50 protein-coding genes are annotated in these 56,965 nt (G+C 67.7%); 29 read left to right on the top strand and 21 right to left on the bottom strand.

Annotated features, from left to right (window positions below; genetic code table 11):
• Positions 1-92: 92 nt before the first annotated feature.
• The gene (locus FFI87_RS25065) at positions 93-1,412 is read right to left on the bottom strand and encodes an MFS transporter (protein WP_012365775.1); all 1,320 of its coding nucleotides are present in this window, start codon (positions 1,410-1,412) and stop codon (positions 93-95) included.
• A 144-nt stretch (positions 1,413-1,556) separates the two neighbouring features.
• Between FFI87_RS25065 and FFI87_RS25060 the strand changes: the two genes are divergently transcribed.
• Both FFI87_RS25060 and FFI87_RS25055 read left to right on the top strand, forming a co-directional pair.
• Positions 1,557-2,528 (top strand): LysR family transcriptional regulator, encoded by a 972-nt coding sequence (locus tag FFI87_RS25060; RefSeq protein WP_138848637.1) that lies wholly within the window; start codon positions 1,557-1,559, stop codon positions 2,526-2,528.
• A 144-nt stretch (positions 2,529-2,672) separates the two neighbouring features.
• A complete protein-coding gene (locus FFI87_RS25055) occupies positions 2,673-2,948 on the top strand; it encodes a hypothetical protein (protein ID WP_138848638.1) in 276 nt (91 codons plus the stop codon).
• Between the two features lie 24 nt (positions 2,949-2,972).
• Here FFI87_RS25055 and FFI87_RS25050 read toward each other — a convergent pair whose 3' ends face one another.
• On the bottom strand, positions 2,973-3,695 hold the full coding sequence (locus tag FFI87_RS25050) for a haloacid dehalogenase type II (RefSeq protein WP_138848639.1): 723 nt from the start codon (positions 3,693-3,695) through the stop codon (positions 2,973-2,975).
• Between the two features lie 355 nt (positions 3,696-4,050).
• On the opposite strand from FFI87_RS25050, the gene FFI87_RS25045 reads away from it, so the two are divergent.
• The gene (locus FFI87_RS25045) at positions 4,051-6,300 is read left to right on the top strand and encodes a putative bifunctional diguanylate cyclase/phosphodiesterase (RefSeq protein ID WP_138848640.1); all 2,250 of its coding nucleotides are present in this window, start codon (positions 4,051-4,053) and stop codon (positions 6,298-6,300) included.
• 4 nt (positions 6,301-6,304) lie between these two features.
• Here the strand turns inward: FFI87_RS25045 and FFI87_RS25040 are convergent, their stop codons facing one another.
• The 3 genes from FFI87_RS25040 to FFI87_RS25030 all read right to left on the bottom strand — a co-directional run bounded on the left by FFI87_RS25040 (position 6,305) and on the right by FFI87_RS25030 (position 9,056).
• Positions 6,305-7,378: a diguanylate cyclase domain-containing protein gene (locus FFI87_RS25040; protein WP_138848641.1), complete on the bottom strand. Its 1,074-nt coding sequence runs from the start codon at positions 7,376-7,378 to the stop codon at positions 6,305-6,307.
• 55 nt (positions 7,379-7,433) lie between these two features.
• Complete coding sequence (locus tag FFI87_RS25035; protein ID WP_138848642.1) at positions 7,434-8,438, bottom strand: chemotaxis response regulator protein-glutamate methylesterase; 1,005 nt, start codon at positions 8,436-8,438, stop codon at positions 7,434-7,436.
• Positions 8,439-8,831: 393 nt separating this feature from the next.
• Positions 8,832-9,056: a hypothetical protein gene (locus FFI87_RS25030; protein WP_011658476.1), complete on the bottom strand. Its 225-nt coding sequence runs from the start codon at positions 9,054-9,056 to the stop codon at positions 8,832-8,834.
• A gap of 294 nt (positions 9,057-9,350) precedes the next feature.
• Here FFI87_RS25030 and FFI87_RS25025 point away from each other — a divergent pair, with 294 nt between their 5' ends.
• From FFI87_RS25025 to FFI87_RS25010, 4 genes are all read left to right on the top strand, one after another.
• Positions 9,351-10,040, top strand: coding sequence for a DUF969 domain-containing protein (locus FFI87_RS25025; protein WP_138848643.1), 690 nt, complete (start codon positions 9,351-9,353; stop codon positions 10,038-10,040).
• Positions 10,037-10,987, top strand: coding sequence for a DUF979 domain-containing protein (locus FFI87_RS25020; RefSeq protein WP_138848644.1), 951 nt, complete (start codon positions 10,037-10,039; stop codon positions 10,985-10,987). Before FFI87_RS25025 ends, FFI87_RS25020 begins: the two co-directional genes overlap by 4 nt.
• Before the next feature lie 10 nt (positions 10,988-10,997).
• A complete protein-coding gene (locus tag FFI87_RS25015) occupies positions 10,998-12,020 on the top strand; it encodes a DUF2891 domain-containing protein (protein ID WP_138848645.1) in 1,023 nt (340 codons plus the stop codon).
• Between the two features lie 151 nt (positions 12,021-12,171).
• Entirely contained in the window at positions 12,172-13,236 is a 1,065-nt protein-coding gene (locus tag FFI87_RS25010) for an asparaginase (RefSeq protein WP_138848646.1), read from the top strand.
• A gap of 83 nt (positions 13,237-13,319) precedes the next feature.
• Here the strand turns inward: FFI87_RS25010 and FFI87_RS25005 are convergent, their stop codons facing one another.
• Positions 13,320-14,294: a LysR family transcriptional regulator gene (locus FFI87_RS25005; protein ID WP_138848647.1), complete on the bottom strand. Its 975-nt coding sequence runs from the start codon at positions 14,292-14,294 to the stop codon at positions 13,320-13,322.
• Between the two features lie 155 nt (positions 14,295-14,449).
• Here FFI87_RS25005 and aspA point away from each other — a divergent pair, with 155 nt between their 5' ends.
• Positions 14,450-15,856, top strand: a complete 1,407-nt coding sequence (gene aspA, locus FFI87_RS25000) for an aspartate ammonia-lyase (protein WP_012365787.1) — start codon at positions 14,450-14,452, stop codon at positions 15,854-15,856.
• A 103-nt stretch (positions 15,857-15,959) separates the two neighbouring features.
• Positions 15,960-17,453, top strand: coding sequence for an amino acid permease (locus tag FFI87_RS24995; protein WP_138848648.1), 1,494 nt, complete (start codon positions 15,960-15,962; stop codon positions 17,451-17,453).
• A 43-nt stretch (positions 17,454-17,496) separates the two neighbouring features.
• On the opposite strand, the gene FFI87_RS24990 is transcribed toward FFI87_RS24995, so the two are convergent.
• The gene (locus tag FFI87_RS24990; protein WP_138848649.1) at positions 17,497-18,186 is read right to left on the bottom strand and encodes an alpha/beta hydrolase; all 690 of its coding nucleotides are present in this window, start codon (positions 18,184-18,186) and stop codon (positions 17,497-17,499) included.
• Between the two features lie 262 nt (positions 18,187-18,448).
• Between FFI87_RS24990 and FFI87_RS24985 the strand changes: the two genes are divergently transcribed.
• The 8 genes from FFI87_RS24985 to FFI87_RS24945 all read left to right on the top strand — a co-directional run bounded on the left by FFI87_RS24985 (position 18,449) and on the right by FFI87_RS24945 (position 25,581).
• Positions 18,449-18,691 (top strand): antitoxin, encoded by a 243-nt coding sequence (locus FFI87_RS24985; protein ID WP_011658485.1) that lies wholly within the window; start codon positions 18,449-18,451, stop codon positions 18,689-18,691.
• Complete coding sequence (locus FFI87_RS24980) at positions 18,688-19,095, top strand: type II toxin-antitoxin system VapC family toxin (RefSeq protein ID WP_138848650.1); 408 nt, start codon at positions 18,688-18,690, stop codon at positions 19,093-19,095. Before FFI87_RS24985 ends, FFI87_RS24980 begins: the two co-directional genes overlap by 4 nt.
• Positions 19,096-19,591: 496 nt before the next feature.
• On the top strand, positions 19,592-21,982 hold the full coding sequence (locus tag FFI87_RS24970) for an ATP-binding protein (protein ID WP_138848652.1): 2,391 nt from the start codon (positions 19,592-19,594) through the stop codon (positions 21,980-21,982).
• Between the two features lie 2 nt (positions 21,983-21,984).
• Positions 21,985-22,725, top strand: coding sequence for a methyl-accepting chemotaxis protein (locus tag FFI87_RS24965; RefSeq protein ID WP_138848653.1), 741 nt, complete (start codon positions 21,985-21,987; stop codon positions 22,723-22,725).
• Positions 22,722-23,306 carry a hypothetical protein gene (locus FFI87_RS24960; protein ID WP_138848654.1) on the top strand — a complete coding sequence of 195 codons (585 nt, stop codon included), beginning with the start codon at positions 22,722-22,724 and terminating at the stop codon, positions 23,304-23,306. Before FFI87_RS24965 ends, FFI87_RS24960 begins: the two co-directional genes overlap by 4 nt.
• A 22-nt stretch (positions 23,307-23,328) precedes the next feature.
• Complete coding sequence (locus tag FFI87_RS24955; RefSeq protein ID WP_138848655.1) at positions 23,329-24,288, top strand: chemotaxis protein CheX; 960 nt, start codon at positions 23,329-23,331, stop codon at positions 24,286-24,288.
• Positions 24,289-24,323: 35 nt separating this feature from the next.
• Complete coding sequence (locus tag FFI87_RS24950; RefSeq protein WP_006759394.1) at positions 24,324-24,689, top strand: response regulator; 366 nt, start codon at positions 24,324-24,326, stop codon at positions 24,687-24,689.
• Positions 24,690-24,786: 97 nt separating this feature from the next.
• Positions 24,787-25,581: an enoyl-CoA hydratase gene (locus FFI87_RS24945; protein ID WP_138848656.1), complete on the top strand. Its 795-nt coding sequence runs from the start codon at positions 24,787-24,789 to the stop codon at positions 25,579-25,581.
• 125 nt (positions 25,582-25,706) lie between these two features.
• Here FFI87_RS24945 and alr read toward each other — a convergent pair whose 3' ends face one another.
• On the bottom strand, positions 25,707-26,828 hold the full coding sequence (gene alr, locus FFI87_RS24940; protein WP_138848657.1) for an alanine racemase: 1,122 nt from the start codon (positions 26,826-26,828) through the stop codon (positions 25,707-25,709).
• Positions 26,829-27,133: 305 nt separating this feature from the next.
• Between alr and FFI87_RS24930 the strand changes: the two genes are divergently transcribed.
• The 6 genes from FFI87_RS24930 (at position 27,134) to FFI87_RS24905 (ending at position 32,901) form a co-directional block, all read left to right on the top strand.
• Positions 27,134-27,505: an MAPEG family protein gene (locus FFI87_RS24930; protein WP_012365798.1), complete on the top strand. Its 372-nt coding sequence runs from the start codon at positions 27,134-27,136 to the stop codon at positions 27,503-27,505.
• 273 nt (positions 27,506-27,778) lie between these two features.
• On the top strand, positions 27,779-28,828 hold the full coding sequence (locus FFI87_RS24925; protein WP_138848659.1) for a C45 family autoproteolytic acyltransferase/hydolase: 1,050 nt from the start codon (positions 27,779-27,781) through the stop codon (positions 28,826-28,828).
• A 15-nt stretch (positions 28,829-28,843) separates the two neighbouring features.
• The gene (locus tag FFI87_RS24920) at positions 28,844-30,178 is read left to right on the top strand and encodes an aspartate aminotransferase family protein (RefSeq protein WP_138848660.1); all 1,335 of its coding nucleotides are present in this window, start codon (positions 28,844-28,846) and stop codon (positions 30,176-30,178) included.
• A gap of 25 nt (positions 30,179-30,203) precedes the next feature.
• Positions 30,204-30,758: a carboxymuconolactone decarboxylase family protein gene (locus FFI87_RS24915; protein ID WP_138848661.1), complete on the top strand. Its 555-nt coding sequence runs from the start codon at positions 30,204-30,206 to the stop codon at positions 30,756-30,758.
• Between the two features lie 208 nt (positions 30,759-30,966).
• Positions 30,967-31,866, top strand: a complete 900-nt coding sequence (gene lpxO, locus FFI87_RS24910; protein ID WP_138848662.1) for a lipid A hydroxylase LpxO — start codon at positions 30,967-30,969, stop codon at positions 31,864-31,866.
• 180 nt (positions 31,867-32,046) lie between these two features.
• The gene (locus tag FFI87_RS24905; protein ID WP_138848663.1) at positions 32,047-32,901 is read left to right on the top strand and encodes an extensin; all 855 of its coding nucleotides are present in this window, start codon (positions 32,047-32,049) and stop codon (positions 32,899-32,901) included.
• Positions 32,902-33,015: 114 nt separating this feature from the next.
• Here FFI87_RS24905 and ahpF read toward each other — a convergent pair whose 3' ends face one another.
• Positions 33,016-34,614 (bottom strand): alkyl hydroperoxide reductase subunit F, encoded by a 1,599-nt coding sequence (ahpF, locus tag FFI87_RS24900; RefSeq protein WP_138848664.1) that lies wholly within the window; start codon positions 34,612-34,614, stop codon positions 33,016-33,018.
• 124 nt (positions 34,615-34,738) lie between these two features.
• Positions 34,739-35,302 carry an alkyl hydroperoxide reductase subunit C gene (ahpC, locus tag FFI87_RS24895; RefSeq protein WP_006750178.1) on the bottom strand — a complete coding sequence of 188 codons (564 nt, stop codon included), beginning with the start codon at positions 35,300-35,302 and terminating at the stop codon, positions 34,739-34,741.
• 320 nt (positions 35,303-35,622) lie between these two features.
• Here ahpC and FFI87_RS24890 point away from each other — a divergent pair, with 320 nt between their 5' ends.
• A complete protein-coding gene (locus tag FFI87_RS24890; protein ID WP_138848665.1) occupies positions 35,623-36,615 on the top strand; it encodes an ABC transporter substrate-binding protein in 993 nt (330 codons plus the stop codon).
• An 18-nt stretch (positions 36,616-36,633) separates the two neighbouring features.
• Here FFI87_RS24890 and FFI87_RS24885 read toward each other — a convergent pair whose 3' ends face one another.
• Positions 36,634-37,686, bottom strand: a complete 1,053-nt coding sequence (locus tag FFI87_RS24885; protein ID WP_138848666.1) for an RNA-guided endonuclease InsQ/TnpB family protein — start codon at positions 37,684-37,686, stop codon at positions 36,634-36,636.
• Positions 37,687-37,805: 119 nt separating this feature from the next.
• Here FFI87_RS24885 and FFI87_RS24880 point away from each other — a divergent pair, with 119 nt between their 5' ends.
• Together FFI87_RS24880 and FFI87_RS24875 are read left to right on the top strand one after the other, a co-directional pair.
• On the top strand, positions 37,806-39,104 hold the full coding sequence (locus tag FFI87_RS24880) for a dicarboxylate/amino acid:cation symporter (RefSeq protein WP_138848667.1): 1,299 nt from the start codon (positions 37,806-37,808) through the stop codon (positions 39,102-39,104).
• 10 nt (positions 39,105-39,114) lie between these two features.
• Positions 39,115-39,816, top strand: a complete 702-nt coding sequence (locus FFI87_RS24875; RefSeq protein ID WP_012365807.1) for an aspartate/glutamate racemase family protein — start codon at positions 39,115-39,117, stop codon at positions 39,814-39,816.
• Between the two features lie 93 nt (positions 39,817-39,909).
• On the opposite strand, the gene FFI87_RS24870 is transcribed toward FFI87_RS24875, so the two are convergent.
• Complete coding sequence (locus FFI87_RS24870) at positions 39,910-40,803, bottom strand: LysR substrate-binding domain-containing protein (protein ID WP_138848668.1); 894 nt, start codon at positions 40,801-40,803, stop codon at positions 39,910-39,912.
• Between the two features lie 177 nt (positions 40,804-40,980).
• Between FFI87_RS24870 and FFI87_RS24865 the strand changes: the two genes are divergently transcribed.
• From FFI87_RS24865 to FFI87_RS24855, 3 genes are read left to right on the top strand one after another with little or no spacing between them, the layout of a single operon-like run.
• A complete protein-coding gene (locus FFI87_RS24865; protein WP_138848669.1) occupies positions 40,981-42,147 on the top strand; it encodes a branched-chain amino acid ABC transporter substrate-binding protein in 1,167 nt (388 codons plus the stop codon).
• Positions 42,148-42,163: 16 nt separating this feature from the next.
• Positions 42,164-42,703 carry an L-2-amino-thiazoline-4-carboxylic acid hydrolase gene (locus FFI87_RS24860; protein ID WP_138848670.1) on the top strand — a complete coding sequence of 180 codons (540 nt, stop codon included), beginning with the start codon at positions 42,164-42,166 and terminating at the stop codon, positions 42,701-42,703.
• Positions 42,696-43,952, top strand: coding sequence for a Zn-dependent hydrolase (locus tag FFI87_RS24855; protein WP_138848671.1), 1,257 nt, complete (start codon positions 42,696-42,698; stop codon positions 43,950-43,952). Before FFI87_RS24860 ends, FFI87_RS24855 begins: the two co-directional genes overlap by 8 nt.
• A 10-nt stretch (positions 43,953-43,962) precedes the next feature.
• Here the strand turns inward: FFI87_RS24855 and FFI87_RS24850 are convergent, their stop codons facing one another.
• From FFI87_RS24850 to FFI87_RS24810, 9 genes are all read right to left on the bottom strand, one after another.
• Positions 43,963-44,799 carry a c-type cytochrome gene (locus tag FFI87_RS24850; RefSeq protein WP_138848672.1) on the bottom strand — a complete coding sequence of 279 codons (837 nt, stop codon included), beginning with the start codon at positions 44,797-44,799 and terminating at the stop codon, positions 43,963-43,965.
• Between the two features lie 269 nt (positions 44,800-45,068).
• Positions 45,069-46,370, bottom strand: coding sequence for a hypothetical protein (locus FFI87_RS24845; RefSeq protein WP_012365812.1), 1,302 nt, complete (start codon positions 46,368-46,370; stop codon positions 45,069-45,071).
• Entirely contained in the window at positions 46,367-48,190 is a 1,824-nt protein-coding gene (glmS, locus tag FFI87_RS24840) for a glutamine--fructose-6-phosphate transaminase (isomerizing) (protein ID WP_138848673.1), read from the bottom strand. Before glmS ends, FFI87_RS24845 begins: the two co-directional genes overlap by 4 nt.
• Before the next feature lie 120 nt (positions 48,191-48,310).
• On the bottom strand, positions 48,311-48,799 hold the full coding sequence (locus tag FFI87_RS24835; RefSeq protein ID WP_011658536.1) for a hypothetical protein: 489 nt from the start codon (positions 48,797-48,799) through the stop codon (positions 48,311-48,313).
• On the bottom strand, positions 48,777-50,048 hold the full coding sequence (pgaC, locus tag FFI87_RS24830) for a poly-beta-1,6-N-acetyl-D-glucosamine synthase (RefSeq protein WP_012365815.1): 1,272 nt from the start codon (positions 50,046-50,048) through the stop codon (positions 48,777-48,779). The genes FFI87_RS24835 and pgaC overlap by 23 nt, the downstream gene beginning before the upstream one ends.
• The gene (pgaB, locus tag FFI87_RS24825) at positions 50,045-52,138 is read right to left on the bottom strand and encodes a poly-beta-1,6-N-acetyl-D-glucosamine N-deacetylase PgaB (RefSeq protein WP_138848674.1); all 2,094 of its coding nucleotides are present in this window, start codon (positions 52,136-52,138) and stop codon (positions 50,045-50,047) included. The genes pgaC and pgaB overlap by 4 nt, the downstream gene beginning before the upstream one ends.
• Positions 52,139-52,153: 15 nt before the next feature.
• Positions 52,154-55,210: a poly-beta-1,6 N-acetyl-D-glucosamine export porin PgaA gene (pgaA, locus tag FFI87_RS24820; protein WP_138848675.1), complete on the bottom strand. Its 3,057-nt coding sequence runs from the start codon at positions 55,208-55,210 to the stop codon at positions 52,154-52,156.
• Between the two features lie 104 nt (positions 55,211-55,314).
• Positions 55,315-56,085, bottom strand: a complete 771-nt coding sequence (locus FFI87_RS24815) for a hypothetical protein (RefSeq protein WP_138848676.1) — start codon at positions 56,083-56,085, stop codon at positions 55,315-55,317.
• 85 nt (positions 56,086-56,170) lie between these two features.
• The gene (locus FFI87_RS24810) at positions 56,171-56,611 is read right to left on the bottom strand and encodes a hypothetical protein (protein ID WP_012365819.1); all 441 of its coding nucleotides are present in this window, start codon (positions 56,609-56,611) and stop codon (positions 56,171-56,173) included.
• Positions 56,612-56,965 lie beyond the last annotated feature (354 nt).

Below are 56,965 nucleotides of genomic sequence, written 5' to 3'. Positions count from 1 at the left end.
AAAAACGGGGGCCTGCGTCCGTCGCGCGTGCAGCCGCGGCGGACGACAGGTCGAACAGGAAGCGGGTCAATGCGGGCGGTGCTTCGATGCGCTCATGCGCGCGCCGGGCGCATCAGCGCGGTACAGGCGAGCGCGAACACGCCGAAGCCCATGAGGTAGGCGATCACGTAGTGCGGCTGGCCGCCGCCGGCCTTGAGCAGCGACGTCGCGATCATCGGCGCGAAGCCGCCGCCGATCACGCCGGCGAGCTGCACCGACAGCGAGATGCCGCTGTAGCGGATTTCCGCCGGGAACTGCTGCGCGAACAGCAGCGCCTCCGGCGCATAAAGAATCGGGAACACGACGCCGAGGCCGAGCACGATCGCCCACCATGCGGTCGACGTCTGCTGTGTGCCGAGCATCATGAAGAACGGCGCGGCGAACGCGCACATCAGCACGAGGCCGATCGCGAACATCCTGCGCTGGCCGATGCGGTCGCTGAGATGCCCGCACAGCGGCATCGTGACGAGCGACAGCGCCGCGCCGGCCGTGATCGCATGCAGCATCTCGGCCTTCGGCAGATGCAGCTGCTGCGTCGCATACGCGAGGGCGAACGTGACGACCATGTAGAACCAGGTGTTCTCGGCGGCGCGCGCGCCGACGATCGTCAGCACTTCGCGCGGATGGCGGCGCAGCGCGGCCGTCACCGGCGACTTCTCGGCCTTGCCCTGGCGCTGGATCTTCTCGAAGTCCGGCGACTCCGGCACCTTCGCGCGGATGAACCAGCCGAGGCCGACCAGCGCGATGCTCGCGAGGAACGGCACGCGCCAGCCCCACGACAGCATGTCGGCGTCCGGGAGCGCGGCCACCGCGGCCATCGCGACCGACGACAGGATCAGCCCGAGCCCGACGCCCGTCTGCGGCAGGCTGCCGAACAGCCCCTTGCGGCCCTTCGGCGCATGCTCGACGGCCATCAGCACCGCGCCGCCCCATTCGCCGCCGACCGCCATCCCCTGCAGGAAGCGCATCGCGATCAGCAGGGCGGCGGCCCAGTAGCCGATGCTGTCGTACGACGGGATCAGCCCGATGATCATGCTCGGCACGCCCATCAGCAGCAGCGTGATCATCAGCATCGACTTGCGCCCGATGCGGTCGCCGAAGTGACCGAACACGATGCCGCCCATCGGTCGGCCGATGAAGCCGACCGCGAACGTGCCGAACGCGGCGAGCGTGCCGACGACGGGGTCCAGCGACGGAAAGAAGATGCGGTTGAATACGAGCGCGGCGGCGGTGCCGTAGAGGAAGAAGTCGTACCACTCGATCGTCGTGCCGGCCATGCTGGCCCAGCCGGCCAGCAGGTAATGCCGCGCGGTGCGCTCGGGCGCCGGCGTCGCGACGCTTGCATGCTCATCGAGGGTGGATCGGGTCTGCATGGTGTCTCCGTATTGGATGCCCGCGGCTCATGGTCCGCAGGTCACGGTCGAGTATAGTTATGCGCTGATCCACGATGTACGTACAAGAAAACCGGTTGGATATGCATTTCTGCATATCGACAGCCGGTCTGGAGACGCCTGCCGATGCGACACACCCCCGAGCCGGTTTCCGGCAATCTGAACTGGGACGACCTGCGCTTCTTCCTCGAAGTCGCGCGCACGCAGCGCGCGAGCGGCGCGGCGAAGCGGCTCGGCGTCGACTACACGACCGTCGCGCGGCGCATTCGCGCGCTCGAGGCCGCGATGGGCACGCTGCTGTTCGACAAGTCGCGCTCCGGCGGCTTCACGCTGACGGCCGAGGGGCAGCGGCTCGTCGCGTATGCGGACGCGATGGAGACGACCGTGCAATCCGCGTGCGACCAGGTCGCGAACACCGGCGGCGCGCTGTCGGGCCACGTGCGGATCGGGTCGACCGAAGGGTTCGGCTGCTTCTTTCTTGCGCCGCAGCTCGCGCGGTTTCGCGTCGCGCATCCGCATGTGACGGTCGACCTGCTGCCCGTCCCGCATTTCGTCAACCTGCCGAAGCGCGAGGCCGACCTGGCGATCACGCTCGAGCGGCCTGAGCGCGGGCCTTACGTGGTCACGAAGCTGTGCGACTACCAGTTGCGGCTCTACGCGACGCGCGACTACCTGGCGAACCATGCGCCGATCACCTGCACCGACGATCTCGCGCGGCATGCGTTCGTCAGCTACGTCGACGATCTCGCGTTCAGCAGCGAGCTGCTGTACCTGGAGCGTGCGGTGCCCGGCGCGACGGCCGGGTTGCGCACGACGAGCGTGATCGCGCAGGTGTTCGCCGCGCTGCAGGGCGGCGCGCTCGCGATCCTGCCGTGCTTCATGGCGGCCACGCAGCCGGCGCTGGTGCCGGTGCTGCCGGACGACGTGGTGGTCACGCGGTGCTTCTGGCTGACCTGTCGCGAGGATCTGCGCAAGCTGCGGCGGGTGACGGCGCTATGGGATTACCTGCGCGCGGCGGCTGATGCGAATCGGGCGTTGTTGATGGGGGAGTCGGGGGCGTTGAGATTCGTCGGGGAGAACTCGGACGGCACGCCGTGAGCGAAGCGGTGCGTCACGGGCGTTTCGTCCCGTGTCGATCGACGGATTTCGCGCCGCGTACCGGTTTGACATAGTGGCTTCGCGGGGCGGGCCGCGCATCTGGCGTCCCGGCGTCCCGCATGTCCTGTCATCCGGAGGTGTGCAATGAAGAAGAAAACAGCAATCCTGATCGTCGCGGCGAATGCCGATCCGACTGGGCTCGCGGTCGGGCAGATCATCACCGGCAGCGGCAGCATGGGCCGCGTCAGCATGAAGATCACGAGCGTCAAGCAACAGACCGCCTTTGCCGACCAGCCCTTCGTGCTCGAAGTCGCGACACGCGAGCCGACGTGGTTCGACGACGCCAATCCGATCACGACGATCAGCTACAACAACGAACGCAACCGGGCCGACGTGACGACCTGCACGTTTACGTCGTGACCGTCCGTTCGGGCGCGCGTGGGCTCAACCCGGACAACCGAGCTGGTCCGCGAGTTCGTGCAGGTCCCTGACGTCGAAGTCCCACGCGTCGTCCGCTTGCAGGTCCGTCGTCTGGTTAGGCCCGTGTTCGGTCGGCCGCAGCACGAACGCGGTCGCCAGCCCGAGTTGCCGCGCGGCGGCGAGGTCGCCGTTGTGCGCGGCGACCAGGCACACGTCGGCCGGCGCGACGCCGAGAATCTCGACCGCATCGGTATAGACCTTCGGCGACGGCTTGTACGCGTGCGCGACTTCCGCGCCGAGAATCGCGTCCCACGGCAGGCCGCCGTGCTTCGCGACGTCGATCATCAGCCGGATGTTGCCGTTCGACAGCGGCGCGATCACGTAGCGCTGCTTCAGCCGCTGCAGCGCCGCGACCGAATCGGGCCACGGATCGAGCCGGTGCCACGCGAGGTTGAGCGCGTCGATCTCGTCATCGGGCGCGCCGTCGATGCCGTAGCGGTCGAGGGTGCGCACGAGGTTCTCGCGATGCAGCACGTCGAGCCGCACGTAGCGGCGGCGGCCGCTGCGGATTTCTTCCATCGACGGCGAATATTCGCGGCGCCACGCGTCGGCGAATTCGAGCGGATCGAGATCCGCCCCATGGCGCGCCAGGAACGCGGCGGCTTCGCGCGCGACGCCGTTTCTCCAGTCGACGATCGTTCCGAACACGTCGAAAACGAGCGCCTTGATGTCGGCAGGGTTCGTCATGGGGCTCCGTGAAGATCGGTGAAGGACGGCGCGATGCGCTGCATGGCGGCGCGCGACGCCGGGTTCAACGACATTGGATCACGTATCCGCAAACGCGGCTGGCCGGTTCATCGTGGTGCAATCATCTGATGAATGGCGTTTCGACAATGCATGCCGGCCGCGACCGCGCGTAAGCCCTGATGCGCAATGGATACGCGGGGCGTCGTGGATTGGTGTTAAATGTACTTTGGTGCGCGTTGCGGCGCGCGCCCATGGGGACGCATCGGGTTCACGTAAACCCGGAGCGATAAACGGCACGCAGGACCGCTAACGAATCGGGCGCATCAGACCCGATCGAACTGACGGCAGGATTCACTTGAATACCGAACCGCAAAGTTCTCGATACAGCCTCGGCCTGGCGGCGGAAGTCCTCGCGTCCGAGCAAAGCGTGCTGAGGCTGATCACGCGCAACACACCGCTGCCGGAACTGCTCGTCGAGGTCTGCCGGCGCGCCGAGGCGCTGCTCGGCGAAGGCGCGTCGTGCACGATCCTCCTGCTCGACGCGGACGGCGTGCATGTGCACGTCGGCGCCGCGCCGTCGCTGCCCGCGCAGTACAGCGCCGCGATCGAAGGCGCGTCGATCGGGCCCGCCGCGGGCTCGTGCGGCACCGCGATGTACGAGCGCCGGATGATCGCCGTCGAAGACATCGAAACCGATCCATTGTGGGCCGACTATCGGGCGTTCGCGCTGCCGCTCGGCCTGCGCGCCTGCTGGTCGGTGCCGTTCCTGGACGAGACGGGCACCGTGCTCGGCGCGTTCGCCGTCTATCACCGCGCGCCGCGGCGGCCCAGCGACACGGAAACCGACCTGCTGCGCGATATCGGCAACAGCGTCGGCCTCGCGGTGCACCAGGACTCGATCGCTCGCCAGCTCGTGCACAGCGAGGAGCATCACCGCCTGGTCGTCAACAGCCTGAACGAAGGGATTCTCATGTTGTCGCCCGACGGCGTGGTAATCGCGAGCAATCCGAGCGCGAACCGGATGATGCGCGTGAAGGGCGAGCTCGTCGGGCGCCGGCTGTCGAGCGTGATCCTGTACAAGCTGCGCGAGGACGGCACGCCGATCGCGCCCGACGAATGGCCGAGCCGGCTCGCGTTCACCACGGCCACGCCGCTGCTCGACTATTCGGTCGGCTTCGGGCTCGCGGACGGTGACATCATCTGGGTGCGCGGCAACGCGGTGCCGATCGTGAAGCCGGGCGAGACGCGGCCCGAGTCGGTGCTCGTGTCGTTTCACGACATCGGCCCCGTGCGCGAAGCGCAGCAGCAACTGCGCTACCTGGCGACGCGCGACGCGCTCACGGGCCTCTACAACCGGCGCTGGCTCTCCGAGCGGATGCGCGAGCTGTTCGGCACGCACGATGCGGCGGCCGGGCCCGCGCGCGTCGCGATCCTGTTCATCGATCTCGTCGGGTTCAAGAAGGTCAACGACACGGCCGGCCACGACGCCGGCGACGCGCTGCTGCGCAGCGTCGCGGCGCGCCTCGCGGCCTGCGCGGGCGGGCGCCACGCGCTCACGCGCGTCGGCGGCGACGAGTTCGTGATCCTCGTCGACCAATGCGACGATCCCGACGAACTGTCCGCGCTCGCGCGCGAGGTGATCGACACGATCGCGAAGCCGTTCGCGATCGCGAACAACGAGTACTGGCTCGGCGTGTCGATCGGGATCAGCGTCGCGCCGCGCGACGGCGACGATGCGGTCACGCTGATGCGCAACGCCGATTCCGCGATGTACGACGCGAAGCAGCGCGGCCGCAATCATTTCACGTTCTTCACCGCGCAACTGAATCTGCGCCTGCAGCGCCGCTTCGCGATCGAGCAGTCGCTGCGCCGCGCGATTTCGTCGGACGCGCTGCGGCTCGCCTACCAGCCGGTCGTCGACGCGCGCAGCGGCCGCACCGTCGGCGCCGAAGCGCTGCTGCGCTGGACCAGCCCCGAGCTCGGGCCGATGTCGCCGACGGAATTCATCCCGGTCGCGGAAGATACGGGGCTGATCGTGGCGATCGGCCAGTGGGTGCTCGAAACGGCCTGCCGGCAGGCCGCCGAATGGCGCCGCACGATCGCGCCCGACCTGATGCTGGCGGTCAACCTGTCGCCGCGGCAGTTCCACGAGGGCCTCGTCGAGTCGGTCGGCCGCTGCCTCGCGCAGACGCAGCTCGACCCGGGCGCGCTCGAGCTGGAGATTACCGAAGGACTGCTGATGAACGACACGGACACCGTGCTGCCGATGCTCGAGGCGCTCACGGACATGAACGTGCGGATCTCGGTCGACGATTTCGGCACCGGCTATTCGTCGCTTGCGTACCTGAAGCGGTTTCCGCTGCATAACCTGAAGGTCGACCGTTCGTTCGTGTCGGGCGTGCCCGATCATCGCGACTCGGTCGCGATCACGCAGGCCGTCGTCGCGATGGCGCATTCGCTCGGGATGAAGGTCACCGCGGAAGGGGTCGAGACCGAGGCGCAGTCGTGGTTCCTGCAGCAGATCGGCTGCGACATGCAGCAGGGCTACCTGTTCGGCCGGCCGCTCGATCCGGCCGACTACGCGCGCCGGCTCGTCACCGTATAGGCGCTCAAGCGAAACCGCCGCCGGGCGGACGCGCAGGCGGCGCATCGATCTCCACGCGATTCTTGCCGTCGTGCTTCGCGCGATACAGCGCGCGATCGGCCGCCTCGATCAGCGACGTCGTCGGCACGCCGGCAGCCGGCACGATGCTCGCGCCGCCGATGCTGATCGTCACGTAGCGGCCCGTCGACGAGTGCGCGTGCTCGAGCCGCAGCGACTCGATCGCGAGGCGGATCTTCTCGCCGAGCAGCCGCGCGGCGCCCGGCGACGTGGCCGGCATCACGACCGCGAACTCCTCGCCGCCGAAGCGCGCGGCGAGATCGCCGGACTGCCCGAGACAGCGCTCGATGGTCGACGCGACCTGCTTGAGCACGCTGTCGCCCGACACGTGGCCGTACGTGTCGTTGTACAGCTTGAAGTTGTCGACGTCGATCATCAGCAGCGACAGCTCGCTGCGCTCGCGCGCGCCGCGCCGCCATTCGGCCGCCAGATATTCGTCGAGATAGCGCCGGTTCGATAGCCCGGTCAGGCCGTCCGAATGCGTGAGGCGCCGCAGTTCGAGATTGGCCTCGAGCAATTGCTGCTGCGATTGCCGCAGCGCGCGATAGGCCTCGTCGCGTTGCAGCAGGCTCATGTACGAGCGCGAGTGATAGCGGATTCGCGCGACCAGCTCGATGCGGTCGGGCAGTTTCACGAGGTAGTCGTTCGCGCCGGCCGCGAACGCGGCGCTCTTCACCACCGGCTCTTCCTGCGTCGACAACACGATGATCGGCACGTCGCGCATCGCCGGATTCGCGCGGTACGCCTTCACGAGGGTCAGCCCGTCGGTGCCGGGCATCACGAGATCCTGCAGGATCACCGTCGGCCGCGTCTCGATCGCGGTCGCGAGCGCGTCGTCCGAGCGCGGGCAGTAGTGGAAGTCGATGCCGTCCTCGTCGACGAGCGCGCGCCGGATGGCTTCCGCGACGATCGTCTGGTCGTCGACCAGCAGGACCATCGCGGGAGCGTCTGCGTGCGGCGTGGGGCCGGCGTCGAACGCCGCGTGCAGGCCGCCGGACGGGCGGGAGAGGTCGCTGGTCATGATGGATGCCGGGTTGCGCCCTGGCCGCGAGGGGTGTGACGGGAGTTCATCGGGCTCAGATCCGCGCGAGTGCCGCCAGCTCGCCCGCGATACGTTCGAGCGGCAGGATCGCGCGTGCCGCGCCGAGCGTCGCGGCCGCTTTCGGCATCCCGTAGACGGCGCTGGTCGCCTCGTCCTGCGCGATCGTGTGGTAGCCCTTCATGCGCAGTGCCTTCAGGCCGATCGCGCCGTCGCGTCCCATGCCGGTCAGCAGCACGCCGATCACGCGGCCCGGCCAGTGCTCGGTCAGGCTGTTGAAGAACACGTCGACCGACGGCCGGTACGGCGTGGCGGCCGGTTCGCGCGTGTATTCCAGCGTGCCGGCGCGCGTAATGCGCAGGTGATCGTCGGTCGCCGCGAGCAGCGCGACGCCCGGCTGCGGGCGGTCGCCTTCGCGCGCGACGCGCACGGTCAGCGGCGTCTGGCCGTCGAGCCATTGCGCCATCCCTTCGGCGAACGCGCGATCGACGTGCTGGACGATCACGATCGGCGCGCTGAAGTTGGCCGGCAGGCTGCCGAGGATCGACGCGAGCGCGCCGGGGCCGCCGGCGGACGCGCCGATCGCGATCAGCGGGCCGCCGCTCGCGCGCGTGGTCGTGCCGGCCGTGCGGACGCCACCGGGCGCGTCGAGCAGCCGGCCGATCTGGTCGATTTTCGCGAGCAGGAGCCGGGCGGTGTCGCCGGCCGCGCCTTCGCCGAGGCGGGGCGTGTCGACCGCGTCGAGCGCGCCGGCGCCCATCGCTTCGAACACGCGCCAGGCGTTCGCGCCGATGCAGCTCGTCACGATCAGGATCGCGCACGGGCGGCCGGAGCGCATGATCCGCCGCGTCGCCTCGATCCCGTCGCACTTCGGCATGATCAGGTCCATCAGCACGACGTCGGGCGGTTGCGTGGCGCACAGGTCGACGGCCTGCGCGCCGTCGGTCGCGACCCACAGCACGCGATGCTCGGGCCGGCGCGCGATCGCACGGCGCATCGCCTCGACGGCAAGCGGGAGGTCGTTGACGATGCCGATGTTCACAAGCGGGATACTCCGGTCGGTTCGTAGTGTTGGAGATGGGCCGGGTTCATGGAAGGCAGTGCCGGGTCGGCGCCGCCGAACGGTATCGGCGGGCGAACGGCACGGAATTCTTTTCGATTGGCAACGCCCCGCATGCTGTCATGCGGCGCGAGCGGCGGCAATCGAAAAAATTGCGCATTGCGTCGTTCTGACCCTTTCCTCTAGGGAGAGGCGGCCATTTTTGGCGTCCGCGCGGCCGAACGACGACGGGCGCGAGGGCCGCGAGGTGGGACCGAATCGACGGCTCGAGAGCGGGCACGCGTTGTCTACCGCAAGTTTGCGGTCGATGCCGAGGCCGATGCAGTGCGGGTGCGGCGCGACCCCGCTGCGGGCCGAAGACGCGGGGCCGCGCCATCAATGGCTGCGCGCGTACCCCTGGATCAGCGCGCGCATCATTCCTTCGACGGTCGCGTCGAGCAGGTCGGCTTCCTGCTCGGATTCTTCCACGAGCGCGGCATAGGCGGTCGCGAGCGTCACGCGGTCGACTTCATGGCGTTGTTCCATCAGCGTCACCATCCCGTCCTTCGCCAGATGAGCGGAGAACTCACGGCTGCCGATGGTCTGGAATACGTCAATCATGGCGGCTCTCCCCAACGTTGCCAATGCCTTCCAGTGTAGTCGGCGTACCGGCGCTCCGCCATGCGCGGCGGGAGCAGGGCGTGCGGCGCGGGCCGTTCCGGTCGGCACCTCTGAAAACACCGCCGTAACACCGGTGGCGCACCGTCGTACCGGTTTCAACGTTTACCCGAAGCACCAAATTGTCGACTTTTTATCGATAAAGTCTCGTGCTAGATTTTGCGACCTGAAACCGGTCGAAACCGGGCGGGGGCGGCGCGTCTTGACGGCGTCGCGCAACCATCACAAGGAGGAGCAATGCTGGTGCTGATTGGGGTGCCGATCGTCGTGATCGGTTTCGCGCTGCGCTTCAACGCGCTGCTGGTGGTCACGATCGCGGGCCTCGCGACGGGGCTGGCGGGCGGGATGAATCTTGTCGACATCGTCAGCGCGTTCGGCAAGGCGTTCACCGACAACCGCTACATGGGGCTGATCTGGCTGACGCTGCCGGTGATCGCGCTGCTCGAGCGCAATGGCCTGAAGGAGCAGGCGAAGCGGATGATCTCGCGCGTGCAGGCGGCGACCACCGGCCGCGTGCTGATGCTGTATTTCGTGCTGCGCCAGGCGACGGCCGCGCTCGGCCTCACGTCGCTCGGCGGGCACGCGCAGATGGTGCGGCCGCTGATCGCGCCGATGGCCGAGGCCGCCGCCGTCAGCCAGCACGGCGAGCTGCCGGAGTCGGTGCGCCAGCAGATCCGCGCGCACGCGTCGGCCGCCGACAACGTCGCCGTGTTCTTCGGCGAGGACATCTTCATCGCGATCCAGTCGATCCTGCTGATCAAGGGCTTTCTCGAACAGAACGGCATCGCGATCGAGCCGCTGCACCTGTCGGTCTGGGCGATCCCGACCGCGATCGCCGCGCTGCTGATCCACTGCACGCGGCTCGCGCTGCTCGACCGCCGGCTGTCGCGCGGCTTCGGCGCCTTCGGGCGGGAGGGCGCGCGATGATCGGCCTCGAACCGCTCTATACGCTCGCCGGGCTGATGTTCGCCGCGTTCGCGTGCTTCAACCTGACGGATCGCACGAACCCGCGTCGCGTGTTCAATTTCGCGTTCTGGGCGATCTACGCGCTCACGTTCCTGTTCGGCGCGCTGCTGCCGCACTTCGTGATGGGCTGTCTCGCGATCGCGCTCGCGCTGATCGCGGGCTCGGGCAAGCTCGGACGCGGCAAGTCGGACGAAGCCGGCGACGCGGCGGCCGCGCGGCGCGACGCGAAGGCGCTGCGCTTCGGCAACAGGCTGTTCCTGCCGGCGCTGCTGATTCCCGTCGTCACGCTGATCGGCACGTTCGCGCTGAAGCTCGTGCCGTTCGTCGATCCGAAGAGCGTGACGCTGATCTCGCTCGTGCTCGGCACGCTCGTCGCGTTCGCCGTCGCGCTCGCGATGCTGCGCGATTCACCGGTGCACGCGCTGAAGGAGGCGCGCCACACGATGGACGCGGTCGGCTGGGCCGCGATCCTGCCGCAGATGCTCGCGGCGCTCGGCGCGCTGTTCGCGATCGCGGGCGTCGGCGGCGTGGTGTCCGGGCTCGTGAAGGACTGGGTGCCGATCGACTCGCCGTTCGCCGTCGTCGCCGCCTACACGGTCGGCATGGCGCTGTTCACGATGATCATGGGCAACGGGTTCGCCGCGTTTCCGGTGATGACGGCCGGCATCGGCCTGCCGCTGATCGTCCATCAATTTCACGGCAACCCGGCGATCATGGGCGCGATCGGGATGCTGAGCGGCTTCTGCGGTACGCTGATGACGCCGATGGCCGCGAACTTCAACATCGTGCCCGCGGCGCTGCTCGAACTGAAGGACAAGAACGGCGTGATCAAGGCGCAGTGGCCGACCGCCGTGCTGCTGCTGGCCGTGAACACGCTGCTGATGTACGCGTTCGTATTCCGCTTCTGACGAGGTGCCCATGACCGACCGACTGACTCCCGAACTCGCATCGAAATTCGCGTCGCTCGCGCTTGCGCACCTGACCCGCGAATATCCGAACAAGCTCACGCATTCGCTCGAAGGCCCGCACGACGTGCAGGGGCCGCGCGCGCTGCACCCGATCTTCTACGGCAGCTACGACTGGCATTCGTGCGTGCACGGCTACTGGCTCGTGCTGCGCGTGCTCGAACGCTATCCGGCGCTGCCGGAGGCCGAGCCCATCATCGCCGTCGTCGACGCGCATTTCACCGACGCGAACGTCGCTGGCGAACGCGCGTACCTCGCGCTGCCGCACAACAGCGGCTTCGAGCGGCCTTACGGATGGGCGTGGCTGCTCGCGCTGTCCGCGCAGCTGGAGCGGCTCGCGCTGAAGGGCGTGGTGCCGCAGGCCGCCCGCTGGGCGAAGACGATGGCGCCGCTCACCGACCTGTTCGTCGCGCGCTTCGAGACATTCCTGCCGAAGGCGACCTATCCGCTGCGCGTCGGCACGCACTTCAACACCGCGTTCGCGCTCGCGCTCACGCTCGACTTCGCACGCGCGACGCAGCGCGACGGGCTCGCGGCGCTGATCGTCGATACGGCGAAACGCTGGCACCTGAACGATGTCGCATGCCAGGCGTGGGAGCCGTCGGGCGACGAGTTCCTGTCGCCCGCGCTGATGGAGGCGGAGCTGATGCGGCGCGTGCTGTCGGCCGGAGAATTCGACGGCTGGTTCGCGCGGTTCCTGCCCGGTCTCGCGCGCGGCGAGCCGGCGACGCTGTTCGTGCCGGCGACGGTCAGCGACCGCAGCGACGGCAAGATCGCGCATCTGGACGGGTTGAACCTGAGCCGTGCATGGTGCCAGCGCTCGCTTGCCGGCGCGCTGCCGGAAGGCGATGCGCGGCGCGCGAAGCTGCTCGATGCGGCCGACCGGCATCTCGCGAGCGCGCTCGCGCACGTGGCCGGCGACTACATGGGCGAGCACTGGCTCGCGACGTTCGCGCTGCTGGCGCTCGACGCGTAGTCGCTTCGACGGGGATTGCTGCGCCGGCTTTGCATCCGGCGCAACACCACTTTCCATCGGCCGAGCGGCGCGACCCGGCGGCAAATCGATACACTGCCGTACCGGTTGCACGGGCCCCGGCAATCAGGCCCGACGAAGGAGACAGCACAAGATGGACACCCAACGCGCAGCGGTCGTCACGTACCGCGGCAATGCGATCGAGAACACGCACGTCGCCGATGTGGCGGTGGTGGATGCCGGCGGCAAGCTGCTGTTCAGGCTCGGCGATCCGTTCCGGATGACGCTCGCGCGCTCGGCGGCGAAGCCGGCGCAGGCGCTGTCCGTGATCGAGACGGGCGCGCCGGAGCGGTTCGGTTTCGACGACGCGGACATCGCGCTGATGTGCGCGTCGCACAGCAGCGAGGAGCGGCACATCGCGCGCACGCGGGCGATGCTGGCGAAGGTCGACGCGCACGAGTCGGATCTGCGCTGCGGCGGCCATGCACCGTTGTCGGACGCGGTGTACCGGTCGTGGATCAAGCGCGACTACACGCCGACCGGCGTGTGCAGCAACTGCTCGGGCAAGCACGTCGGGATGCTGGCCGGCGCGCGGGCGATCGGCGCCGCGATCGCCGACTACCATCTGCCGGAGCATCCGATGCAGGTGCGCGTGAAGCAGGTGGTCGCGAACGCGTGCGGCCTGCGCGACGACGAGGTCGACTGGGCGATCGACGGCTGCAACCTGCCGACGCCGGCGTTCCCGCTCGATCGCCTCGCGCGTCTTTACGCGTCGGTGGCCGACGGCGCGGATACGCTGGAAGCCCGCGGCGCGGCGGCGACCGATCGCGTGCGCGCGCTGGCGCGCATTCATCACGCGATGACGGCCCATCCGGAGCTGGTCGCCGGCGAAGGGCGCTACTGCACGGTGCTGATGGACGCGTTCGAAGGGCAGGTCGTCGGCAAGCTCGGCGCGGATGCGTGCTACGGGATCGGCGTACGCGCGTCGGCGCGCACGCGGGAGCTCGGCGCCGACGGCGCGCTCGGCATCTCGGTGAAGATCGAGGACGGCAACATCGACGTGCTGTACATGATGGTCAGCGAACTGCTCGAACGGCTGCGGATCGGCACGGACGCGCAGCGCGCGCGGCTCGCCGCGTTCCACCGGCCGCGGATGCTGAACACGCAGGGCGTCGAGGTCGGGCACGCGACGTTCCCGTTCGAATTGCAGGCTGCCTGACGATAGGTAGCGCATCGACGCGTCGATGCCGCATGCGGGCGTTGCATGCGGCATCGGTACCTGCCTGCTGAACGGCGCGGCCGCTACGCACCCGCGTCGCGAATCTTCATCAGTTCGACTTCCGACAGCTCGCCGATATGCGCGAGATGGTCCGCGAGAAAGTCCTTCAGCACGCGCAGCTTCGCCGAGCTGCGCCGGTTCGCGAGATACGCGATGTAGATGTGCTCGCCCGTCAGCTTGTTGTGCAGCCGATAGCGCGGCAGCACGGCTTCGAGCCGGCCGCTCGCGAGCAGGTCGCGTACCAGCCAGATCTCGAACTCGGCGACGCCGAGCCCCGCGCAGGTCGCCTCCAGCAGCAGCTCCGAATGATCGGTGATGAGGTTGCCGGCCGGCAGCACGCTGTGCCGCGCGTCGCCGCGCACGAGTTCCCAGCGCGGATCGCCTTCGGGATGCACGTAGCGCAGGCAGTTGTGATGCAGCAGGTCGTCGGGCGTCTCGGGCCGCCCGCAGCGGTCGAGATAGCCGGGCGTCGCGCACAGGATGCTGTCGTTGCGCGACAGACGGTGGACGACCAGGTTGTCCAGATAGTTCTCGCCTTCGTGGATGTCGAGATCGTAACCGCCGGCGACGAGGTCGTTGTGGTTGTCGGTGAGCCGCACGTCGAGCTGGATCGTCGGGTAACGCGCGAGAAACGGCGCGATCAGCGGCGCGAGATGGCGGCGGCCGAACGCGACCGGGGCGGTGAGCTTCAGCGGGCCGCTCGGTTGCGCATTGAGCTCCGCGACGACGCGCAGCGTGTCGTCGAGATCGGCGATCAGCGTGACCGCGCGTTCCAGATAGATATGGCCGGCCTCCGTCAGCGTCACGCTGTGCGTCGAGCGGTGCAGCAGCGCGACGCCGAGCGCCTCTTCGATCGCCGTGATCTTGCGCGCGACGGTGGACGTCGACACGTGCATCTCCTTCGCGACCGCGGAAAAGCTCCCCATTTCGACCACACGCACGAACGCGCGCATCGCGCCCAGGTGATCGAGGCCGGTGTCTCTCGCCATGGCTTTCATTCGTCTCTCATTGTTGCGTCCCACGCAAAACCGCTTTCGATAATACAGAAGCGAGCTTCTTTATGCAAAGGCATAGAATGCGATCCCGTCGTCCCGGGAAGCGGCGAGCGCAGCCGGTTTCCGTGGCGGCACGGGACAATTCTGGAGGGGACACCATGACGGCAAACGGCTTTCGCGTCGAAGCGGATCTTTTAGGGAAACGAAGCATTCCGAACGAGGCGTACTACGGCGTCCACACGCTGCGCGCCAAGGAGAACTTCGACATTTCGGGGCGCACGATCGCGTCGCTGCCGTACTTCGTCATGGCGCTCGCGGCCGTGAAGGAAGCCGCCGCCGACGCGAACTGCGAGCTCGGGCTCCTGCCGGCCGCGTATCGCGACGCGATCGCCGCCGCGTGCGTGGAGATCCGCGAAGGCCGGCTGCACGACCAGTTCGTGGTCGACATCATCCAGGGCGGCGCCGGCACGTCGACCAACATGAACGCGAACGAGGTGATCTGCAACCGCGCGCTCGAAATCATGGGACACACGCGCGGCCAGTACGAATACCTGCATCCGAACGAGCACGTCAATCTCGCGCAGAGCACCAACGACGTCTATCCGACCGCGATCCGGATCGCGACCTGCTTCGCGGTCGAGCATCTGCTCGAGGCGATGGCGCGCCTGCGCGATGCGTTCGCGGAGAAGGCCGACGCGTTCTCGGATCTCCTGAAGCTCGGCCGCACGCAGTTGCAGGACGCCGTGCCGATGACGCTCGGCCAGGAATTCTCGACCTACGCGGTGATGGTGACGGAAGACATCGCGCGCCTGCAGGAAGCCGGCTGGCTGATGCGCGAGATCAATCTCGGCGCGACCGCGATCGGCACCGGCATCACCGCGCATCCGCAGTACGCGGAGAAGGCGCTGGCCGCGCTGCGCCGCATCACCGGCCTGGACCTGAGCACCGCGCCGAACCTGATCGAGGCGACGCAGGACTGCGGGGCGTTCGTGCAGATTTCCGGCGTGCTCAAGCGCATCGCGGTCAAGCTGTCGAAAATCTGCAACGACCTGCGGCTGCTGTCGAGCGGCCCGCGCGCCGGGTTCGGCGAGATCAACCTGCCGCCGGTGCAGGCCGGCTCGTCGATCATGCCGGGCAAGGTGAACCCGGTGATTCCGGAGGTCGTCAACCAGGTCGCGTTCGAAGTGTTCGGCAACGACCTGACGGTGACGTTCGCCGCCGAGGCCGGCCAGCTTCAGCTCAACGCGTTCGAGCCGGTGATCGCGAGCGCGCTGTTCCGCAGCTTCAGTCACCTGACGGCCGCCTGCACGACGCTCGCGGGCCGCTGCGTGAGCGGGATCACCGCGAACCCCGAGCGGCTGCGTGACACGATGGAGCGATCGGTCGCGCTCGCGACCGCGCTGAACCCGTACATCGGCTACAAGCGCGCGACCGCCGTGGCCGCCGAGGCGCACGCGAGTGGCAAGTCGATCCGCGAAGTCGTGCTCGAGCGCGCGCTGATGACCGTCGCGCAACTGGACGAAGCGCTGCAGCCCGAAGCGCTGATCCGTCCGCGCGCGTACTGATTCCGGCCGCGCGGCGCCGGCGCATGCCGTCGGCGGCCCGCGCGCGCCCGTTACCGCAGCGCCCCGTCGACGGGCGCCACACATCAAGAAACGGAGACACACCATGAAGCACGTCAGCGAGCGCCCGGCCGACACGGCCGGCGGCGCGGATTCCCGTCATGCCGAGCGCGATGCGATGTTCGCGTCGCACGAAGCCGGCTATGCGAAACAGTTGAAGCCGCGCCACGTGCAGATGATCGCGATGGGCGGTGCGATCGGCACCGGCCTCTTTCTCGGCGCGGGCGGCCGCCTGCAGAGCGCGGGGCCCGCGCTGGCGGTCGTGTATCTCGTGTGCGGCGTATTCGCATTCCTGATCATGCGTGCGCTCGGCGAGCTGGTGATGCACCGGCCGACCAGCGGCGCGTTCGTGTCGTACGCACGAGAATTCATGGGCGAGCGCGCGTCGTTCGTCGCGGGCTGGATGTACTACCTGAACTGGGCGACCACCGGCATCGTCGACATCACCGCGGTCGCGATCTACATGAAGTACTGGGCCGCGTTCTCGGACGTGCCGCAGTGGGTGTTCGCGCTCGGCGCGCTCGGCATCGTGTCGGTGATGAACATGATCGGCGTGAAGGTGTTCGGCGAGATGGAGTTCTGGTTCTCGATCGTGAAGGTGGGCACGCTCGCGCTGTTCCTCGGGGTCGGCGCCGTGTTCCTCGCGAGCGGCCATCCGGTCGCCGGCCAGATGCCGGGGCTGCACCTGATCGCGGATCACGGCGGGATCTTTCCGCACGGCATCCTGCCGGCGGTGCTGATCGTGCAGGGCGTCGTGTTCGCGTATGCGAGCATCGAGCTCGTCGGCGTCGCGGCGGGCGAGACCGCGGATGCGCGCAAGGTGCTGCCGAAGGCAATCAACAGCGTGATGTGGCGCATCGCATTGTTCTATGTGGGCTCGGTCGTGCTGCTGACGATGCTGCTGCCGTGGACCGCGTACAGCGCGCACGAAAGCCCGTTCGTGACGTTCTTCGGCAAGCTCGGCGTGCCGTACGTCGGCACGGTGATGAACGTCGTGGTGCTGACCGCCGCGCTGTCGAGCCTGAACTCCGGCCTCTATTCGACCGGGCGCGTGCTGCGTTCGCTCGCGATGGGCGGCTCGGCGCCGCGCTTCGTGTCGCGGATGAACGCGCGCGGCGTGCCGTACGGCGGGATCCTCGTCACGGTCGCGGTCAACGCGATCGGCGTGCCGCTGAACTACATCGTGCCGGCGCAGGCGTTCGAGATCGTGCTGAACATGGCGTCGCTCGGGATCATCACGACCTGGGGCTTCATCGTGATGTGCCAGATCCTGTTCCGCCGCGCGGTCAATCGCGGCGAGCTGAGCCCCGTGTCGTTCCGGATGCCCGGCGCACCGTTCACGTCGTGGCTCACGCTCGGGTTTCTCGCCAGCGTGCTCGTGTTGATGGCGTTCGATTACCCAGGCGGCACGTGGACCGTCGGGATGATTCCGGTGGTCGTGCTCGCGCTCGTGATCGGCTGGAAGCTCGCGAAGCGCGGTGCCGCGCGCGAGCGGGCAAGCGCCGCACCGGCCATCGCCGATCCGGCGAGCAACGTCTGACGATGTCCGACGATGCGCACGGGCGGTCGACCGCCCGCTGCGCTCAGTTCAATCCGACACGCGCGCCGACCCAGCGGCTGAAGTCGCCGGCCATCGGCGCCGTGAGTTCGTGGCCGGTGTCGTAGAGCCGCGTGTCGTGCGCGACGCCGAGGGCCGTCAGCTTCGCGTCGGCCGTATCGGCCCACGCGAGCGGCAGCTTGTCGTCGAAGCGGCCGTGCATCACCAGCGCGTGCAGCCGGCTCAATGCATCGCGCGACGCGATCAGCGGATCGATCTCGGGCAGGATGCGCCCGCACAGCACCGCGAATGCGGTGACGTCGGCCGGCGACGTGAGCGCGACGCTCGCGCTCATGATGCCGCCCTGGCTGAAACCGGCGATCACGGTGGGCACGTCCGGAGTGTCGGTGGCGGCGTCCGGCGCGCGCAACGCACGCAACAGCCCAATCAGCTGCACACGGCTCGCCTCCGCGCGGGCCGCATCGATTTCCGGGCCGTTCGGGCCGAAGCGCACCGGAAACCACGCATGCTGGTTGGGGCCGAATGTCAGCGGCCCGCGCACGAAGGCGATTTCGATACGCGGATCGATCGTGTCGGCCAGGTTCAGCAGGTTGGTTTCATTGCCGCCGACGCCGTGCAGCAGCAACAGGCGGCCCGCGGGGCGGCCGGCGGCCGGGCGCAGCCGGTACTGGAGGCCGGATTCGGCGTCGGTGGTCAGCGACAGGACGTCGGTCATCGCGTGGGTCCGAGAGGGGAATGAGCCGACAGTCTAGAACGCGCGGACGGCGACGTGAATCGCCGGCTGGCGATTGATTGTTTCCTGTCTGGAGTGAATGCGGGGCCCGCGGTGTCGGATATTGGGGTCGGCTACTTGTGCCATGGACGAGGAAATTTGCCGGTAGGCGACTGGTTATGGTCAATATGCCGGCCGGATGACTCGTCATCGCAACCCATAGTTGATAAAATAGATACGTTTTGTAGATACGTGGGGTTGGGAGATGGAGACTGCCAAGATTTTCAAGCATGGTGGATCGCAGGCCGTCCGCTTGCCGAAGGATTTCCGCTTCGATACCACGGAGGTCCGGATTCGTCGGCACGGCGCGTCTGTCATTCTCGAACCGGTGCCGCAAGACTGGGCATGGCTGACACCGTTGATCGGCCCGGTTGACGCCGATTTCGAGGCCGCCGCGGCAACCGAGCCTGCCGCTCAAGAGCGTCCAGGGCTGGACGTGTTTGAATGAAATTTCTGCTGGATACCAACGCGGTAATCGCGATTCTGAAAGGCGAACAGGCCATGCTGGCCCGATTGCGTAGCCATCAACCTGCGGATTTCGGAATTCCCGCGATCGTCGCGCATGAACTCTATTACGGGGCGTACAAGAGTCAGAGAGCGGCAGCGAATCTGGCACGCGTCGAGGGGCTTCAGTTCGAGGTCGTGTCGTTCGATGCGGAAGATGCTCAGCATGCCGGGGAAATCCGTGCGCAACTGGCCGCGGTGGGAACACCGATCGGGCCATACGATGCATTGATCGCAGGACAGGCGCGAGCGCGACGCCTGGTGCTTGTCACGCACAACACGCGCGAGTTTGAGCGGGTCTCGGAGCTGCAGGTCGAGGATTGGCTCGCGGCGGCGCGCGAAAACTGACCGCAGTGCAAGTCGTGTGGCAATCGGCGCGGATGGCGTTCGCGAGCGGCCGGGCTCGCAGGGGCGGTATCGCGCTCGATCCGTGAGCGGCGATGACCGGGCCGGTGAGACGCCGCGCGTCATTGAATTCGCTATCGTGCGTAAAGGGATGCATGAGGGGCTGCATGACGATCCGCTTCGCAAGATAATGCGCAAACGTTTTTCCGGTATTCGACCGGATTGAATTGCCGGATTCGTGAATAGAAGAATAAATATCCGGATTCGTTTGTTGTACGCTGCCGGGCAGCCCAGGCGGGCCATACAGGCAGGAGATTAACGGCCGATCCGGGAAAAACTTTAGGATTTTCTCGCCGCAATTGACCATTGCGATTTCCTCAATGACCGATTGATTTTCGGTCATCGGACAGTCATACACCATCCCCGATAATTCGGCGCTCACATTCTTTCAATAGACCAAAGGGCGATCGAAGCCGGATCGCTGCGGGGAGCTGTACACATGACCATCCGTCATCGCATTACGCTGCTAGTCGTCCTGACGTTTTTCGCGCTGTCCGCGATCGGCGTGTACGCCGTGTACCAGACGCGCAAGAGCGCGTCCGAGGTGCGTCAGGTTACCCAGGGAATCGTGCCGAGCGCGCTCGCGTCGGCGGATCTCGTCGCCGATGTGAAGAACATCCAGATCGCGACGATGACGCTGGTGTACGCGCCCGACGCGAACACCGCCGCGCAGGCGCGCGACGAGCTGAAGGCAAAACAGGCCGCACTGCGCGCGGCGCTCGACGCGCAGGCCAGGTCGGCGGTCGGGCAGGCGCAGCAAGGCCTCGTCGCGCAGGCGAAGGACAGCGCCGCGAATTACTTCGCGACGATCGACGACACCGGGAAGATGAAGGCCGACGGCAAGCCGGAGATGGCGCAGGCCTACCTGTTCGCGAACGTCGCGCAATATCGCGACGAACTCGAAAGCATCGTCGACACGCTGCGCGTCGAGAAGAACCGCCAGAAGGACGACGCGATCCGCGCGCTGAACGGCATGCTGTCGACCACGGCGACCGCGATCGCGGCGGTCGCTGGCACCGTCGTCGTGCTGCTGACCGCGCTCGGCTTCGTGCTGTACCGCCAGATCGCGCGCCCGCTGATCGGGATGCAGACGGCGATGAGCGAAATCGCGACGAGCCAGGACTTCACGCGCCGCGTGCCGGTGGGCCGGATGGACGAGATCGGTCATTCGATCGTCGCGTTCAACGGGATGATCGAGAAGATCCAGGAGAACGCCGCTCAACTGAAGCAGAAGACGGCCGACATCCAGGCGATGCTGCAGAACATGCAGCAAGGGATCCTGACCGTCGTCGAAGGCGGCGTCGTGCATGCGGAGTATTCGGCGTACCTCGAGACCATCTTCGAGACGAGCGACATCGCCGGACGCGACCTGATGGCGCTCGTGTTCGATGATTCGAGCATCGGCGCCGACGCGCGCTCGCAGGTCGACGCGGCCGTGCATGCGTGCCTCGGCGAGGACAGCATGAACTTCGCGTTCAACGAGCACCTGCTCGTCAACGAAGTCGCCAAGCGGATGCCGGACGGCCGCGAGAAATGGCTCGACCTGAGCTGGTCGGCGATCACCGACGAGACCGACACGGTCGTGCGGCTGATGCTGTGCGTGCGCGACGTGACCGAGATCCGCGAGCTGACCGCGCAGGCCGGCGAGCAGCAGCGCCGCCTCGAGATGATCGGCGAGATTCTGTCGATCAGCCAGGACAAGTTCCATGACTTCGTGCACAGCGCGAAGGGCTTCCTCAGCGAGAACGAGCGGATGATCCGCCAGCACGAACGCGCGGATCACTCGATCGTCGCGGCGCTGTTCCGCAACATGCACACGATCAAGGGCAATGCGCGCACGTACAGCCTTCAGCACCTGACCAACATCGTGCATGAAGCGGAGCAGGCGTACGAATCGCTGCGCCGCGCGGACGGCGGCCCCGAGTGGAACCGCGATGCGCTGATGGACGACCTGGCCCGCGTGCGCGAGGCGGTCGATCACTACGCGACGATCAACGCGGTCACGCTCGGCCGGCACGGCGAGCCGGCGGGGCCGGGCGGCGGCGACTACCTGATGGTCGAGCGCGCGCATATCCGCGAGAGCCTGCGCATGCTCGACGGCGCCGATCCGGCGAACGCGGGCGACTGGCTCGCGGCGCGCGATTCGGTGCGCCGCCTGCTGAGCCAGTTCGGCACGCAGGGCATCGGCGACGCGCTGGGCGGCGTGATCGAATCGCTGCCGTCGCTCGCGGCCGAACTCGGCAAGCCGGCGCCCGTCGTGCATATCGACAGCAACGGCCATCGCGTGCGCGGCGAGATCGGCGCGACGCTGAAGAACGTGTTCATGCACCTGTTGCGCAACGCGATCGACCACGGGATCGAAACGTCCGACGAGCGTCGCGCGGCCGGCAAGGCGCCGGCCGGCAAGATCGACATCGCGGTCGACGTCGAGGACGGTGCGCTGCGTTTCGTGCTCGGCGACGACGGCCGCGGTCTCGCGCTCGACCGGATTCGCGGGATCGCGCGCGAGCGCGGGTGGATCGACGCCGGCGACGAAGCCGCGCTGACCGACGAAGCGGTGGCCGGACTGATCTTCCGTCCGGGCTTCTCGACCGCGCGTGCCGTGACCGAAGTGTCCGGGCGCGGCGTCGGGATGGACGCGGTGCGCAACTTCCTGAAGCGCGACGGCGGCGACATCGCGCTGCGCTTCACCGACGATCGCGTCGGCTCGCCGTATCGCGCGTTCGAGACGATCGTGTCGCTGCCGGCGCGCTTCGCGGCGGACGGCGCCGCGCACCCCGCCGAGCCGCACGCACGCGCCGGCATCGCGAACGTCGACGTGGCGGAGTGATCGTGCAAGCATGGATGATCCCGATCGGCGCCGCGCTGGCGGGCGGCCTGGTGGTCGCGGCAATCGCCGCGATCGTGTGTCGCGTGATGCGAGCGCGGCTCGTTGCCGCGTTCACGCGCGAAGCGGATGCGTTGCGCGATGCCCTCGGCGCGGCCGACGCGCGTGCCGACGCAGCCGTCGCCGCGCAGACGGAAGCGGCGCAGGCATGGGCGCGCCGCGAGGCGCAACTCGAGGAAACGCGGGCCCGCGACGCGGCCGGCGCCGGCGAGCAGCGCGACGCGCTGCAGGCGCTCGCGGCCGAGCGCGCGGCGCTGTCGCAGCAGGCGACGAAGCTCGCCGACGAAGCGGCGCGGCTGCGCGGGCTGGCCGGCACGTTCGAGCGCTGGCACGAGCAGATGATCTCGCTGACCACGCAGAACCAGGACATGCGCGCGAAGAACCAGGAACTGTCGGCGATCGTCGCGCACGTGTCGATCGTGTCGCTGAACGCGTCGATCGAGGCTGCGCGCGCGGGCGCGGCCGGACGCGGCTTCTCGATCGTCGCGAGCGAGGTGCGCGGGCTCGCCGCGCGCTCGCAGCAACTGTCGAACAGCTATCGCGACAGCCTGAACCGCAACGATCTCGTGACGGCCGCGACGTTCCAGGACATCCAGGCCGGCGGCAAGATGATCACGGCCGCGCTGGCGACGGTCGAGACGCTCGCCGGGCAACTGCATGCGCGGCTCGAAGGAGCGGCGGCGTGATCGGCGCGCAGGCCCGGGCCAGTTTCGAGCGGATCTTCTTCGATGCGGCGCGCACGCGGCTCGCGTCCGGCGGCGCCTGCGAGATCCGGCCGGCCGCGGGCGATGCGCACGACGCGTCGCACGATCCGTCGCGCATGAGGTCGCGCACGACGCCGACGGTTTCCGAGCACGTCGTTGTCCTGACGATCTCGGCGCTGCATTTCCGGCTGCTGCTCGCGCTGCGCTTTCGCGATGACGCGCCGACGCGCCGTCATTTCGCCGCGGCCGCATCTGGCGCGAGCGCGCAGCGGCCGCTACCCGAGGCGTTCATGGAAGTCGCGAACCTGTGTTGCGGCGCGATCAACCAGGCGCTGACCGCGCCGTTCCCCGATCTCGGGATGTCGACGCCTTACCTGCTGAGCGGCGCGAGCATCGACTACCTGCCGGCGCTGAATCCCGATCACGTGGCCGCGTACGACGTGACGCTCGACGGCGACGTGCGGATCGGCGCGACGCTGTGCGTGTGCGCGAACGCGCCGGTCGATTTCCACGTGCCGGAAGCGGCGAGCGTGGACACGGGCGGCGAGCTCGAACTGTTTTGACCGATTTCGAGGACTTCACGAGATGACCGTAGACCAACCCGTCAGCAAGGTGCTCGTGCTCGACGACAGCCCCGCGCATGCGGCGACGATCAAGCGCTTCTGCGACGAGCACAACCTCGTCGGCCTGACCGTGCGGCGCAACCGGCTGCTGAAGGTGCTGCGCTCGAACATCGATCTCGGCGCGATCCTGCTCGCCGAGGACTACGGCGGCTCGCCGGCCGAGAGCGCGATCGTCGCGACGCAGATCGACGCGTTGCGGCCGGAGCTGCCGATCATCCTGCGCCGTGCGTCGGACGCGTCGCGCGACGGGCTGCCCGACGCGCTCGCGCGCGTCGCGTGCGCGGCCTACGTCGCCGACGACATGACGCCGCTCGCGCGCGCGATCGGCGAATACCTGTTCGGCCGGGACTATCCGAACGCGCTCGTGCGCGGCATCTCGGAGATCACCGAGGCGCGGCTCGACAGTCTGTTCCCGGGCATGACGATCGAGCGCGACACGCCGTGCATCGTGCGCGACCAGATCATCTTCGGCGAAGTGTTCAGCCTGATCGCGCTCGAAAGCGCGTGGTGCCGCGGCTACATGCTGCTGCAGACGAGCGAGCAGCCGCTGCTCGACATGATCGGCGGCACGCGCGACGACGGCCGCGCGCCCGACTTCCGCGACGTGAACAGCCTGCTCGGCGAGCTGACCAACCTCGTGTGGGGCGCGTTCAAGAACCGTTATCTCGGCGACGCGGAGGCGCTCGCGCGCCATCCGGTGCAGGTGCCGCTCGTCGTCAATCACAAGCAGAAGTTCATTTCGTTCGGCGGCGACTGTCCGCAGCTCTGTTTCAAGTACCGGATGACCGACGCCGCCTCGGGGCGATCGGTGCAGCTCGATCAGCGTTTCGTGTTCAGCCTGAGCTGGTCGCCGGAGGATTTCCGCGAATCGGTGCAGGACGTGGGGCCGATGGTCGAATCGGGCGAACTCGAACTGTTTTGAAGGTTGAAGTAGTCACAACGAAAGAGGAACACGGCATGGCAAAGATTCTGGTGGTCGACGATTCGGGCACGGTGCGCGATGAAGTCGCGGGTTTCCTGCGCAATCACGGGCTCGACGTCGCGACGGCGGTGGACGGCAAGGACGGGCTTGCGAAGCTCAAGGCGACGCCCGGCGTGCGCCTCGTGATCAGCGACGTGAACATGCCGAACATGGACGGCCTGACGATGGTCGAGAAGATCCGCGGCGAACTGGCGAACGCGTCGGTCAACATCGTGATGCTGACGACGGAAAGCAGCCCGGCGATGAAGGAGCGCGGCAAGGCCGCTGGCGTGAAGGGCTGGATCGTGAAGCCGTTCAAGGGCGATGCGGTGCTCGACGCGCTGAAGAAGCTCGCGGGCTGAAGCACGGCCGGGCCGGCGCGGCAACCGGCTCCACGGACCTCCTCGTTGGACTATATTGGTGCGTTATCGCATCGTGATTTTTTCGAATGGGGGCGTCATGGACTCGAATCCCGCTTCAGAGGAACCCATCCTGCTGCGCGACGCGCACGACGGCGTCGTCACGCTGCGGCTGAACCGGCCGCAGCAGTTCAACGCGTTGTCGGAGGCGATGCTCTCGAGCCTGCACGATGCGTTCGAATCGCTGGCCGCCGATCCGCACGTGCGCTGCGTCGTGCTCGCCGCGCAGGGCAAGGCGTTCTGCGCGGGCCACGACCTGCGGCAGATGCGCGGCAAGCCCGAACTCGATTACTACCGCACGCTGTTCGCGCAATGCAGCCGCGTGATGCTCGCGATGCGCGCACTGCCGGTGCCGGTGATCGCGCGCGTGCAGGGGATCGCCACGGCGGCCGGCTGCCAGCTCGTCGCCGCGTGCGACCTTGCGATTGCGGCCGACACCGCGCGCTTCGCGGTGTCGGGCATCAACGTCGGGCTGTTCTGTTCGACGCCGGCCGTCGCGTTGAGCCGCAACGTCACCACGAAGCGCGCGTTCGACATGCTCGTGACCGGGCGTTTCGTCGATGCGGCGACGGCCGCCGCGTGGGGGCTCGTCAACGAGTCGGTGCCCGAGGATGCGCTCGATGCGGCCGTCGCGCGCAAGGTCGCGGAGATCGTCGCGAAGAGCCCGGCCGCGGTGCGCTACGGCAAGCAGATGTTCTATCGGCAGCGCGAGTTGCCGCTCGATGAAGCCTACGCGTATGCCGGCGACGTGATGGCGCGCAACATGATGGAAGAGGACGCCGGCGAAGGGATCGATGCGTTCCTGGAGAAGCGCAAGCCGACGTGGCGGTCGTAGCGCGTGCCCGTTCGCCTGCGCTCCATGCCCGCCGTAAAAAGCAAACGGGCCGCTTGCAACGCGGCCCGCCAATGGATCCGGATGCGCCACGACACGACAGCGTGCCGCCGCCTCCGTGACCTCCATCAACGCCCGTGGCTGCCCGTGCGCAGCAGCGGCTGCACCGTCGACGCGCCCGGCGGCACGATCACGACCGGCACGCGGCGCGCGAGCGCGCACATCAGCTCGTAGCCGATCGTGCCGCTGGCTTCGGCGACATCGTCCACCTTCACCTGATCGCCCCACAGCTCGACGCCCGACCCGATGCCCGCGTTCGGGCAAGGCGTCAGGTCGACGGTCAGCATGTCCATCGACACGCGCCCGACGACGCGCGTCATCACGCCGTCCACCGCGATCGGCGTGCCGGCCGGTGCATGGCGCGGATAGCCGTCCGCGTAGCCGCACGCGACGACGCCGATCCGCATCGGCCGGTCCGCGGTGAAGCGGCGGCCGTAACCGACCGTCTCGTCCGGCGCGAGCGTCTGCACGCCGATGATCTTGCTGGTCAGCGTCATCGCGGGCATCAGCGGCGTGTCGGCGATGTGCCGCGCCGCGCCGGTCGGCGACGCGCCGTACAGGATCGTGCCGGGCCGCACCCAGTCGCGGTGCGCGCGCGGATGCCACAGCACGGCCGCCGAATTCGATGCCGATCGCTCGCCGGGAATCCCGGCCGTGGCCGCATCGAACTGTTCGAGCTGCCAGTCGACTTCGCCTTCGTCGGCGTTCGCGAAATGCATCATCAGCGTGATCTTGCCGATCGACGGCGCGGCCGCCGCGCGTTCCCACGCGGCGCGGAACGCGTGCGGCCGGTAGCCGAGCCGGTTCATTCCGGAGTTCATCTTCAGCTGGATGTCGAGCGGCTGCCGCGGCTTCGCGGCGATCAGCAGGTCGAGCTGTTCGTCGCAGTGCACGGCCACCGTCAGCCGGTGGCGATCGGCCAGTTCGACGTCCGCCGGCTCGAAGATCCCTTCGAGCAGCAGCACGGGCTTGTCCCAGCCGAGCTCGCGCACGCGCACGGCTTCGTCGAGATCGAGCAGCGCGATGCCGTCGGCGGCCGCGAGGCCCGGGTAGATCCGCTCGATCCCGTGACCGTATGCGTTGGCCTTGATCACGGCCCACACGCGCGATTGCGCGGCGGTGCGGCGGATGAAGTCGAGGTTGTGACGGACGGCGTCCGGACGGACATGGGCGACGATGGGACGGGGCATGGGCAGGCTCGGGTCGAAAAGTCGTTCGGCGCGCGCGGCGGTGCGGCGCGGGTCGGGCAGAGTGGCGTGGCGATGCGCCAAGCCAGTGTTGAACGCTATCTTATTGGTGTTCGACCAGTTTTAATTAACGTATTTGTCGGTGATTTGGTGGAATTTTAGGTGCCGGATCCATGCTGCCGTGGGCGTCATCCGCTCGCATGGCCGAGTCTCCAGTCTAGAAAACCGGTGCCCGAACAGCGCGGCCCGATGCTAAGCTCTGCCCGACCGTGTCATTGATCAATGTAACCATAAAGGAGGAGACCTGGATGACCACGTCCCAGCTGTGCCTGTTCATCGTCGCGCTGTTGCCGTTCCCGTTGACGTTCCTGGCGAAGGCCCGCAAGGGTTACGACAACCATACGCCGCGCGAGTACCTGGCGACGCTCGAAGGGTGGCGCGCGCGGGCGCAGGCCGCCCACCAGAATGCGTGGGAAGCGCTCGCGCTATTCACCGCCGCGCTGGTCGTCGCCTGGCACAACGGCGCGAATGCGCACCACGTCGACCAGATCGCGATGGGGTTCGTCGCGATTCGCGTCGTCTACACGCTGATGTACCTGCTGAACTGGGCGGCGCTGCGCTCGCTCGTGTGGTTCGGCGGAATGGTATGCGTCGTCGCGCTGTTCTTCGCGGCGCCGTGACGGCGGCGTGAAGGGAGAGGGCGGCGGGGCTTCGCGCCTTCTTTTCCTCCGATTTATCTGCGGGGTTTCTCTCGATGCATTCACTATTCAGCATGTTGTTGTCAGAGTATCCGCATTGACAACACATGTTGTGTTGATGTTTAATTTAACATCGCATGTTGCGGCGTCGGTCGATCTTGTCGTTCTCTCGCCAGCCGGCCGGTTACATCGCTCGATCATGCGGAAAACGAGGTTGCTGAAACACGTATCCTGAACGAAACCGAACCACGCGACATGCCGCTTTCCCTTTCCCCCGTCATCGCAGGCGCGCCGTTCGACATCGGCGTGCGCCTCGGCGAGCTCGCCCGCCCCGTGTTCGACGAATACATGCAGCAGAGCAGCGCATGGCAGGCCGTGCGGCGCTGGCGCGGCCACCCGTTCGTCGCCGCGCTGCGGCAGGCGGCGCTGGCCGCGTATCCCGATCTCGTCGCGGAACTGGACGGGATCGCGGCGGGTGTCGGCTGGCCGGCCGACGACATCTTCCTGTGGAATTGCCGCGGCGAACTGATCCACAACGCGCCCGACGGCTGCACGACACTCACCGCGCGCGATGCTGATGGCACGCGCTGGATCGCGCACAACGAGGACGGCGATCCGTACCTGCGCGGGCGTTGCCTGCTGGTCGACGTGCAGCCGCAGGGCAAGCCGGGCTTCATCAGCTTCTATTACCCGGGCTCGCTGCCCGGGCATACGTTCGCCGCGAACCGCGCGGGCGTCGCGCAGGCGATCAACAACCTGCGGATCCTGACGCCGGCGGCCGGCGTGCCGCGGATGATCCTCGCGCGCGCGGTGCTCGACGCGGCGTCGCTCGATGCGGCCGCCGACGTGCTGCGCACGCATGCGCGCGCGAGCGGCTTTCACCACACGCTCGGCGCGACCGGTGATGCGCGGCTCCTGAGCATCGAGGCGAGCGTCGCGCGGTGCTCGGTGGTCGACGTCGCGCGGCTTGCTGGCCATGCCAACCATCTCGTGCATCCCGGCTGCGAAGCTGAAGCGCAGATCGTCACGCAATCGTCCGGCGATCGCCAGCGCCGCGTCGATGCGCTGACACAGGGCATCGACACGAGCGACGAAGCCGCGCTGCTGCACGTGCTCGGCGATCGCGCACCGGAAGGGCTGCCGATCTATCGCGACGATCCGGCCGATCCCGACGACGAGAACACGCTGGCGACCGCGGTGTTCGCCGTTCGCGACGCTGCGATCGACTTCACCATCCATCAACATGGCACGCAGCGCTTCGCGACGCGCATCGTGCCGTCCGCGCACGCGCGCAGCGCGTCCTGATCCATGAGGCAACGCATGACGACCGTTTTTCATCGCGCTCCACGCGCCACCTTGCCCGTCGCCGTCGCAGGCGACGGCATCGAGATCATCGACTCGACCGGCAAACGCTACATCGACGCGTGCGGCGGCGCGGCCGTTTCGTGTCTCGGCCACAGCAACCAGCGCGTGATCGACGCGATCAAGCGGCAGGTGCAGCAACTGCCGTACGCGCATACGTCGTTCTTCACGACCGACGTGGCCGAGGAGCTGGCCGACCGGCTCGTCGCGGCCGCGCCCGCTGGTCTCGAGCACGTGTATTTCGTGTCGGGCGGGTCCGAGGCGATCGAAGCCGCGTTGAAGCTTGCGCGCCAGTATTTCGTCGAAAAGGGCGAGTTGCAGCGCCGCCATTTCATCGCACGCCGCCAGAGCTATCACGGCAACACGCTCGGCGCGCTCGCGATCGGCGGCAACGCATGGCGGCGCGAGCCGTTCCTGCCTCTGCTGATCGAAGCGCACCACGTGAGCCCGTGCTATGCGTATCGCGACCAGCACGCGGGAGAAACCGACGAAGCGTATGCGCAGCGCCTGGCCGACGAGCTCGAGCAGAAGATCGTCGAACTCGGCGCGGAAAACGTCGCGGCGTTCGTCGCGGAAACGGTGGTCGGCGCGACGGCCGGCGCGGTGCCGCCGGTGCGCACCTACCTGAAGAAGATTCGCGCGGTGTGCGACAAGTACGGCGTGCTGCTGATCCTCGATGAAATCATGTCGGGGATGGGGCGCACCGGTTATCTGTTCGCCTGCGACGAGGACGAAGTCGCGCCCGATCTGCTGACGATCGCGAAAGGGCTCGGCGCGGGTTACCAGCCGATCGGCGCGACGCTGGTCAGCGACCGTATCTACCGGACGATCGTCGACGGCTCGGGTTTCTTCCAGCACGGCCACACGTATCTCGGTCACGCGACGGCCTGCGCGGCCGCGCTCGAGGTGCAGCGCGTGATCGCCGAAGAGAAGCTGCTCGACAACGTGAAGGCGCGCGGCGAGCAACTGCGTGCGTCGCTGCGTGCACACTACGGTGCGCATCCGCATGTCGGCGACGTGCGCGGCCGCGGGTTGTTCGTCGGCGTCGAGCTCGTCCGCGATCGCGACAGCAAGGCGACGTTCGATCCCGCGTTGAAGCTGCATGCGGCGGTCAAGCGCGAGGCGATGCAGCGCGGCCTGATGGTGTATCCGATGGGCGGCACGATTGACGGCGTGAACGGCGATCACATCCTGGTCGCTCCGCCGTTCGTCTGCACCGCGCAGCAGATCGATACGATCGTCGAACGGCTGTCCGGCGCGATCGATGCGGCGCTCGCGTCGGCCGGCGCGTGAACCACGACCTCACCGAGTCCCGACCATGACAGACAGACTGCCTCCCTTCGATCCCGCATCGGCCACCGACGAACAGAAGGCCGTGCTGGCCGACATCCTCAGCGGCCCGCGCGGCAACCTGAACGGGCCGTTCCTCGGCTGGATCGCGAGCCCCGAGCTCGCCCAGCACGCGCAGCGGCTCGGCGCGTTCTGCCGCTATCGCACGGGCCTGCCGCTGCGCCTGTCGGAGCTCGCGATTCTCGTCACCGCCGCGCGCTGGCGCTCGCAGGCCGAGTGGCACATTCACCATCCGATCGCGCTCGATGCCGGCGTGCCGGCCGCGACGGCCGACGCGATCCGGCGCGGCGTCACGCCGACGTTCGAATCGGACGACGATGCGCTGATCCATGCATTCGCGACCGAGCTGTACGACACGCAACGCGTGAGCGATGCGACGTTCGCGCGCGCGCAGGCGCGTTTCGGCCATGAGACCGTCGTCAACCTCGTTGCGCTGCTCGGTTATTACGCGCTCGTCGCGATGACGCTCAACACGTTCGGTATGCGCGCAGACGGACAAACTGATTTGCCGTTTCCGGAATAATCGCCGCATGCGCGTGCGTCGGCAGATGCCGCGCGCGCAGTCCGATTGCGCCGAAAAGCCCGTCAGCACGGGCTTTTCGGCGTTTTGGCGTGACACGATCGACATCCTCGCCGCGTCTTGCCGACGCACATCGCAGCGCCTGCGCGTCAGCGCAAAAAATTCTCCCCGTACCTAGAATTTCTGCAAAACGCTTACGGGGGGAATATCGATGCGGTGGGTCCTGTTGATCGTGTTCATTGCGTGTGTGATTCATACGCACCGGCGCGGCAAGGTTCGGCACAGGTTGTTCAGGCAACTATCCGATCACTCGACCTTCACCGCGCCGCTGAACTGCTTTTCATACGCGTTCTCTTCGGTGCCGACCACGCCGTTTCTCGACCCGCGGCACTTTCCGGAACTCGCGGTGCTGCAGCGCGAATGGCGGACCTTCCGCGAGGAAGCGCTCGCGTTGCGCGATGCGAGCCGGATCAAGGCGTCGGGCGAGTACAACGACATCGGTTTCAATTCGTTCTTTCGCAACGGCTGGAAGCGCTTCTACCTGAAGTGGTACGACGCGCCGCATCCGTCCGCACAGGCGTTGTGTCCGCGCACCGTCGAGATCCTGTCGCGGATTCCGTCGATCAAGGCCGCGATGTTCGCGCAGCTGCCGCCGGGCGGCAAGCTCGGGCTGCATCGCGATCCGTATGCGGGCTCGCTGCGCTATCACCTCGGACTCGACACGCCGAACGACGACGCGTGCCGGATCGTCGTCGACGGCGAGTCGTATGCATGGCGCGACGGCGAGGCCGTGATGTTCGACGAAACCTATCTGCACTGGGCCGAGAATCGCACCGCGCACGATCGCGTGATCCTGTTCTGCGACATCGACCGGCCGATGAAATATCGCTGGGCGCAGCGCGTCAACGATGCATTCGGACAACTGCTGATGCGCGCGGCCGCGTCGCCGAACGAAACGGGCGACCGCACCGGCGGCCTCAATCATGCATTCAAGTACCTGTATGCGATTCGCCGCGCCGGCAAGCGGCTGAAGGCGTGGAATCGCACCGTGTACTACGTCGTCAAGTGGGCGCTGTTCGGCGGGATCGCGGTCGCGATCTTCTGCCTCTGATGGGGCGCGAGCAGGGGTGTCGAACCGTCTGACGATACGGCGGCGCGGCATGGGTCCGGCCCCGCCGGCGCTGCGCCAGCGCTGCGCCCGCATCAATGCAACCAAATGTATTCATACGGGATCTGCCGCGAACCCACGCGTATGATGGCTCGTTCACGTCGATAAGATCGGTGAGCAAGCATGAGAAGGACCCAAAAGACTTTGATGATCGTCGGCGGACTGCTGGTTGCCGCGGCAGGCAGCGGCTACGTGATGCTGCTGCGTGACGACCACCGCGCGATCGCGGAGGCCGGCATCGGCGATGCCGCAGCGCCTGCCGCCGCCGTGACCGCGGCGAACGACGACCATACCGCCCAAGGCACGATCGCGCCGCCGGCGGCGGTCGCGGTCCCGTCCACGCACGTCGACGACGCCGTGCCGCAACGAGCGGCCGTGCCGCCGCCGGCCGCAGCTCCCGCGCGCACGAACGCGGCTCCGCCATCCACCGCGGTCGCGCCGGTCATCGCCGCGCAGGCGCCCCCCGCGAAACCGACTGTGCCGCCGCCGACCGTTCATGTCGTGACGGTCGAGCCGGAGGATTCGACCCCAGCGAAAGCCAAGCCCGGGCCAGCGATTCAAGCGCCGGTACAAGCCGCGCAACCGCCACAAGCGGCACGATCGGCGCAAGCGGCGCAACCCGCGCAATCCGTGCAATCAACACCGCCAGTCCAGGCGGCGCAGGCGATCCGCCCGAGTCAGCAAGCACAGCCGGCGCAACGCGCGGAGCGCAAGCGCGACGGGCTCGAACGGCACGCGGCAGCACCGTCCGGCACGAAATCCGAAACGCCTGAAACCGCCGCGCTCGTGCATGAATCGGCGAAGCTCGATCCGTCGTTGCCGCCGCCGCAATACGTGGCGACGCCGAGCGCCGATCGAGCGCGTCCGTCGGCCGGCGGGAATGCGGTTGCCGCCGCGATGACCGAGCAGCTGGTCAGGCAGTCGAGCAGCTTCAAGGCGCCCGCATCGGCGAGTGCCGCGCCCGCCGCGGCCCAGTGAGATCGGTGCCGGCGCGTTCGCACCGCGCCGCACGACGCCGGATGAAAAAGGACCCCGCACGCCGACCAGGGCATGTGGGGCCAAGAGAGACGAATCCGGGCGGCGCGTCGCGCGTTACGCGGCGATCGCTTCTTCGGCCTGCGGCGCGTCGGCCGTGGCCGGCGTCGCGTCCTGCCGGATCAGGTGATCGAACGCGCCGAGCGACGCCTTCGCGCCTTCGCCGACCGCGATCACGATCTGCTTGAACGGCACCGTCGTCACGTCGCCGGCCGCGAACACGCCGGGCACCGACGTCGCGCCGCGTGCATCGACGACGATCTCGCCGTGCTTCGACAGCTCGATCGTGCCCTTCAGCCATTCGGTGTTCGGCACGAGGCCGATCTGCACGAACACGCCTTCGAGATCGACGCGCTTCGCTTCACCCGAACGCAAATCCTTGTAGACGAGCCCGTTCAGCTTGCTGCCGTCGCCGGTCAGCTCGGTCGTCTGCGCCTGCGTGACGATCGTCACGTTCGGCAGGCTGCGCAGCTTGCGCTGCAGCACCTCGTCCGCACGCAGTTGCGCGCCGTATTCGAGCAGCGTGACTTCCTTCACGATGCCGGCCAGGTCGATCGCGGCCTCGACACCCGAGTTGCCGCCACCGACCACCGCGACACGCTTGCCCTTGAACAGCGGGCCGTCGCAGTGCGGGCAGTACGCGACACCGCGGTTGCGGTATTCGCGCTCGCCCGGCACGTTGATTTCGCGCCAGCGCGCGCCGGTTGCCAGGATGATCGTCTTCGCCTTCAGCACCGCGCCGTTCGCGAGGCGGATCTGGTGCACGTCGCCCGGAATCAACGCGTCGGCGCGCTGCACGTCCATGATGTCGACGTCGTACTGCTTCACGTGCTGCTCGAGCGCGGTGGCGAACTTCGGCCCCTCGGTTTCCTGCACCGACACGAAGTTCTCGATCGCCATCGTGTCGAGCACCTGGCCGCCGAAGCGCTCGGCCACCACGCCCGTCGCGATGCCCTTGCGCGCCGAGTAGATCGCGGCGGCCGCACCGGCCGGGCCGCCGCCGACGATCAGCGTGTCGAACACCGGCTTGTTCTCGAGCGACTTCGCGGCGCGGGCACTAGCGCCCGTGTCGAGCTTCGCGAGGATTTCCTTCACGCTGCTGCGGCCCTGGCCGAACGATTCGCCGTTCAGGAACATCGTCGGCACGGCCATGATCTGGCGCGCTTCGACTTCGTTCTGGAACAGCGCGCCGTCGATCGCGATGTGGCGGATGCGCGGGTTGATCAGCGACATCACGTTCAGCGCCTGCACGACTTCCGGGCAGTTCTGGCACGACAGCGAGAAATACGTTTCGAACGCGTAGTCGCCGTCGAGCGCGCGGATCTGTTCGATCACGTCGTCGTCGAGCTTGATCGGATGGCCGCCCGTTTGCAGCAGCGCGAGCACGAGCGACGTGAATTCATGGCCCATCGGAATGCCGGCGAAGCGGATGCCCGCCGGCTTGCCGGGTTCGCCGATCGAGAACGACGGCTTGCGCTCGGCGTCGTCGCGGCGTTCGGTCACGGTCACGCGCGACGTCAGCGAACCAATCTCGTTGAGCAGCGCAAGCAGTTCCTGCGACTTCGCGCTGTCGTCGAGCGACGCGACGAGTTCGATCGGGCGCGTGATCTTTTCGAGGTACGCTTTCAGTTGATTCTTGAGATTGGCGTCGAGCATGGCGTTTCGGATTCCGTATTGATAATTCTGGTCGGGCACGTCGTGCCGGAGGAGGGCGCGGGCCGCACGAGGCGGCCCGCGGCGCGTCGCTCGCGCGCCTCGTGCGAGGCGCGCGCGGCGAGCGTCAGATCTTGCCGATCAGGTCGAGCGACGGGGTCAGCGTTTCCGCACCCGGCGTCCACTTGGCCGGGCACACTTCACCCGGGTGCGCCGCGATGTATTGCGCGGCCTGCACCTTGCGCAGCAGCTCGCCTGCGTCGCGGCCGATGCCGTTGTCGTGGATTTCGCACAGCTTGATCTCGCCTTCCGGGTTGATCACGAACGTGCCGCGCAGCGCCATCCCTTCTTCCTCGATCAGCACGTCGAAGTTGCGCGACAGCGTGAGCGTCGGGTCGCCGATCATCGGGTACTTGATCTTGCCGATCGTGTCCGACGTGTCGTGCCATGCCTTGTGCGTGAAGTGCGTATCGGTCGACACGCCGTAGATTTCGACACCCAGCTTCTGGAATTCCGCGTAGCGGTCGGCGAGGTCGCCCAGCTCGGTCGGGCAGACGAACGTGAAGTCGGCCGGGTAGAACACGACGACGGACCACTTGCCCTTGAAGTTCTCTTCGGTCACGGGCACGAAATCGCCGTTGTGGTATGCGGTTGCCTTGAACGGCTTGATTTGGGTGTTGATGATCGGCATCTTGCGAGTTCCTTTGGGGTGGTGTTGATGAAGTGTTCCCAGTATCCGGGTTGACCCCGGGCTTGTGAAATTGCTTGTTTCAATCCTCGGCATCGGGAATTCCTATCTGCTTCCGGCCCCCGTTGCGGCGGGCCGTCCGGGCGGCCCGTGACATCCGGGCCGGGCCTTCTGGCCGATTTCGGCCGGGCGGCGCTTCTGACACATTGGGCGTGCGGGAGCGGGCGGCGCCGAACCACGGCCACGCGCTTCGCGCCAGGGCCCGGCACCCGTTCGGCACGAACGGCTGTGCGGTCGTTCGACACTCATCGTCAACCTGCGCCATGAACCTCTTTTCCGGACGCGCCGCGCGCGCGCTGCTTGCGTGGTGCCGCGACATCTTGCTCGTGCGCCGATGCCTGCTTCGTCACTGGCGCAGCGCGGCCTGCGCATTCATCGCCGTGTCGTGCGGCGCACCGGCGCTGGCCCTCGATGCAACCGCGCCGGCCGCGACGGCCACGCCCGCGACCACGACCGCGCCCGCCACCACGGCCACCACCGCCACCACCGCCACCGGCCTCGTGCCGCTGCCCGACGGCCGGCTGCTTGCGCCCGAGTTCGCGCGCATCGTCACGCGCGGCACGCTCGTCGTCGCGGTGCTCGGCGTCGACCAGCCGCCGTTCTTCTCGTCGCGCAACGGCGCGTTGGCGGGCGTCGACATCGACCTCGCCGACGAGCTCGCGAAAAAGCTCGGCGTGTCCGTGCAGTTCGACCGCGACGCGCGCACCTTCGACGACGTCGTTCATCTGCTCGCGACCGGGCAGGCCGACGTCGCGATCAGCAAGCTGTCGCGCACGTTGCCGCGGGCGCAGGTGGTCAGCTTCAGCACGCCGTACATCAGCCTGCGGCGCGCGCTGCTGATCAACCGCGTCAGCTTCGCGGAACTCGCGAAAGGGCGGCCGCTGCCGGAAGTCGTGCGTGACTACCGCGGCACGATCGGCGTCGTCGCGCGCTCGGCCTACGCCGACTACGTGCGCAACGACTTCCCGGCCGCGCAGGTGCGCACCTATCCGAGCTGGCCGGCGACGCTCGACGCGCTGAACGCCGGGGCGGTCACGGCCGTGTATCGCGACGAGCTCGCGATCAAGCTCGTGATGCAGGACGACCCGAGCGCGCCGATCCGGCTGCGCGTCGCGACCTTCGACGACCTGACCGACGCGCTGGCCGTCGGCGTGCCGGTGTCCGCGCCGACGCTGCTCGCGTTCGTCAACCAGTTCCTGGCCGAGCGCAACAAGCGGCTCGACGTGAAATCCCTGCTCGATGCGATGGGCCACTGACTTGACGTCCTCACCCGCCTAAAGGCAGGTGATTCCCACACCTGGCGATGCACGTCCGCATCGGAGAATGTTCAGCGCAGCGTTGGTATCTCGATCATGCACGACACCACAGCCATCGCAGGCCCACTCTCTCATTCGCAGTCCCGCGATACCTTTCGGCCGCGTCGTGCTGTCTTTCGACCCGCACGCCGAACAGGACTGGGTAGAACCGCTTTCGTCCACTTCCTCGAACGTGGCTCCGTGCGCGATCGCCTTGTAATGGAGCTTGTTTCGGAAGGACGACCAGGACGCGTCGTAGACGCTCTTCGCCATCCTGTTTCTGGCAAGTTTGACGGCAGACACGTTGCCGACCGCGATGTAATCGAAACGCCGCACCAGATCGAGTGCGAGCTTGTGCTGGAAGTCGGCGCGGGCGTTCGCGACCTTCGCGTGCAACTTCGCGATATGTCGCTTGTGCTTTCGCGCCCGTTGCGCTTTCTCAAGCTTCTCGGCCGCGCATCGACCGAACCGATCGTTAGGCAGCTTCTCGCCCGTCGAAAGTTTGGCGAAGTCTTTCAGGCCGAGATCGATGCCGACACCGGAACGGATCGGGCGGGCATGAACATCGGGCATCTCGATCACGATGTTCAGAAACCAGTTGCCCCTCGCATCCTGCGCAAAGTTGGTCCCGTCCTTGATCTTGCCTTCGGGAAGCGGTCGGCTATTGAATACGCGGAAGGTGTTGCCGGCAAAGCGAAACGCGTCGCCCTGGCGCTTCAGGTCGCGCCCCTTCAGCGGCACCCAGCCCAGCGATTTCCTGCCGCGATAGCGCAGGTAGGGACGTCGGTGCTGGCTGCGCGACTTCGCATATTGCTCGCACGTCGCGTTGATCGTGCCGGAGTGGATGCCGAGCGCCTTGCTGCTCCCCGTCGTCAGCACGTTCAGATCGAATCCCGTCGGCCACTTCTTGCTCCACTTGAGCGCGTGCTTCTGCGTGTCATTGCAGAAGTTCCAGACGTAGTTCACCGCACGGCTCTGCTTGTTAAGCACTCCGTTGAGCGACTTCACGCGGTAGCGGTAGACAAGAATCATGCCGGTGATCCTAACCCGTGGAAGAAGCTGCCTGTCAACAGCACTCCTTTCCTTCCCGCCATCCGCCCCGAAGGAAGTCCCCTTGGGGGAAATGGCGGGGTTTCTCGGAGCAAATTCTGATGAACGACACCCGCAGGATCAAGCCACGCATCGAGCGGCTGCATGCGTTCGCGATCCATCCGCTGACGGTATTCGGCAGCCTCGCGCTCGGGATCGTGGCGGGCATGCTGTGGCCGGCCGCCGCGCCGCAGTTCGACTACGTGGGCGAGGTGTACGTCGGCCTGCTCAAGATGACGGCGCTGCCGTTCATGACGGCCGCCGTGATCTTCAGCCTGCAGCGGCTGCTGCGCGAGGGCAGCGCATCGGATCTCGTGATGCGCGTGATCGCGATCTTCGGCTGCGTGTCGGTGTTCGTCGTGGTGGTCGGCGCGGTCGTGCTGGTCGCGATGCGCCCGGGCGAGCACCTGTCGAACGCGACGCTGAAGGCGTTCGGCGCGCTGGTCGGCAGCGACGGCGCGGCGAGCGACACCGTGATGACGCTGTACGGCACCGATCCCGCGGAGAAGTCGTCGGGCCTCGCCGACATGCTGATCGCGCTGGTGCCGGGCAACTTCTTCGCGGCGCTCGCGAGCGGCGACACGCTGAAGGCGCTGGTGTTCTCGCTGTTCTTCGGCTTCGCTTCGGGGCGCGTGCCGGCGAGCATCTCGGCGGCGCTGAGCCAGACGCTGGAGACCGTGTATTTCACGTGCCAGAAGATCATGCACTGGCTCGCGTATCCGACGCCGATCGTGCTGTTCTGCGGTGGCGCCGCGCAGATCGGCACGTCCGGGGTCGGCCCGATCGAGGCGATGTTCCGCTTCGTCATGGCGTTCGTGGTCGTCACCGTCGTGCTGATCGCGGCGGCGCTCGCCGTGATCTGGAAGCGCTCGGGCGCGACGCTGGCCGACACGCTGGCCGGCTTGCGCACGCCGTTCGCGATGGCGCTCGCCACGCGCAGCAGCGTGGCCTGCATGCCGAGCATGATCGAGTGCCTGGCCGACGACTTCGGCTTCGCACGCGCGCGCGTCGAGCTGGTCGTGCCGCTCGCCGTGTCGCTGCTGCGCGTCGGGCCGATGGTCTATTACGCGAGTGCGACGCTGTTCGTCGCGCAACTCTACGAACGCGCGCTCGGCCCCGGCGAGCTGTGCGTCGTGCTGGTCGCGTCGGTGCTGGCCGGATTCGCGTCGACGGGCACGTCGGGGGTCGTGACGGTGTCGCTTACCGGGATGGTCTGCGCGGCGCTGCACCTGCCGTTCGAGGCCGCGTTCGTGCTGTTCGCGGCGGTCGATCCGTTCTGCGAGATATTGCGCACGCTGTTGCTGGTGATCGGCAACTCGGCCGTCGTATCCGCGATCTGCGCGCGGCCGCCGCGCGCGTGAAGGAGACATCATGGCGCTTGTCGGCGTATTGGGCGGAATGGGGCCGCTGGCCACGGTCGACTTCATGCATCGCGTGATTCGCCTGACGCGCGCGCGCTGCGATCAGGAGCATCTGCCGATGATCGTCGCGAACCTGACGCGGACGCCCGATCGCTCGCGCGCGATCCTCGACGGCGGAGCCGATCCGCTGCCGGCGCTGCTCGACGGCGTCGCATTGCTGAACCGCTGCGGTGTCGACGTGATCGCGATCCCGTGCAATTCCGCGCATCACTGGTATGCGCCGCTGCGCGAGTGCAGCGCGGCGCCGGTCCTGCATATCGTCGATGCGTCGGTGGCCGCGGTGCCGGCCGGCGTGCGGCGCGTCGCGGTGCTCGCCACGGGCGGCACGCTGGTGTCGGGGTTCTACCAGGCGGCGCTGCGTGCGCGCGGCTTCGAGCCCGTGATGCCGGCCGTGACCGCGCAGCGCGATATCGCCGCGTGCATCGCGGCCGTCAAGGCGGGGAAGGTCGATGCGTCGGTGCGGCGCCTGTCGCGCGCGCTCGCGACGCTCGCGCGGCGGGACGTGGGCGTCGCGGTGATGGGCTGCACGGAAATTCCGATCGCCGCGCGTGCGTTGCGCGATGCGCCGTTCGCGTTGATCGACAGCACGCAGGAGCTGGCGCGGGCGACGGTTGCTTATGCGGCCGAGCGCGGATGGGGGCGGGCGGTGTGACCCGCAGCGACGGCCCTCCGGCATGCATGGCGGATGCCGCTACGCTGGCCACGCGTGCGAAGACGCCCGGCCGGCCGGTGGCGAACCGGCCGCTCAGGCGGCGATCTTCCTGAGCCAGTCGGCAAGCCGTCTCGCGCCGTCCGGCATGTCCGCATCCTCGCGCGTGCACAGGTAGTAGTCGCGCCCGTCGTCGAGCGCGTGGTCGAACAGCTGCACGAGTTCGCCGCTCGACAGTTCGCGCTCGACCAGCGGCGCGCGCAGCAGCGCCGCGCCGAGATCCGCGCGCGCCGCGCTCAGCGTCAGTTGCCCGTCCTCGAACATCGGCCCCACCGCATGCGACACGTGCCGCACGCCGGCGCCCTGCAGCCAGTTGACCCAGGTGCTGCGATCCTCGTCGTGCACGAGCGGCGCCCGCGCGAGGTCGGCCGGCGTGCGGAACGGCCCGTGGCGTTTCAGGAACGACGGGCTGCACATCGGCACCATCGCGCCCGGCAGCAGCCGCTCGCAGCGGTAGCCGGGCCAGTCGCCGGTGCCGAAGCGGATCGACAGGTCCGACGCGTCGCTTCGATAGTTGCGGTGATGGGCGTACAGCACGGTCACGTCGACGTCGGTGTTGTCGGCGAGGAATGCGTGCAGCCGCGGAATGAACCAGCCGATGCCGAGCAGCGGAATCAGGCTGATCGTGATCTGCCGCAGCGACGAGCGGTCGCGCACGAAGCGCGTCGCGCTGCGCAGCACCGAGAACGCGGCGCTGATCGAGCGGTAATAGTCGCGCCCCTCGTCGGTGAGCGCGAGCAGCCGGCCGTCGCGAACCGTCAGCGGCGTCTGGATGAACGCTTCGAGCAGTTGCAGCTGATGGCTGACCGCGGACGGCGTGATGTCGAGCTCGTGCGCGGCCGCAGTGACCGAGCCGAGACGCGCGAATGCCTCGAACGCGCGGACGGCGCGCAGCGGCGGATCATGCGGCAATTGTTCGATATTTTTCATGTGTCGAATTTTATCGAAAAATCAGGGTAAGCGACAATCTGAAAATGCGCTGTATTTACAGATGTTTACGCTATTGTGTCGGGAATGGCATAAGCATCCAACAATTGAGTATTTGGGGTGTGGATGCCGAATCTTTAATATTTTTCATGTTTTGATCCGAATCACTGATCCCCGCACATGAAAATCGCCTTTCTTCCCGCCCGTCTCGCTTTCTCCGCGGCCGCGCTGATCGCGGCCGTTCCCGCCTTCGCGCAATCCGCGCCGCAGACGATCCTGATCGGCCTCGCCGCGCCGCTGACCGGCCCGTCCGCACGCATCGGCAAGGACTTGCAGAACGGCGCGCAACTCGCGATCGACGATGCGAACGCGAAGCACCCGAGCATCGGCGGCAAGCCGGTCGTCTACAAGCTCGTCGCGGCCGACGATCAATCCGACCCGCGCACGGCCGTCGCGGTCGCGCAGCAGCTGGTCGACCAGCACGTGATCGGCGTCGTCGGTCACTGGAATACGGGCTGCAGCGTGCCGGCGTCGCGCGTCTATCGCGATGCGGGCATTGCGCAGATCGCGCCGGCCTCCACCGGCCACCAGTACACGCAGCAGGGTTACGCAACCGCCTTCCGCATCATGGGTCACGACGATGCGGGCGGCAACTTCACCGGCGCGTATGCGGTGAAGACGCTGAAGGCGAAGCGCATCGCGGTGATCGACGATCGCACGTCGTTCGGCGCGGGGCTGGCCGACCAGTTCATCAAGGGCGTGCAGGCGAACGGCGGCACGATCGTCGATCGCCAGTACGTGAACGACAAGACGACCGACTTCAGCGGCGTGCTGACCGCGATCAAGGGCAAGCGCGCGGATCTCGTGTTCTTCGGCGGGCTCGACGCGCAGGCCGCGCCGATCGCGCGCCGGATGCGCCAGCTCGGCGTGAATGCACCGCTGCTCGGCGCCGGCGGTTTCGTGAGCCAGACCTTCCTGTCGCTCGCGGGCAAGGACGGCGAAGGCGTGACGGCACTCGAGCCGGGCCTGCCGCTCGACCGGATGCCGGGCGGCAACGCGTTCGACGCGCAATATCGCGCACGCTGGCACGCGCCGATCGAGCTGCATGCGCCGTTCGCGTACGACGCGGCCGCGACGCTGATCGCGGCCGTCCAGAAGGCCGGCACGACGCAGCCCGCGAAGGTGGTCGCGGCCGTGCGCGCGATCGACCGGCCCGGCGTGACCGGCCGGGTCGCGTTCGATCAGCAAGGCAACCTGAAGGACCCGGCGTTCACGATCTACCAGGTACGCGGCGGCAAGTGGACCGTCGTCGACGTGCTCGGCGGCGCGCGCCCCGCAACGAAATAACGACGGAGACGTTCCCATGACCGACCAGACCCACGCAGCCGCGGCGGCACCCGAGGACACGCGCCTCGGCATCCTCGCGCGGCGCCGCATCGAAGCGGAAATCATCAAGCCGATCTACGAGATCATGAAGCGCGAATTCGGCACCGAGCGTGCGCAGGCCGTGATCGCGGAAGCCGTGCGCGGCGCGGCCGTCGACGCGGGCCGCACGTTCGCCGCGCAGGAGCCCGACGGCACGAGCGTGCAGTCGTTCATCGCGCTGCAGGTGCTGTGGGAGAAGGACGACGCGCTCGACGTCGAGGTGCGCCGCGCGGACGACGCGCACTACGACTACGACGTGCATCGCTGCAGCTACGCGGAGATGTATCACGCGATGGGCCTCGGCGAGATCGGCCACCTGCTGAGCTGCGCGCGCGACAGCTACTTCATCGAGGGTTACGACCCGCGCATCGCGCTCACGCGCACGAGCACGATCATGCAGGGCGGCAAGCGCTGCGATTTCCGCTATGCGCTGCAGGCCGCGCCGCGCGACGACGCAGCGGAGGCCGGCAATGCATGACGACCTCGCACGCGCACCGCGGGTCGACGGGGCGCGGCTGTGGGCATCGCTCGAACGGATGGCGCAGATCGGCGCGACGCCGAAGGGCGGTGTGTGCCGCCTCGCGCTGACCGATCTCGACCGCGAGTCGCGCGACCTGTTCGTGCAGTGGGCGCGCGACGCCGGCTGCACGGTGCGGGTGGACCGGATGGGCAACGTGTTCGCGCGCCGCGCGGGCCGCAATCCCGACGCCGCGCCGGTGATGACGGGCTCGCACGCCGATTCGCAGCCGACCGGCGGCCGCTACGACGGCATCTACGGCGTGCTCGGCGGCCTCGAGGTCGTGCGCGCGCTGAACGATGCGGGCATCGAGACCGAGCGCCCGATCGACGTCGTGATCTGGACCAACGAGGAAGGCTCGCGCTTCGCGCCGGCGATGATCTCGGCCGGCGTGTTCTCGGGCGTCTATCCGCTCGAATACGGGCTGTCGCGCACCGACGGCGCCGGCAAGACGATCGGCGAGGAACTCGCGCGCATCGGCTATGCGGGCACCGAGCCCGTCGGCGGCTATCCGGTGCATGCCGCGTACGAACTGCATATCGAACAGGGCGCGATTCTCGAGCGCGCGGGCAAGACGATCGGCGTCGTGACGGCCGGGCAGGGGCAGCGCTGGTACGAGGTGACGCTGACGGGCGTCGACGCGCACGCGGGCACGACGCCGATGGAATTCCGGCGCGACACGCTGGTGGGCGCCGCGCGGATGATCGCATTCGTCGACGCGCTCGGCCGGCGCCATGCGCCGCACGCGCGCGCGACGGTCGGGATGATCGAAGCGCGGCCGAATTCGCGCAACACGGTGCCGGGCAACTGCTTCTTCACGGTCGAGTTTCGTCATCCCGACGATGCGGTGCTCGACGAACTCGATGTGGCGCTGCGTGCGGAACTCGCGCGCGTGGCGGCCGACGCCGGGCTCGGCGCGCGGATCGAGCAGATCTTCACGTATCCGCCGGTGCCGTTCGCGCCGCGCTGCATCGATGCGGTGCGCGACGCGGCGCAGGCGCTCGGGCTGTCGCACATGGACATCGTGTCCGGCGCGGGCCACGACGCGTGCTATGTCGCGCGCGTCGCGCCGACCGGCATGATCTTCGTGCCGTGCGTCGACGGGCTGAGCCACAACGAGGCCGAGGCGATCACGCCGGAATGGTCGACGGCGGGGGCGGACGTGCTGCTGCGCGCGGTGCTGCACAGCGCGCAAGAGGCGGGCGCTTGAGCGGCGTGGCTTACTTGCCGGCCTTGCGCCGCGCGATGTACGCGAGGTAGGCGACGATCTGGTCGAGTTCCCGGTCGCTCAGTTGCTCGGGCGGGAACGCCGGCATCACGCGGCCCGGCCAGTCGCGCACCGATGCCGGGTTGCGGATGTAGCGGCGCAGCGCGGCCGGCTGGAAGTAGTCGACCGGATTCATCGGCGCGTTCAGGTCGGGCCCGGCGTGGCTGCTGCCCGCGCCGTCGAGGCGGTGGCACGCAAGGCATTGCGTGACGAACAGCCGCTGGCCCGCGCGGGCCGGATCGTTCGCCGGCAGCGCCGAATCGACGGCGAGCGACGGCCAGCGCGCGAGCGGCGACGATTCGACCGTGATGCGCACGATCTGATACGGCCACTGCTCGCCGCGCACCGACGACGCGTCCGGCCCGAGCCACACCAGATAGAACGGCCCGGCGCTGACCGGCTTGCCCGGCAGCTTCGGCCACGGGTGCGCGGGATCCTCGATCGCGAGCCACGCGACGGCGCCGGCCGGTGCACGGCGGCGCGCGAGATCCAGCGGCAATTGCGCGGCGAAACCGTCGGCCGCGCGCGTTTCGAGCACGCCGTCGGCGGCTGGCGGCGTGTCGCCGAGCAGCGCGGCGAACGGCACCGCGCGGAACGTCATCGGCCGGCCGTACGCAATGTCGCGCGGCACGTGGATGTCCGTCGCGTCGGCGCGCGCGAGCAGCGCCTCACGCGTCAGGACGCGCGGCGTGCCGTCGGTGTCGAGTTCGAGCGCACCCTGCGCGGACGCGCGCGTGGCGATCAGGCACACCATCAGCAGCAACAGCGAAAACCACCGGCGCTTCAGCATTCGTACTCCGTGGAAGGGGCGTTGCGGCGGCGGCGAAAGAGGCGAGTGCCGCGGCCGATGGAAGGAATCGGGCGACAGTCTAGCCGGTAAGGGCGACGCTGGCGACTGCGGCGCGACAGCCGAGAGGGCGGGAATCGGACCTGTCGACGGCGGCTTGCCCGGCTACCCGATGGCCGAATGCGTGCGCAGGGATCGCGCCGCGCGATTCGGACAGCGGTGCAAGGGGATGGGTGATTCGCGTCGATCCGGATGATCGACGCGCGGCGTCGTCAATGCGTCGGACATTGCGCGTCGGCCTTCGGCAACGGTGTGTTCCGCGCCGTGTCGAAATCGGCTTCGCGCGTGCCGGACGGTGTGAGCGACACGAAATGCATCGCCCCGCCGCGTGCCGGGAACCCCGCGATGCCGGTCGAGCCCCACGGAATCGGCGAACGCTGTACGCCACTCACCGACATGCCCGTTGCCGAAAGCGCCAGCGTCAGCAGCCGGCCGTCGCGGGTCGGCACATACGCATGCGTGCCGTCGACGCCGATCCCGGACTCCCGCACCGACGCCGGCAGGCAGTCGAGCGTGGCGACGCGACGGCCGTCCGGATCGATCAGCATCGCGACGCCGCGATTGTCGGCGGTCGTCGTGACGACGACGAAGCGGTCGACCGCCGGCACGTAGGCCGACGAATACACGTAGTACTGGATCGCGTCGTTCAGCGCCCCGAGCTTGTCGAGCTTCGCCGTGACGGGATCGAACATCGCGTATTCGAGCGTCGCGTCCGTGCTGCCTTCGATGTATTTCTGCCAGAGCAGCAGCGCGCGGCGCGGCGAGCCCGCTACCATGGGCCACCACTCGCGGCGGCGCGGCGCGACCGGCACATGGTTCAGCACGTGCCCTTGGGCATCGTAGGTTTTCACGTAGACGCCGTTGCCGGTGCCGAGATTGTCGACGCCGCCGCCGTCGATCCAGTCGGCGGAATAGAACACGACGAAGCGTTCGCCCACCGCGGCGACGTGCCCCGAGTGGCCGCCCGCTTCGACGTCGTTCGGGTAGGGCTTGACCGGCTTCAGGTCGCGCCGGTAGATGCCGTATCGCTGGCTGACCGTGTCCGGCGTGTCCCAGCCGTCCTCGAACGTGACGAAGATGTCGCCACGCGGGCTTTGCGCGATCGATACCGGCTCCTGCGCTTCCGGGCGGCTGATGAACGTATGGACGCGCAGCAGGCCCGGCTTGCCCGGCCGCCATTCGCCGACGTACACGTCATGCGGCCAGTTGCCGTTGCGCAGCGCGCCGCGCGGCGCGATGCCCGAGCTGCTGAAGAACACCCAGCGCCGGCCGTCGCCCGCATCGGCCACGCCGATCCCGTGCATGAAGCGCCGCGCGTCGCCGTGTTCCTGCGGCGACGTGGGTTCCTGCACGGTGACCGTATGCACGACCGGTGCGCCCGCGCACGTGTACGACGGCGCCGCGACGGCAACGCACGCGCCGCACAGAGCCGCCGCGACGCGCCGTGCAGCGGCACGCCGGGCCGCGCGTGCGCGTAGGGCGAACGCGTGCGCCAGGTCCGGCCGCTCCGTCATTCGACAGTGACCGATTTCGCGAGGTTGCGCGGCTTGTCGACGTCGGCGCCGCGCGCGCAGCCGACGTGATACGCGAGCAGCTGCAACGGAATCACGTTGACGATCGGCGACAGCGCATCGCCCGATTCGCGCACGCGGATCAGGTGCGTGTCGCGGTCGGCATCGATCTCGAGCTGATGACCCGCGAGCACGTACAGCCGCCCGCCGCGGGCGCGCACTTCCGCCATGTTGGACTTCAGCTTCTGGAACAGGCGGTCGTCGGGTGCGATCGTGACGACCGGCATCGCGCTCGTGACGAGCGCGAGCGGGCCATGCTTCAGTTCGCCGGCCGGATAGCCTTCCGCATGGATGTACGACACTTCCTTGAGCTTCAGCGCGCCTTCCAGCGCGATCGGATAGTGAATGCCACGCCCGAGGAACAGCGCGTTCTCGGTGCGCGCGAACTTCGCGGCCCAGCCCATGATCTGCGTTTCCAGCGCGAGGGCGTGAGCGATGCGCTCCGGCAGTTCGTGCAGCTTCTTCAGGTGCACCGCGACCTGCGCGGCGTCGAGCCGGCCGCGCTGCTGCGCGAGTGTCAGCGTCAACAGGAACAGCGCGACGAGCTGCGTCGTGAACGCCTTGGTCGACGCGACGCCGAGCTCGATGCCGGCACGCGTCAGGAAGCAGAGCGGCGCGCTGCGCGCGATCGAGCTGGTCGCCACGTTGCAGATCGCCATCGACATCTCCTGGCCCATCTCTCGCGCGCGCTCGAGCGCGCCGATCGTGTCGGCGGTCTCGCCCGACTGCGAGATGCCGACGACCAGCGTGCGCGGATCGGGCACCGTATCGCGATAGCGGTATTCGCTCGCGATCTCGACCTGGGCCGGAATGCCCGCGATGCTCTCGAGCCAGTATTTCGCCGTCAGGCCCGCGTAGTAGCTGGTGCCGCAGCCGAGCAGCAGCACGCCGCGGGTCTTCGACAACAACGCGCGCGCGCTTGCTTCGTCGCCGAACAGCGCGGGCGAGATCGTGTCGATGCCGTCGATCGTGCTGGCGATCGCCTTCGGCTGCTCGAAGATCTCCTTCTGCATGAAGTGCTGATAGGGCCCAAGCGCGGCGTCGTCGTCGCGCGCCTTGACCTCGCACAGCGGACGGCTGGCTTCGCACCCGACCGAATCGACGACGTCGATGCGCTCCGGCGTGATCAGCGCGACGTCGCCGTCTTCGAGGTACACGAAGCGGTCGGTCAGGTCGCCGAGGGCCGCGCAGTCGGACGCCAGATAGTTCTGGTCCGCGCCGATGCCGATCACGAGCGGCGAGCCGGCGCGCGCGGCGACGAGCCGCTGCGGTTCGAGCGCGCTCAGCACGGCGATCGCATACGCGCCGTGCAGCCGCTTCACCGCGCGGATCACGGCATCGAACAGGTTGTCGCGATAGACGCTGTGGATCAGGTGCGCGATCACCTCGGTGTCGGTTTCGCCGCGAAACGTATAGCCGCGCTGCCGCAGTTCGGCGCGCAGCGCGTCATGGTTTTCGATGATCCCGTTGTGCACGACCGCGATCGTGTCGCCCGACATGATCGGGTGCGCGTTGACCTCCGACGGCGCGCCGTGTGTTGCCCAGCGCGTGTGCGCGATGCAGGTCTGCGCTTCGAGCCCGAGCGTCAGCACGCGGTGCTGCAGGTCCGCCACGCGCCGCAGCGTGCGTTCGCTGCGCAGGTGGCCGTCGCGCAGCACGGCGATGCCGCACGAATCGTAGCCGCGATACTCGAGCCGGCTCAACGCATTGACCAGTTGCGGCACCTGATTCTTCAGGCCGCTTGCTCCGACGATTCCGCACATGATTCACCTCGTCTAACAGGAAGTTGCCGACTGGCGCGCATGACGCGCGGCAGCACGTTATCAGGAGCGGTGTCGCACCGCGCGGCATGTTCGCGCGCGGCGCGGCACGTCTGCCCGGACCTATTCGCGGGGTTGGGCCCCTGCATGCGCGACCCATTCGATGCCCGAGATCGAGCCGTTCGCGTCGTGCGACGCGACGAGAATGCGCGTCGTGCGTCGTGCGCCGCGCCGGCGGGCGCCCGCGAACGCGGTCGGCGCGACCGAGCGCACCTTCACGCTGGCCGAGCGCCGCAACATCTTCGACACGCGCCACCGGTACGCGAGCGGATGCACGACGCGCCCCGCGATCAGCCACATGACGATCGTGCCCGCGATCAGCGCGATGCTCGTCACGTAGAACACGATCTGTTCGATCGGCATCTCGGCCTCGTTGAACGGCAGCAGGTAGCGGTAGGTATAGATGCAGATCGATGCCCAGACTCCACCCACCAGCGCGGGCCGCATCAGGCGGAACCACGCGACGAGCACGGGTCCGACGATGCCGCCGCGCTCGGCGATCAGTTCGCGCGGGGCGCGCAGGGAAAGGTCAATAATCGGCGCGTTCTTCATGTTGAATGCCTCGGTCGGGACTGACCCAAACGGCGCGCTTGCCGCGGCCCCGCAATACGACGGCGGGCAGGGCGACGACGGTGGTGATCATGCTGATCAGCCAGAACGCGACGGGGTACCAGATGGTGTCAAGGAAATACATCAGGAGTTTCTCGTCGTAACGACGATCGATCATGCTGCCGATGATCAACTGCAGGATGCAGGTCGCCACCAGCAGCATCCCGTGCCAGTGCGGCACCACGGACACATGCCAGCTCGGCGGAAGCGGGTAGACCACGTCGATCAGCGCGAGCAGCAGGATGAACGACATCGAGTACGCCCACGCAATGCCGATCAGGTACTCGATGAACAGCGGCCACATCATCATCTGCGTCGGCCGCGCGAGCGTGCCCGCGTACTTCATCAGCACCTGGATGCCGCCCTTCGCCCAGCGCAGCCGCTGACGATAGAGCCCCCGGACCGTCTCGGGCATCAGGATCCAGCTGAGCGCATGCGGCTCGTACACGACGCGCCAGTCGCGGCACTGCAGCTTCCAGCTGATGTCGATGTCCTCGGTCAGCATGTCCGAGCTCCAGTAGCCGACGTCGGCGAGCGCGGTCTTGCGGAACATCGTGATCACGCCCGACACCGTGAAGATGCGGCCGTACACCTGCTGCGTGCGCTTGATCAGCCCGACGATCGACGAGAATTCGCCGACCTGCATGCGCCCGAGCAGCGACGTGCGCGTGCGGATGCGCGGGTTGCCGGTGACCGCGCCGACACCCGGATCGGTCAGGAAATGCTCGAGCATCCAGCCGATCGCGTCGTGCGCGAGCAGCGCGTCGCCGTCGATGCAGAGCAGGTATTCGGCGTTCGATACCGCGGCCGCGGTCGTGAGCCCGACCGCCTTGCCCTCGTTGCGCGCGTGATGGATCACGAGCAGCCGCGGAATCTCGACGGCCAGTTCGTTGAGGATCTCGCCGGTGCGGTCCTTGCTGCCGTCGTTCACCGCGATGATGTCGTAGTTCGGGTAGTCCATCGCGTTCAGGTGCCGGATCACGCTGCGCGCGTTCGCCGCTTCGTTGAAGCACGGCACGACGATCGAGATCTTCGGGATGCCGCTCGACGCGATCGTGCGCATCGACAGCTCGCGGCCCTCCTCGAGCAGGAAGTAGTGAACGACGCCGCCGATCATCCACAGATACGACATGAAGAACGGATAGTAGAAGACGAAGTCCTGCAGGCGCTGGATGATGCTGTGGGAGTTCATGGCGTCTTGGTTCCGGGCGTGTGCTGCATCTGCATCAGCGCGTTGATCGAGTTCTGGTCGAGGCGTGACTTCAGCGACATCACGTCGCGCATCGCTTCGAGCTGCGGCTGCCCGTTCAGGAAGTTGTCGGGGTAGTAGCCGAAATTCACCGCGCCCTTGCTGCGCAGCCGCCGCATCTGCGCGAGCAGCGTGCTGGCAGGCACCGCCTTGCGCGCGTGCCAGTCGTACGACTGCAGTTCGAACACGGTGCGCTCCAGGCCGCGCGGCTTCGCATGGACAGCCTGCACGAGCTGGTCCAGCCAGCCTTCTGGGTCCTTTGCCTGTTCCATGTACGGCATCGCCATCAGCGCGACGTAGTCGTAGGTCACGAGGAAATCGTCGTAGTTCTGCGCGTACCACGTTTCCGATTCGGGCTTGAGCACCGGCATCGCGAAGATGTTGCGGGCGGTCAGCACGTCGCCCGCATTCTGGTGGGCGAGCACGATCTGCGAGAGCTGGCGGGTCAGGTCGATCAGGTAGCGCGACTTCTGGCGCGTCCAGCGCTTCATCAGGTCGGGGTTCTCGCGGATCTTGCCGATATCGGCCGGCAGCCCCCATTGCGAATAGGTGCGCAGCGCATGCTTGCCGGCATCCTCGTAGTCGTCGAGCACGGCGTCGTCACTGAACAGGATGCCGCTGAACGATGCGTGCTTGGTGAGATCCTCGTAGATCTGCTGGATCATCAGCCGCGCTTCCGGATCGAACGGGCTCAGCCGGAACACGCGCGTGCCGTTCTCGCGGGCCGGCGCGCCGCCGTAGGCGCTCACGGCCTCGATCCCGCGCTGCTTGTCCGCCGGCGGCCGGAACGCGAGCACCGGCATCCATGCGTACACCTGCACGTTGGCGCGCGTGTTGAGCTGCCATGCGGCGCGCGAGAACAGGTCGGCGCGCATCGGCAGGTGCCGGTTCGGGAAATACACCGCTTCGGCCACGCCGGTGCCTTTCGGGTCCGCATATGCCTGCAGGTACACCGATTTCGGCTGCATCCGGTAGATGCGTTCGATCAGCTTGCCGAGATTCGCTTCCTGCCGCGCGGGGTCCGGATCGTAGACCTGGTCGAGATCGACCTGCACGGTGCGCTCGGGCACGTCGACGTCGCCGCGGTTGGACGCCGGTTCGCGCATCGAGCGCTCGAACCCGCCGATGTCGACGTCGTACATCATCAGGATCCGTCTCAACCGGTCCAGCGGCACGTCCGGCGTATTCGGACCGGCGTCGAGGCTGAACTGGATGTCCATGCCGAGCGACGTCGATATCCTGCGCACGGGCTGGTTTTCCGCGCCGTATGGCCACACCATCGAGCGAGCGACGATGCCGGTGTGTTCGCGGATCTGCCGCACGCAGGTCTGCAGGTCGTTGTGCACGCGCGCTTCGAATTCGGCGTCGGTTTCATAGCGCTTCTGGTCCTGCAGGTAGAGGTGCGAGGTGGTCGCCGGCAACTCGTTGCCTTGCGGATTCGCGATCGCGCCGTGATGGAGGTTGTGGGTGTGGCAGCCGAGCTCGACGAAGGGCGACTGGCCGAGCTTCTTCACCTCGTCCCACGACAGGAAGTAGTCGCGCGGCACCTGCACCTTGTCGCTGATGCGGATCGGCGTATCCGGCGGTGTATCGATCCACGCGGTGACGATGCCCATCACGGCCGGATACTTGAAGCGCTCGAGCAGCGGCAGCACCTTCGTGTAGTGGCTGCGAAAGCCGTCGTCGAACGTGAGCAGCACCGAGCGCGGCGGCAGCGGCTTGCCGCCGTGCCGCGACTCCTCGATCTGCCTGACCGTGATGGTGTGATAGTTGTTGGTCTGCAGCCACGAGAAGATCGCGGTCAGCGTGCCGGTATCGACCGCGAACGGATCGACGATCGCCGACGGGGAGTTGAACGACGCCATCAGGTTGTCACGCACGTCATGCAGGCAGATCACGCGAAACGTCTTGCCGTCGGCCGGATCGGACGGCGGCAGCAGATCGATCATCTTGGCATTGGTCACGCCCGGGAACAGCGAACAGGCGGCAAATGCACCCATGCATCCGCACATGAAGGTCCGTCGGGATTGCATCGTACGATCTCCTTGCTAGAACGGCAGGTTGAGCGACAGGAAGCCGGTTTCGGAGCGCTCGCGCTCGCCGTCGTACGCGTGGCTGCTGACCTCGACGCCGTAGCTCAGCGTGATGTCGTGCTTGAACGTCCACGCGTGCTCGAGCCGCGCGCTCCACAGCGCGCTGGTGCCGAATCCGCGCTCGTTGTAAGCGCCGCCCGACACCGAGATGCGCTGCTGCAGCCCCATGTCGCCCTTCTTCCACAACGTCAGCTGGTGCATTACGGTCGCCGCGGCCGCGTAGTCGCGGCCCGGGCTGAAGTACGGTGCGTCCCGGCGGGTGTTGCTGTCGGTGCCGAGATCCAGCGATACGTTGACGAGCTGGTTGGCGGACGTGTACACGCGCTGCGTGGCGGTCGCCGTGATTTCCTGGTGCAGGTTCGAATCGCTGTAGCGGCTCACGCCGTAGCTCAGCTTGACTTCGCGCCGGTCGTTCTGGCGATACACCACCGACACGTTCGCGGAGCGGCCCCAGATGTGCGCGGCATACGCCTTCCACGGCAGCGAGTTGTCGTTGCTGTCGACCCCGCCGGAGACGGTCCAGTAGTCGTTCAGCGCGTACGCGATCGTCCCGCGGCCGCCGGTTCGGCCGTCCCCGCCGAGCGAACGCGTGACTTCGCCGAGGACTGTGAGCGGCCCGTGCCGGTAGTCGCCGCCGATGCCCGTGCGGGTGCGGCTGATGCTGCCGCTGTCGGTTTGCGCATGGCCGAAGAACGTGTGCGAGAAGACCCGCCAGTTGTCGCCGAACGGTTGCGAATAGATGTAGCTGTCGGACGTGAAGCTGTTGTCGGCCAGCGCGCTGTTGCCGTGCTCGAAGCTCAGGTCGGTCGTGAATATCGGGCTGCGGTAGGCCTTGTAGTCGCGCTTGAAGCTGCGCACGGCGCCGCTGTCCGGGAACGTGTTGTCCAGGGTCTGGTCGACGCTCTTCGCGGTCGCGTAGTCGTCCGCCGTGAGCGACGCGCGGCCCAGGCCCGCGAGCATCTCGACGCTGTCCGGGTGGTCGGCCAGCGACGCGCGATACATCGAGATCGCCTGGCGCGGATGCGCCTGGCCCGACACCGCATCGGCGTGCGCGGCGCGCACCTCGCCGTTGAACGGGACCTCCTTCTCGAGTTGCTCGAGCGCGGCGATCCCTTCGTCGGGCCGACCCGTGAAGATCAGGTATTGCGCGCGCAGCCGGTAGTAGCGCAGATAGTCGCTTTCCCCCGGGCCGTAGTTGCGCACCTCCGTGGCCGGCGGCAGCGACTTGCCCATGTCGTCGAGCACCTGCTTCGCGTCCGCCGCGCGGGCCCGGTCGACGTACGACCAGAACAGCCCTTCGCGCAATTCGATCGCACGCGTGCGTGCACCGTACTGGAAGCCGCGCGTCGCGCGGTCCGTCGGCGACGCGGTCGCCTGATTCAGCGCACGCTGGTACACGGCATTCGCCTTGCCCGGTTCGCTCAGGTAAAGATACGCGTCGCCGACGGCCGCCAGCGCGTCGATCGAGATCTCCGCGTCGGGCGGGATGGTCTCGAACGTCTTGACGGCCTTCGTCATGTCGCCGCGTGCCGCAAGGGCGACCGTGCGGTCGCCCGCGAGCGCCGTCCTGACGGGCGTGTACTCGGGTGTGGCCGGCATCCGCTGGTCGAGGTCGTCGGCCGCGCGCAGCGCGTTGTCGAGTCCGTCGAAGCGGTCCGAACTCGTCATCGCGCGCGACTTGTCGCGTCCGCCGCGCACCTGCTGGCGAATCGACAGTTCTTCCAGTTGCGCGATGTCGACGGCGGAGAACGCGTCGGGCCGCATTTTCGCTTCATCGATCGCCTTGACCGCGCCACCGCTCGTCGCGAGGCCGAACACGTCCTTGCGCACGGTCTCGACGTCGGCGGTACGGAGATCCGGCGCCTGGGCGTTCGGCGTTTCGACGTCGGGGCCTTGCGAGCGTTGCATGGATTCGCCGGGTAGCTGGGCGCCGGGTGTCTGTGAACTCGGCCCTTGGGACGACGGCGATTGCGCGCCCGGCATCTGCGTCACGGGCGTGGGCGAATTCGGCATCGGCGTGCCGGATGCCTGAGCGGTTTGCGTCGGTGAATTCGGCGGAGCGGTGGTCGCGGCTTGTGCGGGCTGCGGCGCAGTGTCCGGGGGTTGCGCGCTCGGGGCTGGCGCCGGAGCGGCCGATGCGGATGGTTGGGATGGCGTTGCGGCGGTAGGCGCCGGTGTATCGGGCGGTTGGGCGCTGGTGGCCTGTGCAGGCGGCATTGGTGCGTCCTGCGTCTGCGCGATCCGTGCAGGTGTGTTCGGCGGGGGGCTGTCGGACACCTGCGCAGGCGGCATCGGCGCGTCCGGCGTCTGTGCGACCGGCGCTGGCGTGTTCGGCGGGGCGGTGTCGGATGCCTGCGCCGCTTGCATCGGGGCGTCCTGCGTCTGTGCGATCGGTGCAGGCGTATTCGGCGGTGTGGTGTCGGACGCCTGCGCTAGTTGCACCGGCGCGTCCTGCATCTGCGCGATCGGTGCAGGCGTATTCGGCGGTGCGGTGTCGGATGCCTGCGCCAGTTGCATCGGCGCGTCCTGCGTCTGCGCCATCGGTGCCGCCGTGTTCGCCGGTGCGGTGTCGGGCACCTGCGCCAGCTGCCTCGGCCCGTCGGGCGTCGGCGCGACAGGTGTCGGCGGATCGGGGGGCTGCGCGCCCGGCGCCGGCTCGCCCGATTGCGGCGCTTCCGGCTCCACCACGACCGTGATCGGCATAGGCGATGCCTGAGCCATCTGCAGCGACGCGTCGGACGCCAGCGCGATCGGCGTCGGCGCATGAGGAGGCAGCGTGCCCGAACCCTGGGCGGCCTGCATCGGCGCCCCCGTCGGCTGCATGTCGGGCGGCAGCGCATCCCGCGCGCCGTGGGTCCCGGCGATTTCGCGCGCGCTGCCCGGTTCCGCGTCGCCTTCGGCGGCGAAGCAGGGGCCGGACGCGACGAGCAGCAACAGCAATGGCGCATGCAGGAGGATCCGCCGGTTGGACGGAGCGACGGTGGTGCATTGTTCTTTACGATTGTTGGCCACGGTATGTCCTCACTTCTTGTCGATCACATCGGTTGCATGCCCGACGACGCTCGTCGCCGACCATCACGCTGCCGGGTGGCAAGGCCCGGCGGCATCCGGCCGGCTCACAGGCGGTTACGGATCGCTTGTCCAAGCAGCGCGCGCGATTCGCTGTTCTTCGGGTCGATCGCGAGTGCCCGGCTCGCGTTTTGCTCCACGCAGTTCCATTCGTCCATCTGGGCGCACGAGCGCGCCTTGGCCAGCGCGCGGGCGCCTTCCACCTCCTCGCGCGTCACGCTGGCCGCCTGCATGTGGGCCGAGTCCGCTGTATACGAATGCGGCTGAATGCTCGGCTCGGGGTCGGTGGATTTTTTCGTGCGCGCCAGCGTCTGCGAACGCGACGTCCGGTGCGCGTCGGATGAGCGCGTGGGGCGCGCGCCGGCGGATGCGGCAGACGCGTTGGCCGCGAGCGTCGTGGATGACCCATGCGCACGGCGCGTATGTTTCGGGTGGGACCGGGCCGCCATTGGCGGCGCCACGGTGGGTTCGGCCGCCGCCGACATCACGGGCGCGGCCTCCGCCGCCGACGATTTACCCGGCGCGGCCTGTGCGACGGTCGATGCGGTGCCGGCGGACGCGGACGGGCCGGACGCGTTGTCCATTACGGCCACGATGGCGTCGCGAGACTTCTGGACGGCGGTGCCGACCATGCCGGCGATATCGTGCGTCACGGTCGTGTGGGCTGCGTTGCCCATCCCCACGTCGCGCTCGACATACGCGAACGCACCGAAGATCGCGGCAAACGCGACGATGCTGAGGGCCGCATTCTTGCCCGGGCCCCAGGAGGGTTTCGGCTGACGGACCGGCGCGTCGTCCGGTCGCTCTGCGCGAGTCATTCCATGCTCCTCGTTTCGGTGGATAGCGGGGGATCGCGGTGAAGGGCGCGATCGTGCGGTGTCGGCACGCGGATTCGGGCGGGGCTCACCATTTCAACTGCGTGGTGAGCGCACCCGTTTCGACGATCGCGAACTGCGTCGCCCCCTGATAGGTGCCTTCGACCCGGTAACTGGCCTCGGGCACACTGAATAGACAGCGCGGCCCCGTGGCCTTGAATTCCAGCAGCACGCGGCCGTGTCGCCGTAGCCGGACCTGCACGTTGGACAGCGGCTGGCCGGTGCTGCCCGCCACGAACGACACACCGAGGTTGTACGGACGGCCGTCGGGGGGCAGGGGCGCCGTACCGTCGATTCGTGCATCACCGCAGATGTACGAAATCACGTATCGCTCCGGGCCCGCGCCGGACGCGGGCATCTCGGTTTGGGTTTGGGTCTGGCCCTGGGCCACGGCATCGATGCAGAGCGCGAATACGACGACGATCCCGAGCAGCGGGCGAGCATGCTGTTTAAACGACGAGGAAGACATTGCCACCTCCATCCGGAATCAATGACAACGCATTTATTCCGAGTCGAAATTATATGCGTGCTTTTACGACATGCTATTGATACACGATGGGTTTTCAACAAACAATTGTGTGTGGCCCGCACGACACACTGTTTAAAATGTCGTATTTAAATAGGATTTGCATTTATTCGACGAATCTTTAAAATCATAATAAAGTCGATGTTGCCGGACATGAAACTTGCTCGGCGGTAGCGATGACCCGTGCGGAAACTTACGACGTAAGAGGTACCGGATTTGTGCGGAAAAATAACGACTGATAAAAGGAAGTTTTGCCTCTTATTCGAGGCATTTCCCTGACATCGGTACACATGGCGT

The sequence above is a fragment of the Burkholderia sp. KBS0801 genome (assembly GCF_005937855.2).
GTDB classification, from domain to species: Bacteria; Pseudomonadota; Gammaproteobacteria; order Burkholderiales; family Burkholderiaceae; genus Burkholderia; species Burkholderia ambifaria.
Note: the sequence above shows the minus strand (reverse complement) of the source record. Positions and strands in the feature narration are given on the sequence as shown.

What these genes read in the sequence shown, in the direction of transcription:
- FFI87_RS25065 (WP_012365775.1), bottom strand. Translation starts at nt 1,412, where the DNA reads ATGCAGACCCGATCCACCCTCGATGAGCATGCAAGCGTCGCGACGCCG.
- FFI87_RS25060 (WP_138848637.1), top strand. Translation starts at nt 1,557, where the DNA reads ATGCGACACACCCCCGAGCCGGTTTCCGGCAATCTGAACTGGGACGAC.
- FFI87_RS25055 (WP_138848638.1), top strand. Translation starts at nt 2,673, where the DNA reads ATGAAGAAGAAAACAGCAATCCTGATCGTCGCGGCGAATGCCGATCCG.
- FFI87_RS25050 (WP_138848639.1), bottom strand. Translation starts at nt 3,695, where the DNA reads ATGACGAACCCTGCCGACATCAAGGCGCTCGTTTTCGACGTGTTCGGA.
- FFI87_RS25040 (WP_138848641.1), bottom strand. Translation starts at nt 7,378, where the DNA reads ATGACCAGCGACCTCTCCCGCCCGTCCGGCGGCCTGCACGCGGCGTTC.
- FFI87_RS25030 (WP_011658476.1), bottom strand. Translation starts at nt 9,056, where the DNA reads ATGATTGACGTATTCCAGACCATCGGCAGCCGTGAGTTCTCCGCTCAT.
- FFI87_RS25025 (WP_138848643.1), top strand. Translation starts at nt 9,351, where the DNA reads ATGCTGGTGCTGATTGGGGTGCCGATCGTCGTGATCGGTTTCGCGCTG.
- FFI87_RS25020 (WP_138848644.1), top strand. Translation starts at nt 10,037, where the DNA reads ATGATCGGCCTCGAACCGCTCTATACGCTCGCCGGGCTGATGTTCGCC.
- FFI87_RS25015 (WP_138848645.1), top strand. Translation starts at nt 10,998, where the DNA reads ATGACCGACCGACTGACTCCCGAACTCGCATCGAAATTCGCGTCGCTC.
- FFI87_RS25010 (WP_138848646.1), top strand. Translation starts at nt 12,172, where the DNA reads ATGGACACCCAACGCGCAGCGGTCGTCACGTACCGCGGCAATGCGATC.
- FFI87_RS25005 (WP_138848647.1), bottom strand. Translation starts at nt 14,294, where the DNA reads ATGAAAGCCATGGCGAGAGACACCGGCCTCGATCACCTGGGCGCGATG.
- aspA (WP_012365787.1), top strand. Translation starts at nt 14,450, where the DNA reads ATGACGGCAAACGGCTTTCGCGTCGAAGCGGATCTTTTAGGGAAACGA.
- FFI87_RS24995 (WP_138848648.1), top strand. Translation starts at nt 15,960, where the DNA reads ATGAAGCACGTCAGCGAGCGCCCGGCCGACACGGCCGGCGGCGCGGAT.
- FFI87_RS24990 (WP_138848649.1), bottom strand. Translation starts at nt 18,186, where the DNA reads ATGACCGACGTCCTGTCGCTGACCACCGACGCCGAATCCGGCCTCCAG.
- FFI87_RS24985 (WP_011658485.1), top strand. Translation starts at nt 18,449, where the DNA reads ATGGAGACTGCCAAGATTTTCAAGCATGGTGGATCGCAGGCCGTCCGC.
- FFI87_RS24980 (WP_138848650.1), top strand. Translation starts at nt 18,688, where the DNA reads ATGAAATTTCTGCTGGATACCAACGCGGTAATCGCGATTCTGAAAGGC.
- FFI87_RS24970 (WP_138848652.1), top strand. Translation starts at nt 19,592, where the DNA reads ATGACCATCCGTCATCGCATTACGCTGCTAGTCGTCCTGACGTTTTTC.
- FFI87_RS24955 (WP_138848655.1), top strand. Translation starts at nt 23,329, where the DNA reads ATGACCGTAGACCAACCCGTCAGCAAGGTGCTCGTGCTCGACGACAGC.
- FFI87_RS24950 (WP_006759394.1), top strand. Translation starts at nt 24,324, where the DNA reads ATGGCAAAGATTCTGGTGGTCGACGATTCGGGCACGGTGCGCGATGAA.
- FFI87_RS24945 (WP_138848656.1), top strand. Translation starts at nt 24,787, where the DNA reads ATGGACTCGAATCCCGCTTCAGAGGAACCCATCCTGCTGCGCGACGCG.
- alr (WP_138848657.1), bottom strand. Translation starts at nt 26,828, where the DNA reads ATGCCCCGTCCCATCGTCGCCCATGTCCGTCCGGACGCCGTCCGTCAC.
- FFI87_RS24930 (WP_012365798.1), top strand. Translation starts at nt 27,134, where the DNA reads ATGACCACGTCCCAGCTGTGCCTGTTCATCGTCGCGCTGTTGCCGTTC.
- FFI87_RS24925 (WP_138848659.1), top strand. Translation starts at nt 27,779, where the DNA reads ATGCCGCTTTCCCTTTCCCCCGTCATCGCAGGCGCGCCGTTCGACATC.
- FFI87_RS24920 (WP_138848660.1), top strand. Translation starts at nt 28,844, where the DNA reads ATGACGACCGTTTTTCATCGCGCTCCACGCGCCACCTTGCCCGTCGCC.
- FFI87_RS24915 (WP_138848661.1), top strand. Translation starts at nt 30,204, where the DNA reads ATGACAGACAGACTGCCTCCCTTCGATCCCGCATCGGCCACCGACGAA.
- lpxO (WP_138848662.1), top strand. Translation starts at nt 30,967, where the DNA reads ATGCGGTGGGTCCTGTTGATCGTGTTCATTGCGTGTGTGATTCATACG.
- FFI87_RS24905 (WP_138848663.1), top strand. Translation starts at nt 32,047, where the DNA reads ATGAGAAGGACCCAAAAGACTTTGATGATCGTCGGCGGACTGCTGGTT.
- ahpF (WP_138848664.1), bottom strand. Translation starts at nt 34,614, where the DNA reads ATGCTCGACGCCAATCTCAAGAATCAACTGAAAGCGTACCTCGAAAAG.
- ahpC (WP_006750178.1), bottom strand. Translation starts at nt 35,302, where the DNA reads ATGCCGATCATCAACACCCAAATCAAGCCGTTCAAGGCAACCGCATAC.
- FFI87_RS24890 (WP_138848665.1), top strand. Translation starts at nt 35,623, where the DNA reads ATGAACCTCTTTTCCGGACGCGCCGCGCGCGCGCTGCTTGCGTGGTGC.
- FFI87_RS24885 (WP_138848666.1), bottom strand. Translation starts at nt 37,686, where the DNA reads ATGATTCTTGTCTACCGCTACCGCGTGAAGTCGCTCAACGGAGTGCTT.
- FFI87_RS24880 (WP_138848667.1), top strand. Translation starts at nt 37,806, where the DNA reads ATGAACGACACCCGCAGGATCAAGCCACGCATCGAGCGGCTGCATGCG.
- FFI87_RS24875 (WP_012365807.1), top strand. Translation starts at nt 39,115, where the DNA reads ATGGCGCTTGTCGGCGTATTGGGCGGAATGGGGCCGCTGGCCACGGTC.
- FFI87_RS24870 (WP_138848668.1), bottom strand. Translation starts at nt 40,803, where the DNA reads ATGAAAAATATCGAACAATTGCCGCATGATCCGCCGCTGCGCGCCGTC.
- FFI87_RS24865 (WP_138848669.1), top strand. Translation starts at nt 40,981, where the DNA reads ATGAAAATCGCCTTTCTTCCCGCCCGTCTCGCTTTCTCCGCGGCCGCG.
- FFI87_RS24860 (WP_138848670.1), top strand. Translation starts at nt 42,164, where the DNA reads ATGACCGACCAGACCCACGCAGCCGCGGCGGCACCCGAGGACACGCGC.
- FFI87_RS24855 (WP_138848671.1), top strand. Translation starts at nt 42,696, where the DNA reads ATGCATGACGACCTCGCACGCGCACCGCGGGTCGACGGGGCGCGGCTG.
- FFI87_RS24850 (WP_138848672.1), bottom strand. Translation starts at nt 44,799, where the DNA reads ATGCTGAAGCGCCGGTGGTTTTCGCTGTTGCTGCTGATGGTGTGCCTG.
- FFI87_RS24845 (WP_012365812.1), bottom strand. Translation starts at nt 46,370, where the DNA reads ATGACGGAGCGGCCGGACCTGGCGCACGCGTTCGCCCTACGCGCACGC.
- glmS (WP_138848673.1), bottom strand. Translation starts at nt 48,190, where the DNA reads ATGTGCGGAATCGTCGGAGCAAGCGGCCTGAAGAATCAGGTGCCGCAA.
- FFI87_RS24835 (WP_011658536.1), bottom strand. Translation starts at nt 48,799, where the DNA reads ATGAAGAACGCGCCGATTATTGACCTTTCCCTGCGCGCCCCGCGCGAA.
- pgaC (WP_012365815.1), bottom strand. Translation starts at nt 50,048, where the DNA reads ATGAACTCCCACAGCATCATCCAGCGCCTGCAGGACTTCGTCTTCTAC.
- pgaB (WP_138848674.1), bottom strand. Translation starts at nt 52,138, where the DNA reads ATGCAATCCCGACGGACCTTCATGTGCGGATGCATGGGTGCATTTGCC.
- FFI87_RS24815 (WP_138848676.1), bottom strand. Translation starts at nt 56,085, where the DNA reads ATGACTCGCGCAGAGCGACCGGACGACGCGCCGGTCCGTCAGCCGAAA.
- FFI87_RS24810 (WP_012365819.1), bottom strand. Translation starts at nt 56,611, where the DNA reads ATGTCTTCCTCGTCGTTTAAACAGCATGCTCGCCCGCTGCTCGGGATC.